This is a genomic window from Pseudomonas sp. Hp2 (genome assembly GCF_006386585.1).
Lineage (GTDB): Bacteria > Pseudomonadota > Gammaproteobacteria > Xanthomonadales > Xanthomonadaceae > Pseudomonas_S > Pseudomonas_S boreopolis.
This window is the reverse complement of the sequence record NZ_VAHJ01000010.1, coordinates 1-57,671: the sequence shown is the minus strand read 5'-3', so window position 1 is coordinate 57,671 and position 57,671 is coordinate 1. Positions and strand designations below refer to the sequence as shown.

The 57,671-nt window shown below is 69.6% G+C and carries 41 protein-coding genes (1 of these 41 running past the window's edge); 17 read left to right on the top strand and 24 right to left on the bottom strand.

All coding sequences use genetic code 11. The features are described 5' to 3' along the window. The 5 genes from FD678_RS19865 to FD678_RS19845 all read left to right on the top strand — a co-directional run. Nucleotides 1-1,434: the 3' portion of a sialate O-acetylesterase gene (locus tag FD678_RS19865; protein WP_140727982.1), read on the top strand. 564 nt of this gene lie to the left of the window's left edge; 1,434 of the gene's 1,998 nt are visible here — the last part of the coding sequence; its start codon lies beyond the left edge, outside the window; the stop codon is at nt 1,432-1,434. Nucleotides 1,435-1,456: 22 nt separating this feature from the next. After that, entirely contained in the window at nt 1,457-2,713 is a 1,257-nt protein-coding gene (manD, locus tag FD678_RS19860) for a D-mannonate dehydratase ManD (RefSeq protein ID WP_140727981.1), read from the top strand. 375 nt (nt 2,714-3,088) lie between these two features. Then, nucleotides 3,089-4,768 carry a glycoside hydrolase family 43 protein gene (locus tag FD678_RS19855; protein ID WP_140727980.1) on the top strand — a complete coding sequence of 560 codons (1,680 nt, stop codon included), beginning with the start codon at nt 3,089-3,091 and terminating at the stop codon, nt 4,766-4,768. Between the two features lie 124 nt (nt 4,769-4,892). Continuing rightward, the gene (locus FD678_RS19850; RefSeq protein WP_140727979.1) at nt 4,893-7,577 is read left to right on the top strand and encodes a glycoside hydrolase family 3 protein; all 2,685 of its coding nucleotides are present in this window, start codon (nt 4,893-4,895) and stop codon (nt 7,575-7,577) included. A 135-nt stretch (nt 7,578-7,712) separates the two neighbouring features. Continuing rightward, on the top strand, nt 7,713-9,182 hold the full coding sequence (locus FD678_RS19845; protein ID WP_140727978.1) for a mannitol dehydrogenase family protein: 1,470 nt from the start codon (nt 7,713-7,715) through the stop codon (nt 9,180-9,182). A gap of 514 nt (nt 9,183-9,696) precedes the next feature. Here FD678_RS19845 and FD678_RS19840 read toward each other — a convergent pair. From FD678_RS19840 to FD678_RS19820, 5 genes are all read right to left on the bottom strand, one after another. Continuing rightward, the gene (locus FD678_RS19840; RefSeq protein WP_140727977.1) at nt 9,697-10,938 is read right to left on the bottom strand and encodes an MFS transporter; all 1,242 of its coding nucleotides are present in this window, start codon (nt 10,936-10,938) and stop codon (nt 9,697-9,699) included. Between the two features lie 91 nt (nt 10,939-11,029). Continuing rightward, nucleotides 11,030-11,257, bottom strand: a complete 228-nt coding sequence (locus tag FD678_RS19835; protein ID WP_140727976.1) for a hypothetical protein — start codon at nt 11,255-11,257, stop codon at nt 11,030-11,032. An 18-nt stretch (nt 11,258-11,275) separates the two neighbouring features. Next, on the bottom strand, nt 11,276-11,692 hold the full coding sequence (locus FD678_RS19830) for a VOC family protein (protein WP_140727975.1): 417 nt from the start codon (nt 11,690-11,692) through the stop codon (nt 11,276-11,278). Beyond that, nucleotides 11,689-12,234, bottom strand: coding sequence for a helix-turn-helix transcriptional regulator (locus FD678_RS19825; RefSeq protein WP_140727974.1), 546 nt, complete (start codon nt 12,232-12,234; stop codon nt 11,689-11,691). Before FD678_RS19825 ends, FD678_RS19830 begins: the two co-directional genes overlap by 4 nt. Nucleotides 12,235-12,325: 91 nt before the next feature. Then, nucleotides 12,326-13,072 (bottom strand): SDR family oxidoreductase, encoded by a 747-nt coding sequence (locus FD678_RS19820; RefSeq protein WP_140727973.1) that lies wholly within the window; start codon nt 13,070-13,072, stop codon nt 12,326-12,328. A 103-nt stretch (nt 13,073-13,175) separates the two neighbouring features. Here FD678_RS19820 and FD678_RS19815 point away from each other — a divergent pair, with 103 nt between their 5' ends. Together FD678_RS19815 and FD678_RS19810 are read left to right on the top strand one after the other, a co-directional pair. Further along, complete coding sequence (locus tag FD678_RS19815; protein WP_140727972.1) at nt 13,176-14,108, top strand: AraC family transcriptional regulator; 933 nt, start codon at nt 13,176-13,178, stop codon at nt 14,106-14,108. A 299-nt stretch (nt 14,109-14,407) separates the two neighbouring features. Next, on the top strand, nt 14,408-14,980 hold the full coding sequence (locus FD678_RS19810; RefSeq protein ID WP_140727971.1) for a hypothetical protein: 573 nt from the start codon (nt 14,408-14,410) through the stop codon (nt 14,978-14,980). Between the two features lie 307 nt (nt 14,981-15,287). Here FD678_RS19810 and FD678_RS19805 read toward each other — a convergent pair whose 3' ends face one another. The 10 genes from FD678_RS19805 to FD678_RS19760 all read right to left on the bottom strand — a co-directional run bounded on the left by FD678_RS19805 (nt 15,288) and on the right by FD678_RS19760 (nt 28,986). Beyond that, on the bottom strand, nt 15,288-16,076 hold the full coding sequence (locus FD678_RS19805; RefSeq protein WP_140727970.1) for a nucleotidyltransferase domain-containing protein: 789 nt from the start codon (nt 16,074-16,076) through the stop codon (nt 15,288-15,290). Nucleotides 16,077-16,205: 129 nt separating this feature from the next. Continuing rightward, nucleotides 16,206-16,760: a GNAT family N-acetyltransferase gene (locus tag FD678_RS19800; protein WP_140727969.1), complete on the bottom strand. Its 555-nt coding sequence runs from the start codon at nt 16,758-16,760 to the stop codon at nt 16,206-16,208. Nucleotides 16,761-16,835: 75 nt separating this feature from the next. Beyond that, nucleotides 16,836-17,093, bottom strand: coding sequence for a YjhX family toxin (locus FD678_RS19795; RefSeq protein ID WP_140727968.1), 258 nt, complete (start codon nt 17,091-17,093; stop codon nt 16,836-16,838). A gap of 320 nt (nt 17,094-17,413) precedes the next feature. Then, complete coding sequence (locus FD678_RS19790) at nt 17,414-18,124, bottom strand: class I SAM-dependent methyltransferase (RefSeq protein WP_372237541.1); 711 nt, start codon at nt 18,122-18,124, stop codon at nt 17,414-17,416. Nucleotides 18,125-18,158: 34 nt separating this feature from the next. Beyond that, complete coding sequence (locus FD678_RS19785) at nt 18,159-19,196, bottom strand: SMP-30/gluconolactonase/LRE family protein (RefSeq protein ID WP_140727967.1); 1,038 nt, start codon at nt 19,194-19,196, stop codon at nt 18,159-18,161. Nucleotides 19,197-19,355: 159 nt separating this feature from the next. Further along, complete coding sequence (locus FD678_RS19780) at nt 19,356-20,498, bottom strand: endo-1,4-beta-xylanase (RefSeq protein ID WP_140727966.1); 1,143 nt, start codon at nt 20,496-20,498, stop codon at nt 19,356-19,358. Nucleotides 20,499-20,564: 66 nt separating this feature from the next. Further along, complete coding sequence (gene galB / locus FD678_RS19775) at nt 20,565-23,279, bottom strand: beta-galactosidase GalB (RefSeq protein ID WP_140727965.1); 2,715 nt, start codon at nt 23,277-23,279, stop codon at nt 20,565-20,567. Between the two features lie 207 nt (nt 23,280-23,486). Continuing rightward, nucleotides 23,487-24,905, bottom strand: a complete 1,419-nt coding sequence (gene uxaC, locus FD678_RS19770) for a glucuronate isomerase (RefSeq protein ID WP_140727964.1) — start codon at nt 24,903-24,905, stop codon at nt 23,487-23,489. A gap of 66 nt (nt 24,906-24,971) precedes the next feature. After that, nucleotides 24,972-27,587, bottom strand: coding sequence for a glycosyl hydrolase 115 family protein (locus FD678_RS19765; RefSeq protein WP_140727963.1), 2,616 nt, complete (start codon nt 27,585-27,587; stop codon nt 24,972-24,974). Between the two features lie 94 nt (nt 27,588-27,681). Beyond that, complete coding sequence (locus tag FD678_RS19760) at nt 27,682-28,986, bottom strand: MFS transporter (protein WP_140727962.1); 1,305 nt, start codon at nt 28,984-28,986, stop codon at nt 27,682-27,684. Between the two features lie 402 nt (nt 28,987-29,388). Here FD678_RS19760 and FD678_RS19755 point away from each other — a divergent pair, with 402 nt between their 5' ends. The 5 genes from FD678_RS19755 (at nt 29,389) to FD678_RS19735 (ending at nt 35,944) form a co-directional block, all read left to right on the top strand. Further along, nucleotides 29,389-32,301: a TonB-dependent receptor gene (locus FD678_RS19755; protein WP_218569892.1), complete on the top strand. Its 2,913-nt coding sequence runs from the start codon at nt 29,389-29,391 to the stop codon at nt 32,299-32,301. A gap of 64 nt (nt 32,302-32,365) precedes the next feature. Then, a complete protein-coding gene (locus FD678_RS19750) occupies nt 32,366-33,838 on the top strand; it encodes an MFS transporter (RefSeq protein ID WP_140727960.1) in 1,473 nt (490 codons plus the stop codon). Between the two features lie 23 nt (nt 33,839-33,861). Beyond that, nucleotides 33,862-34,878 carry a glycoside hydrolase family 43 protein gene (locus FD678_RS19745; protein ID WP_140727959.1) on the top strand — a complete coding sequence of 339 codons (1,017 nt, stop codon included), beginning with the start codon at nt 33,862-33,864 and terminating at the stop codon, nt 34,876-34,878. Between the two features lie 5 nt (nt 34,879-34,883). Next, nucleotides 34,884-35,705 (top strand): aldose epimerase family protein, encoded by an 822-nt coding sequence (locus tag FD678_RS19740; RefSeq protein WP_140727958.1) that lies wholly within the window; start codon nt 34,884-34,886, stop codon nt 35,703-35,705. A gap of 32 nt (nt 35,706-35,737) precedes the next feature. Continuing rightward, nucleotides 35,738-35,944 (top strand): YdcH family protein, encoded by a 207-nt coding sequence (locus FD678_RS19735; RefSeq protein WP_140727957.1) that lies wholly within the window; start codon nt 35,738-35,740, stop codon nt 35,942-35,944. 329 nt (nt 35,945-36,273) lie between these two features. Here FD678_RS19735 and plsB read toward each other — a convergent pair whose 3' ends face one another. Both plsB and FD678_RS19725 read right to left on the bottom strand, forming a co-directional pair. After that, nucleotides 36,274-38,928, bottom strand: a complete 2,655-nt coding sequence (plsB, locus tag FD678_RS19730) for a glycerol-3-phosphate 1-O-acyltransferase PlsB (protein ID WP_218569891.1) — start codon at nt 38,926-38,928, stop codon at nt 36,274-36,276. 8 nt (nt 38,929-38,936) lie between these two features. Continuing rightward, the gene (locus tag FD678_RS19725) at nt 38,937-39,860 is read right to left on the bottom strand and encodes a hypothetical protein (RefSeq protein ID WP_140727955.1); all 924 of its coding nucleotides are present in this window, start codon (nt 39,858-39,860) and stop codon (nt 38,937-38,939) included. A 364-nt stretch (nt 39,861-40,224) separates the two neighbouring features. Here FD678_RS19725 and FD678_RS19720 point away from each other — a divergent pair, with 364 nt between their 5' ends. From FD678_RS19720 to FD678_RS19710, 3 genes are all read left to right on the top strand, one after another. Continuing rightward, complete coding sequence (locus FD678_RS19720; protein WP_140727954.1) at nt 40,225-43,245, top strand: galactose-binding domain-containing protein; 3,021 nt, start codon at nt 40,225-40,227, stop codon at nt 43,243-43,245. Beyond that, complete coding sequence (locus tag FD678_RS19715) at nt 43,242-44,288, top strand: LacI family DNA-binding transcriptional regulator (RefSeq protein ID WP_218569890.1); 1,047 nt, start codon at nt 43,242-43,244, stop codon at nt 44,286-44,288. Before FD678_RS19720 ends, FD678_RS19715 begins: the two co-directional genes overlap by 4 nt. 101 nt (nt 44,289-44,389) lie before the next feature. After that, the gene (locus FD678_RS19710) at nt 44,390-47,449 is read left to right on the top strand and encodes a TonB-dependent receptor domain-containing protein (protein WP_140727952.1); all 3,060 of its coding nucleotides are present in this window, start codon (nt 44,390-44,392) and stop codon (nt 47,447-47,449) included. Nucleotides 47,450-47,714: 265 nt separating this feature from the next. Here FD678_RS19710 and pyrF read toward each other — a convergent pair whose 3' ends face one another. Both pyrF and FD678_RS19700 read right to left on the bottom strand, forming a co-directional pair. Beyond that, nucleotides 47,715-48,464: an orotidine-5'-phosphate decarboxylase gene (gene pyrF / locus FD678_RS19705; protein WP_140727951.1), complete on the bottom strand. Its 750-nt coding sequence runs from the start codon at nt 48,462-48,464 to the stop codon at nt 47,715-47,717. Then, the gene (locus FD678_RS19700) at nt 48,461-49,405 is read right to left on the bottom strand and encodes a 5'-nucleotidase, lipoprotein e(P4) family (protein ID WP_140727950.1); all 945 of its coding nucleotides are present in this window, start codon (nt 49,403-49,405) and stop codon (nt 48,461-48,463) included. Before FD678_RS19700 ends, pyrF begins: the two co-directional genes overlap by 4 nt. Before the next feature lie 104 nt (nt 49,406-49,509). On the opposite strand from FD678_RS19700, the gene FD678_RS19695 reads away from it, so the two are divergent. Further along, entirely contained in the window at nt 49,510-50,172 is a 663-nt protein-coding gene (locus FD678_RS19695; RefSeq protein WP_140727949.1) for a YceH family protein, read from the top strand. Between the two features lie 115 nt (nt 50,173-50,287). Here FD678_RS19695 and FD678_RS19690 read toward each other — a convergent pair whose 3' ends face one another. Together FD678_RS19690 and rep are read right to left on the bottom strand one after the other, a co-directional pair. After that, nucleotides 50,288-50,803, bottom strand: a complete 516-nt coding sequence (locus FD678_RS19690) for a GNAT family N-acetyltransferase (RefSeq protein ID WP_218569889.1) — start codon at nt 50,801-50,803, stop codon at nt 50,288-50,290. 101 nt (nt 50,804-50,904) lie between these two features. Continuing rightward, nucleotides 50,905-52,881: a DNA helicase Rep gene (gene rep, locus FD678_RS19685; protein ID WP_140727948.1), complete on the bottom strand. Its 1,977-nt coding sequence runs from the start codon at nt 52,879-52,881 to the stop codon at nt 50,905-50,907. 184 nt (nt 52,882-53,065) lie between these two features. Between rep and FD678_RS19680 the strand changes: the two genes are divergently transcribed. Then, nucleotides 53,066-53,689, top strand: coding sequence for a thymidine kinase (locus FD678_RS19680; RefSeq protein WP_140727947.1), 624 nt, complete (start codon nt 53,066-53,068; stop codon nt 53,687-53,689). 140 nt (nt 53,690-53,829) lie between these two features. Here FD678_RS19680 and FD678_RS19675 read toward each other — a convergent pair whose 3' ends face one another. From FD678_RS19675 to mutM, 3 genes are all read right to left on the bottom strand, one after another. Then, complete coding sequence (locus FD678_RS19675) at nt 53,830-55,434, bottom strand: glucan biosynthesis protein (protein ID WP_140727946.1); 1,605 nt, start codon at nt 55,432-55,434, stop codon at nt 53,830-53,832. A 66-nt stretch (nt 55,435-55,500) separates the two neighbouring features. Then, nucleotides 55,501-56,553, bottom strand: coding sequence for a DUF4380 domain-containing protein (locus FD678_RS19670; protein WP_140727945.1), 1,053 nt, complete (start codon nt 56,551-56,553; stop codon nt 55,501-55,503). An 88-nt stretch (nt 56,554-56,641) separates the two neighbouring features. Beyond that, entirely contained in the window at nt 56,642-57,457 is an 816-nt protein-coding gene (gene mutM, locus FD678_RS19665) for a bifunctional DNA-formamidopyrimidine glycosylase/DNA-(apurinic or apyrimidinic site) lyase (RefSeq protein ID WP_140727944.1), read from the bottom strand. Nucleotides 57,458-57,671 lie beyond the last annotated feature (214 nt).

The window sequence follows — 57,671 nt, the reverse complement described above, 5'->3', positions numbered from 1 at the left end:
TACGTCGGCGATTTCTCCGCGACCTGCTACTACTTCGCGCGCGAGCTGCAAAAGCAGGTGGACGTGCCGATGGGCCTGATCAACGCCTCGCTCGGCGGTTCGCGCATCGAGGCCTGGCTGAGCGATGGCGCGCTGCGCGGTGCCGGCGACTACGCCGATGCGCTCGACACGCTGGCGCTGTACGCGCGCGATCCGCAGGCCGCCTATGCGCGCTGGGGCGAACGCTGGGCGGCATGGTGGCGTTCGTTGCCGGGCGTGGCCGAGGGCGATGCGCCATGGGACCCCGCGGCGACCACCACCGGCTGGCGCGCCGCGCCGAAGCAGCTCGGCAACTACCGGCAATGGGGCGTGCCGGAACTCGCCGGCTTCACCGGCATGCTCTGGTATCGCGCCAGCGTGCGCTTGAGCGCCGAACAGGCCGCGCAAGCCACGTCGCTGGCGCTGGGCGCCGACGAGATCGACCAGACCTGGGTCAACGGGCGCGGTGTCGGCAGCGACTACGGCGGCGGCGAGCGGAACTATCCACTGCCGCCCGGACTGCTGCATGCCGGCGACAACCTGGTCGTGGTCAACGTGCTCAACACCTATGCCGACGGCGGGCTGTCCGGGCCGGTCGCGCTGCACCTGCGCGACGGCGGCACGGTGCTGCTGGACGGCGCCTGGGAGTACCGCCAGGTGCCGGAACGGGCCGGCACGCCGCCGCTGGCGCCGTGGCTGTCCGCCTCCGGCAAGACCACGCTGTACAACGCCATGGTCGCCCCGCTGGGCCGCTACGCGCTGCGCGGCGCGCTGTGGTACCAGGGCGAATCCAACACCGGCGAGGCCGGCGCCTATCGCGGCCTGCTGCGCGCCTACCGCGCCGACCTGCGCCGGCAGTTCGGCGCCGGCCTGCCGCTGCTGGTGGTGCAGCTGCCGAACTTCGGCCCGCCGCCGACGCAACCGCAGGAAAGCGGCTGGGCCGAGCTGCGCCGGGCGCAGCGCGACGTGGCCGGCGAGGATGCGCGCAGCGGGCTGGCGGTGGCGATCGACCTCGGCGAGCGCGGCGACATCCACCCTGCCAACAAGCAGGACGTCGGCCGGCGCCTGGCGCGCACCGCGCGGCACGTGGTGTACGGCGAGGCGTTGCCGCCGTCCGGCCCGGTGCCGGCCTCGGTGCGGCGCGAGGGCGACACGGTCGTGGTCGGCTTCGACGACGTCGATGGCTCACTGGTCGCCTACGGCGCCGACGGCCCGGTCGGCTTCGAGCTGTGCGGCGCGCAGCCGGGCAGCTGCCGCTACGCCGGCGCGCGCATCCGCGGGCGCGAGGTGGTGCTGCAGGCGCCCAACGCGGCCGCCGCCACCCGCGTGCGCTACGGCTGGGCCGACAGCCCCGTCGTCACCCTCTACGACAGCGCCGGCCTGCCGGCCGGGCCGTTCGAAACCGCCATCCCCTGACATCCCACCCAAGATCCGCACGATGAACACGCAAGTCGTCACCGAAACCGCTACCCATGGCTCCAAGCGCGAGCGCGAGATCGTCGATGCCAAGGTCATCGTCACCTGCCCGGGCCGCAACTTCGTCACGCTGAAGATCGTCACCCGCTCGGGCGTGTACGGGCTGGGCGACGCCACGCTCAACGGACGCGAGCTGGCGGTGGCCGCCTACCTGCAGGAGCACGTGGTGCCGAACCTGATCGGCCGCGACGCCGGCCGGATCGAGGACATGTGGCAGTTCCTGCACCGCGGCGCGTACTGGCGGCGCGGCCCGGTGACGATGACCGCGATCGCCGCGGTCGACGTGGCGCTGTGGGACATCCTCGGCAAGATGGCGGGGCTGCCGCTGTACCAGCTGCTCGGCGGCCGCTCGCGCGAGGGCGCGCTGGTGTACGGCCACGCCAACGGCCGCGACATCGCCGAGGCGAGCGACGCCGTCGGGCGTTTCATCGAGCAGGGCTTCCTGGCGGTGCGCGCGCAGTGCGGCGTGCCGGGCGTGAAGAAGGCCTACGGGGTCTCCAGCGCGCGCGGCTACGAGCCGGCCGAGAGCGAGCTGCCGGCGGAGACGGTGTGGAACACGCCGCGCTACCTGGAGACCGCGCCCCGGCTGTTCGAGCAACTGCGCAAGGACCACGGCACCGGCGTCGAACTGCTGCACGACGTGCACCATCGCCTGACCCCGATCGAGGCCGCGCGGCTGGCGCGCGACCTGGAGCCGTACCGGCTGTTCTGGCTGGAGGATTCCACCCCGGCGGAAAACCAGAAGGCGTTCGAGCTGATCCGCCGGCACTCGGTCACCGCACTGGCGGTCGGCGAGGTGTTCAACTCGATCTGGGACTGCAAGTACCTGATCGAGAACCAGCTGATCGACTACGTCCGCACCACCATCGTGCACGGCGGCGGCATCACCCACGTGCGCCGGCTGGCCGACTTCGCCGCGCTGTACCAGGTGCGCACCGGCTTCCACGGCGCCACCGACCTGTCGCCGGTGACGATGGGCGCGGCGCTGCACTTCGACACCTGGGTGCCGAACTTCGGCATCCAGGAGTACATGTTCCATACCGACGAGACCGACGCGGTGTTCCCGCACGACTACGTGCTGCGCGCCGGCCGCCTGCACGTGGGCGACACGCCCGGCCATGGCGTGGACATCGACGAGAAGCTGGCCGCGAAGTATCCGTACGCCCCCAAGCAGCTGCCGATCGCGCGGCTGGAAGACGGCGCGATGTGGGATTGGTGAGGAGGGGTGATGAAGCGTCCGTACGCATTTTTCCCGTTGTTCCTGCGCAAGTGGACTGTTGGCCAGGAAGGTTCGTCGCTGTTGCTTGTGATCCTGCCGTTGCTTTCCGCCTTTGCTCCGTCGGGGCCCCTCCGTAGCGGCGGGGACGGCGGGAAAAACCCGAAGGGCGACGCCCATGGATGGGCGTCGTTTTTCGCCGGGGCAGGATGCCCCGTCGAAAAATCCCGCTGGCGCCGCGAACCCGCAGCGAAGCTGCGGGCGCGAAGGCGGGGTGTGCTTTCTTTTGGTTACTTTTCTTTGCACAAGCAAAGAAAAGTGACTCGCCGCAAGGCGAAAGCTCTTGCCGCTGCTCTCATAAAGACAAGAAGCCCAGGCATGACCGAGCCTCGCCCAGCACTGGGACATCGAGGGTGGGGGCTCCTGCTCGCCGCACTGACCGCTCCCGCCTTCGCGCAATCACCCGCGTATTTCGACTGGTTCGAATACACCGGCCGCGATGCCGCGTTCGAGGCCCCGCTGCCGGCCGGCCACTACCGCAACCCGGTGCTGGCCGGGTTCCATCCCGACCCCAGCGTGGTCGCGGCGAACGGCAAGTTCTACCTGGTCAATTCCAGCTTCGCATACTTCCCCGGCATCCCGGTGTTCGAGAGCGCCGACCTGGTGCACTGGCAGCAGGTCGGCAACGTCATCGACCGGCGCACCCAGCTGGACTTCGACGGGCTCGGCGTGTCGCGCGGCATCTTCGCGCCGGCGATCTCGTACCACGACGGCACCTTCTACGTGGTCACCACCGCGGTGGACAGCGGCGGCAACTTCATCGCCACCGCCACCGACCCGGCCGGGCCCTGGTCCGACCCGCACTGGCTGCCGGGCATCGGCGGCATCGACCCGTCGCTGTTCTTCGACGACGACGGCAAGGTCTACCTGGTCAACAACGACGCGCCCGAGGGCACGTCGCGCTACGACGGCCATCGCGCGATCTGGATGCAGCAGATCGACCTGGCGCGCTTCCAGCCCGTCGGCCCGCGCAAGGTGCTGGTCGATGGCGGCGTGGAGCCGGAGAAGAACCCGATCTGGATCGAAGGCCCGCACCTGTACAAGCGCGACGGCTGGTACTACCTGTCCGACGCCGAGGGCGGCACCGGGCCGAACCACTCGCAGGTGGTGCTGCGCAGCCGCGACGTGTGGGGGCCCTACGCGCCCTATGCGCACAACCCGATCCTGACCCAGCGCGACCTGCCGGCGGACCGCCCGCTGCCGGTCACCAACGCCGGCCACGCCGATCTCGTAGAGGGCCCGGACGGGCGCTGGTGGGCCGTGTTCCTGGCCAGCCGCAACTACGCCCGCGTCCACTACAACACCGGTCGCGAGACCTACCTGCTGCCGGTGGAATGGAAGGACGGCTGGCCGGTGATCCTCGAGCACGGCCGCGCCATCCCCTACGTCGCGCCCGGCCCCGCCTACCTGCAGGCCGGCCTCGACCAGGCCCCGAACACCGGCAACTTCACCTGGCGCGACGAGTTCGATGCGGCCAAGCCCGGGCGCGAATGGCTGTACGTGCGCGTTCCCAAGCGGGATTGGGCCGACCTGCGCGCGCGCCCGGGCCAGCTGACGATCCATCCGCTCGCCGAAGGCCTGGATACGCTGCGCAACCCCTCGTTCCTGGCGCGCCGCCAGCAGCACCTGGCGTTCGATGCCAGCACCGCGCTGGAGCTGCCGGCGGCCGGCACCGCCGCCGGGTTGGCCGCGTTCCAGAACGAGCGCTACTGGTATTTCCTCGGCGTGCGCCGCGATGGCGAGCGCATGCAGCTGTTCCTGGAGAAGCGCGCCGGCGAGGCGGCCGCCCGCGTGGTGGCATCGCGCACGTTGCCGGCATCGGCGGCGTTGAAGCTGAAGATCTCCGGCGACGGAGGCGATTACGGTTTCGCCTTCGACGCCGGCGAGGGCTGGCAATGGCTGGCGCAACGCCAGGACGGCACCGTGCTCAGCACCGAGGTCGCCGGCGGCTTCGTCGGCGCGATGGTGGGGCCCTACGCCAGAGATGAAAGCCCCTGACCATGTCCGGCCCCCGGGGCTTCGCCCGTACCCTCCTCCGGCGCTGCGCGCCGCCTTCTCCCGTAGGGAGGAGGGCATGTCGCTCCGATCTGATATCCATGACGTCACAAACAAGGAAAGACCGATGACCACCCACCGCACGCGACGCACCAGGCTCGGACAATGCTGTGCCCTCGCCCTGCTGGCCCTGCTTCCGCTGGGACCGGCGGTGGCGGACGAGGCCGCGCCCTGGCTCGATACCCAGCGCAGCTTCGAGGACCGCGCCGCGGCGCTGGTCTCGCGCATGACGCTGGAGGAAAAGGCCGCGCAGATGCAGAACGCCGCGCCGGCGATCGAGCGCCTGGGCGTGCCGGCCTACGACTGGTGGAACGAGGCGCTGCACGGCGTCGCCCGCGCCGGCGGCGCGACCGTGTTCCCGCAGGCGATCGGCATGGCCGCGACCTTCGACGTGCCGCTGGTCGGCCAGGTGGCCGACGCGATCAGCGACGAGGCGCGCGCCAAGCACGCGCGCTTCGCCGCCGAGGGCAAGCGCGGCCGCTACCAGGGCCTGACCTTCTGGTCGCCCAACATCAACATCTTCCGCGACCCGCGCTGGGGCCGCGGCCAGGAGACCTACGGCGAGGATCCGTATCTCACCTCGCAGCTGGGCGTGGCGTTCGTGCGCGGCCTGCAGGGCGACGACCCCAAGTACCGCAAGCTCGACGCCACCGCCAAGCACTTCGCCGTGCACAGCGGCCCGGAGGCCGACCGCCACCACTTCGACGTGCACCCGTCCAGGCGCGACCTCTACGACACCTACCTGCCCGCGTTCGAGGCGCTGGTGAAGGACGGCGACGTCGATGCGGTGATGGGCGCCTACAACCGCGTCTACGGCGAGTCCGCCAGCGCCAGCAAGTTCCTGCTGCGCGACGTGCTGCGCGATCGCTGGGGCTTCAAGGGCTACGTCGTCTCCGACTGCTGGGCGATCGTGGACATCTGGAAGAACCACAAGATCGTCGCCACGCCAGAGGAGGCCGCCGCGCTGGCGGTGAAGAACGGCACCCAGCTCGACTGCGGCAACACCTACGCGCCGTCGATCCCGGTGGCCGTGCGCAAGGGCCTGCTCGACGAGATCGAGGTCGACAAGGCGGTGACGCAGCTGTTCGCCGCGCGCATGCGCCTGGGCATGTTCGACCCGCCGCAGGACGTGCCCTGGACGCGGATCCCGTATTCGGTGAACCAGTCGCCTCGGCACGACGCGCTGGCGCGCAAGGTCGCGCAGGAATCGATCGTGCTGCTGAAGAACGACGGCGTGCTGCCGCTGTCGCGCACCACCCAGCGCATCGCCGTGGTCGGGCCCACCGCCGACGACACCATGGCGCTGCTGGGCAACTACTTCGGCACCCCGGCCGCGCCGGTGACGATCCTGCAGGGCATCCGCGAGGCGGCGCCGCAGGCGCAGGTGCTGTACGCGCGCGGCACCGACCTGGTCGAGGGCCGCGACGACCCGGCCGCCACGCCGCTGATCGAGCCGCAGTACCTGCGGCCCGCGGCGGGTTCGAGCGAGCGCGGCCTGCGCGGCGAGTACTTCCGCAGCCGCGACCTGTCCGGCACCCCGGCGCTGGTGCGGGTCGATCCGCAGATCGCGTTCCGCTGGGACCGCGGCTCGCCGACCGACACGCTGATGGCGCGCGGCGAGGCCAGCGAGGAGCAGGCGCTGCCCAGCGACGGCTTCAGCATCCGCTGGAGCGGCCAGCTGCTGCCGCCGGTAACCGGCGACTACCGGCTCGAGGCCGCCGCCAACGACGGCTTCCGCCTGTACCTGGACGGCAAGCTCCTGCTGGACCACTGGAGCGACAACGAACGCCTGCGCGCCGACAGCGTGCAGGTCGCGCTGCAGGCCGGGCGCAGCTACGAGATCAAGCTGGAGTACTACGAAGGCGAGCGCGACGCCGGCGTGCGCCTGGCCTGGGACCTGCCCGGCGCCAAGCCGCCGCTCGAGGAAGCGGTGGAGGCGGCGCGCAAGTCCGACGTGGTGGTCTTCGTCGGCGGCCTCACCGGCGACGTCGAGGGCGAGGAGATGACGGTCAACTATCCCGGCTTCGCCGGCGGCGACCGCACCGACATCCGCCTGCCCGCCACCCAGCAGAAACTGCTGGAAGCGGTGCACGCCACCGGCAAGCCGGTAGTGCTGGTGCTGACCACCGGTTCGGCGCTGGGCGTGGACTGGGCCAAGGCCAACCTGCCGGGCATCCTGGTGGCCTGGTACCCCGGCCAGCGCGGCGGCAGCGCGGTCGCCGACGTGCTGTTCGGCGACGCCAACCCGTCCGGGCGGTTGCCGGTGACCTTCTACAAGGCCGACGAGAAGCTGCCGGCGTTCGACGACTATGCGATGGCCAATCGCACCTACCGCTACTTCGGCGGCGAACCGCTGTATCCGTTCGGCCATGGGCTGTCGTACACGACGTTCGGCTACGCCGGACTGAAGCTGGACCGCACAAGCGTGGCGAAGGACGGCACCGTGAAGGCCAGCGTCGAAGTGCGCAACACCGGCACGCGCGCCGGCGACGAGGTGGTGCAGCTGTACCTGCGCCCGCTATCGCCCGCGCCCGGCCAGGCCTTGAAGAACCTGCGCGGCATCCAGCGCGTGCGCCTGCAACCGGGCGAGGCCAGGCAGGTCGTCTTCGAACTGAGCCCCGCGAAGGACCTGCGCCGCTACGACGAGAAGGCGGGTGCCTACGTGGTCGAGCCCGGCCGCTACGAAGTCCAGATCGGTGCGTCCAGCGCGGACATCCGCGCAAGCAAGACCTTCGACATACAGAACGACTGACCACGTTCCCTTCTCCCGCAAGCGGGAGAAGGTGCCCCGAAGGAGCGGATGAAGGCACCGCGCCGCCCTCATCCCAACCCCTCTCCCGCAAGCGGGAGAGGGGCATTCTTCCTCCGCGAACTGTCCGTATCCGCGATGACCGACCTGCCCCGTCTCTCCGATGCCACGCTCGCGGCGTTGCCGCCGGGTGTCGCCGCGCCCGCCTACGACCGCACCGCCACCCGCATCGGCATCGTCCACTTCGGCCCAGGCGCGTTCCATCGCGCGCACCAGGCCGCGTACATCGACACGCTGCTGGCCGACGAGCCCGACTGGGCGATCAGCGCAGTCTCGCTGCACAGCACCGAGGTGCGCGATGCGTTGCGTCCGCAGGATGGCCTCTACACCCTGGCGCTGCTCGGCGAGCACACGTCGCTGCGCGTCATCGGCGCGATCCGCGAAGTGCTGTGCGCGCGCGACGAACAGGCCGCGGTGCTGGCGCGGCTGGCCGATCCCGGCGTACGCCTGGTCACGCTGACCATTACCGAGAAGGGCTACTGCCTGGCCGGCGACAGCCTGGATGTCGCCCATCCCGACATCGTCCACGACCTCGCCGCGCCGGATACGCCGCGCAGCGCCATCGGTCATCTCGTCGCCGGCCTGCGCACGCGCCAACGCCTGGGCCTCAAACCCTATACCGTGCTCAGCTGCGACAACCTCCCCGACAACGGCGGCAAGCTGCGTCGCGCCACGCTGCAGTACGCGCAACGCATCGACCCGGCGCTGGCGGCCTGGATCGAGGCCGAGGCCACGTTCCCGCGTTCGATGGTGGACAGCATCACCCCGGCCAGCGACGACGCCCTGCGCGAGCGGGTATCGGCGCAGCTCGGCATGCGCGATGCCTGGCCGGTCCAGCGCGAGACCTACACGCAATGGGTGGTCGAGGACGCGTTCTGCAACGGCCGCCCGGCACTGGAACGCGCCGGCGTGGTCCTGAGCGGCGACATCGCCGGCTACGACCGCGCCAAGCTGCGCCTGCTCAACGGCCCGCACTCGACGCTGGCCTACCTCGGCTCGCTGCTCGGGCTGGAAACCGTCGCCGACGCGATGCGCCACCCGCAGCTGTCCGCCTTCGTCGAAACGCTGATGCGCAAGGACATCGCGCCCACGCTGCCGGCGATGCCGGGTTTCGATCCGCAGGCCTATGCCGGCGCCATCCTCGCGCGCTTCCGCAACCCGGCGATCCGCCACCTGCTCTCGCAGATCGCCTGGGACGGCTCGCAGAAGCTGCCGGTACGGATCCTCGCCACCCTGCACGACGCCCTGGCGATCGGCCATCGCATCGATCGACTGTGCCTGCCGGTCGCCGCATGGATGCAGTTCGTGCGACGGCAGGTGCACAACGGCGTGGCGCTGGTCGACCCGCTTGCCGAGGCCCTGGGCCGGATCGCACGAAGCGCCACCGGCGATGCCGCGCACGACGTCGAGGCGTTCATGGCCTTGGATGCGGTGTTCGGACCGGTATCGGGCGATGCGCGCTTCGTCGATGCCCTGCAGGTCGCGTATGCCGCGCTGGTGGAGCCGATGGCCATCGCACGGCATATCGACGTTCGATCCGGAGAATGAGGCCAGCGATCAAGGGATTCTCCGTAGCCCTGTAGGAGGACTTCAGTCCCGACGGGCTTTCCCGATCATGCCCAGCGAAAGAAACAACGACGATGCAAAGCAGGCCAAAGCCTTCGACCATCGCCGCTTGGTCCTTCAACAGCATCCGCAAGGACCGTCGGGACTGAAGTCCCTCCCACAAGGAACAACGACAGCGCAGAACAGGCCCAAGCCTTCATCGCTGCCATTACGTGATCCTTCCGCAGCATCGGCAAGGCCTCGCCAGGACTGAAGTCCCTCCCACAACGGACCGGCATCGCGCAATGCGCGCTTCGCAGACGCTCTGCCAGTCGCATCTGCGGCATTGGCGGATGCAGCGATCATCGCCGGGACACATCGGCGGCATTCCCTCCGCAAGGAGACAAGAACGGCCCCCAGGTACTCCTGTGGGAGGGACTTCAGTCCCGACAGGCCTTCCCGGCCATGCCCAACGAACAAGGCGACGGCACGCAAGCGACCGATCGCACGCGAAGGCTCATGCCGCATCCGCAGCGAGCGGCCGCAGGTCCGGACCGGGCCGCTTCGCGCTCGGGAAGCCCATCGCGATCGCCGCCGCGGCCAGGCCCAGCGCCATCGAGCCGATGTACATCCACGCATAGCTGCCGTAGCGGTCGTACAGCCAGCCGCCGATCAGCGGACCCAGCGCCATGCCGAAGCTGGAGAGCAGCGTCGCCGCGCCCAGCACCGAACCCAGGATGCGCGGATCGAACGCATCGCGCGCCAGCGAGGCATACAGCGGCATGGTGCCGCCGTAGGCCATGCCGAACACGATCGCTACCGCATAGAAGCCTTCGAGCTGGTTCACGCCCAGGTACGCCACCGCGCCGATCCCCTGCAGGACCAGCCCGGACACCAGCACCGGCTTGGCGCCGAAGCGGTCCGCGAGCAGGCCGAACAGCAGCCGGCCGCCCAGCCCGGCCGCGCCTTCCATGCTGTAGATGGTGACCGCCGCGGTCAGCGCCAGCCCGCAGCCGAGCGCATAGCTGACGGTGTGGAAGATCGGCCCCGAGTGCGCCGCGCAGCAAGCGAAGAACGCGCCGGCCAGCACCAGGAACGGCCTCGAGCGCAGCGCCCGCCCGAGCGGCGGCTTGCCGGCCGCGCTCGCTTCCGCCGGCATCGGCGCCGATGCCGGCGCCGTGCGCACGAACCAGACCGCGGGCAGCGTCAGCGCCCATGCCACGCCGCCGACGATCAGCAGCGTGGTGCGCCAGTCGTAGTGGCCGACCAGCCACGCCACCAGCGGCGACATCGTCATCGGCGCCACGCCGACGCCGGCCGACACCAGCGAGATCGCCAGGTTGCGGCGCCGTTCGAACGACGCCGCGGTGGCCGCGATCACCGGCGTGAAGAAGCTGGCGACCGCGATGCCCATCAGCACCCCGTAGCTCAACTGGAACATCAGCAGGCTGGTCGCCCGGCTGGCCAGCACGCAGGCCAGCCCGAGCAGCAGCGCACCCGCCAGCACCACCGGCCGCGGCCCGAACCGGTCGCTCAACATCCCCCAGCCGAACCCGCCCGCGCCCATGCTCAGGAAGGCCAGCGTCATGGCGCCCGACAAGGCGCTGCGCGACCAGCCGGTGGCCGCGCTCATCGGTCCCAGCAATACCGCCAGCGAGAACACCACGCCGACGGCCACGCAGCCCATCAGCGCGCCTGCAGCCACCAGCGGCCAGTTGCGGTCCAGCTCGGGGGAAGGGGAAACGGCGGTGCGGCTCATGGACGGACTCCCAGGGTTTTTATCCCTCCGACGAACGAGGGCGCCGGAAATCGACAATGCCCTCGTCCGGCGACCGGGCGCCCCCGCCCGCTCAGGCCCGCGCGCCGGCGCGGCGACGCCCGCGCCACCTCGCGGCGTACGGCAGCGCGAACAGGCACAGGCCGCTGAACATCAACAGGAACAGCGGCGGCAGCGGCGCGTAGACCACCCAGGCGGGCGGCTTGCCCAGGGCCATCGCCGCGAAGTTGGCGGCCACCGTCGCCGTGAAGAGCAGGCCGAGCCAGCGGTGCAGCGGCCGGAGCCAAGCGTTCCGGTGCATCGGGATGCCCTCCGCCGCTCAGCCTTGGCCGGGACGCGACTGGACCAGCTTCCAGCCGTTCCCGGACGGATCGCGGAAGCTGGCATCGACGCTGCCGTAGCGCTCGAGCGGTTCCTGGGTGAATTCCACGCCTTGCGCATGCATCCGCGCATGCGCGGCGCGGCAGTCGTCCACCAGCAGCACCAGCGGCGGCATGGCGCCCTTGGCGACGATCTCGTGCAGCGCCTGCGCGGTGGCCGCGTCGTGCACCGGCGGCCCCGGCAGGAACAGGCCGAGCTGGAAACCCGACTGCTCCGGATGCTGCACCGTCAACCAGCGGTAGTCGCCGTTGCGCGCATCGGTATGGACCCGGAACCCGAGCTTGTCGACGTAGAACCGCAGCGCTTCGTCCTGGTCGCGGACGTACAACCCGACCACCCCGACACCCTGGCTCATGCAACCTCCGTATGTTTGGACGCGGGGATGCTATCGGCCGCCTCGCGCCGCCGCTTCTCCGAAACTGCGGTGATGAGCGCCGGCCGGTGCGCGGCGGCGAGATAGCAGGCCGGCACCTGCGCCAGCGCCGCCGTCGCGGCCTGCTCGCGCGCGCGGCGTGCGCCCGGGCTTTCGCCGGTGACGTCGCGGAAGGTGCGGCCGAACGTGCCCAGGCTCTTCCAGCCGGTCCGGAACGCGATCTCGGTGACCGGCAGGCCGGTATCGCGCAGCAGCGCCGCGGCCCGCTCGATCCGGCGCGTGAGCAGGTAGCGGTGCGGCGGCACGCCGAAGGCATCCTTGAACGAACGCGCGAAGTGCGCCCCGGACACCCCGCTCACCCGCGCCAGCCGCCGCACCGGCCAGTCCTCGTGCGAGGCCGCGTCCATGCGGTCCTTCGCGCGCAGCAGGCGGCGCAGCAGGCGCGGGTCCTGGCCCGTGCCCAGCGCGCGCGGTTCGCTTGCGGGTGCCGCCCCCGCGGGGAACCGGCCGGAGTTCTTCGCCATGGGCGTAGTTTGCCGCCATCGCGCGCGACGACGCGCGTGCGGCGGCCGAACCCGCCGCGACCGCTGCTCCGGCCGGCCCGGCCTGGCGGCCTCAGGCCGCCTCGGCCGCCCAGGCGAGCGCGTCGGCGCCGGCCGGCAGGCGCATCGGCGCGGCTGGGTCGGTCACCGCGCGCCACACCGCCTCGGCCACGTCGCGGGCCTCGGTGATCGGCCCGCCGGCCTGAACCCCGGCGACGAAGCGCTCCATGAACCCGGCATAGGCCTCGTGGTCGAAACCGGCCATGTGCGGCCGCGCGTTCTCGCCGAAGCGCGTGCCCGGCGCCCGGCCCGGCAGCACCAGCCGCACCCGCACGCCGAACTGCGCCATCTCCTCCGCCAGCGATTCGCTGAAGGCGTTCACCGCCGCCTTGCTGGCCCGGTACGCGGCCAGCAGCGGCAGCGACTTCAGCGTCACGCTCGAGGTGACGTTGACGATCGCCCCGCTGCGGCGCCGCCGGAACTGCGGCAGCAAGGCCTGGCTCAACGCCATCGTGCCGAAAGCGTTGGTCTCGAACAGCGTGCGCACCGTGTCCATCGGCATGCACTCGAACGGCGCCGCCGCGCCGAGGCCGGCGTTGTTGACCAGCGCATCGACCGTCCCCGCCTCCGCTACCGCGCGCTCGATGCTGCGCGGATCGGTGACGTCGAGCGCGAGCACCCGCAGGCGCTCGGACGGCGGCAGCAGGTCCTCGCGCGGCGTGCGCATCGTGGCCACCACCTGCCAGCCGCGGTCGAGGAACAGGCGGGCGGTCTCCAGGCCGAAGCCGGAGGAACAGCCGGTGATCAGGACGGTTTGCATGGGGGCTCCTTACGTGAGGTGGACAAGCGAGGGAGCCACGATAGGCCGCTTCGCCCGTACTCACTACAATCCAAAGTCCATATTCCTTTCGCAGGAGTCCGGCATGGCCGACCCGCTCGCCGAAGTGGTCACCCTGCTGCAACCCAGCGCCCGCTTCTCCAAGTCCGTCGCCGGCAGCGGCCCCTGGGCGATCCGCCGCTCCGATGCCGGCCAGCCGTTCTACTGCGCGGTGCTCGAAGGCGGCTGCCACCTGGCGGTGGACGGCCAGCCGCCGTTCGCGCTTCGGGCGGGCGACTTCGTCCTCGTCCCGGCGGCCTACGGCGTGGCGATGACCAGCCTGCAACCGCCTCCGCCCGGCACCGAGACGCAGCCGCAAACGCAGGGCGCCGGCCGCTACCGCATCGGCCATGGCGACGGCCCGGTCGACCTGCGCATGCTGGTCGGCCATTGCCACTTCGGCTCGCCCGACGCCGCCCTGCTGGTCTCGCTGCTGCCGCAGGTGGTGCACGTGCGCGACGAGCGTCGCCTGGCCACCCTGGTGGAACTGGTCGGCGACGAATCGCACGAACAGCGCCCCGCGCGCGAAGTGGTGCTGGCGCACCTGCTGGAGGTGCTGCTGATCGAAGCGCTGCGCTCCGGCGCCGGCACCGCCGCCTCGCCGGGCCTGGTGCGCGCCCTGGCCGATCCCCGCCTCGCCGCCGCGCTGCGCGCGATGCACGCGCGCCCCGCGCACCCATGGACCGTGGCCGAGCTGGCGAAGGAAGCCGCGCTGTCGCGCTCGGCGTTCTTCGAACGCTTCCAGCGCGCCGTGGGCCTGGCGCCGATGGAATACCTGCTGGCCTGGCGCATGGCCCTGGCCAAGGACCTGCTGCGCCGCGGCGGCACCCGCATGGCCGAGATCGCCGAACGCGCCGGCTATCGCACCGCCAGCGCCTTCAGCGTGGCGTTCTCGCGGCACGTGGGGATGACGCCTACGCGGTATGCGAGGGGAGGCGGGGAAGCTGGAGTACGGGTATCGCCGGAGGCGATCGGGTAACTGCTTGTGGCTGTCTGCTTTCGGCCAGAAGCGGACGGCCGGTGCCTACGAAGCCCTCCCAGCTTGCGTCGGGGCGGGAGCTGTGACTACGAAAGAAGTGAACCTAGAACCGTTATTTCTGCACCGATGATAGAGATAGTTGACGGATGACATGCTCCTTCCGATTTCTCCGGCCAAGTCATTTTCGCCAGCCAGGCGAACTCGCGCGCTAGGGCGACGCCTGCATTTCATGCTTGCCTCTCAAGCCCTCGCCTCGTCTGCCGTTATTCGTCAGATGTTTCACAAGGATCTCGACAATCATGAGCTGGATGCCAACTGCCCCAACCGACAACCTCTATAAGTTCTCGGCCTTGTGGGGCCTGCGAATGCTTCTGGGATTATTATTGTTCTTCGCTTGGCTTATCTCCATCCAAATGCAGATCGAGAAGGAGATGGACTCGGCGCAGCACTACTACCGGTCTGCAATGATCCTTCCAGACATAGAGCAACGGCTCGATGCACTGAAACAAGGGAAAGTCAACGAGCACAGATTAGCCTGGGCACTACCTCATTGGACGCCTCAGGATGAGAGAGTGATCCTAGAAATAGCAGCTAAGAGGCATCGTCAATCCATGGCTGCATCTAAATCGATCATGGATCAGAAAGCTGGAGAAGCACTTGCATATCTCAGACGACTCGATGTCTTGCTGATCGGCTTCATCTACATTGTTCTCGCAACAGGACTGTTCGTGTTCGGTTTCATGCGATGGAAGCGGAAACTGCACGATGTTGAAGGGAAGTTGCGTGACGCTGAGCTGACGATGCGGGAGCTCGGCATCGAGAAGCTCCGCATCGAGATCGCTCAGTTACGCCGGAGCGGCCGCAGGTCATGAATTAACTCAACTGGAAAGGAATGGTTCCTGGTTGACTTATTCTCCAAGAGCCGGTGCCGGTTCGCAGGAAGCCCTTGACGAGAGGGCAGCGCAACAGTCCCTTCAGGGTCGGCAGAAGACCCATTGTTCCGCTGACAGCCTCCGTCCATGCGACGCGTAGGCCACCTGGCCCTCAAGGGTGAAGCCGATGCGATACGACTCCACGCCGGGAAACCCGCCTGCCGCGGTGGCGCTGTCTCCTTTCCGGGAGACAGCAGCAGGCGACCGCGATGACAGCAGCGTGGCGTTCCAGCGTGCGCGGCGGCGCTCAGGCGATCTTGGCGAGATAGCCCAGCAGCGCTTGCGGCATCTGCCCGACCGCTTCGCGCGGGGGCGCGTCCTGGCGCAGGTCCACGTACATGTCCGTCGCCGCCATGTAGGCGTTGCGCACCGATGCCGCATCGAGGGCCGCCACCGTTTCCGCCAGCCTTCCGGCGTGGAGCGCATCGAGCGATTCGATCCGGCGCACGCCGCGCTGCGGGCACCCCGCGCGCCGGTGCAGCAGTGGTCCCAGGACCTGTTCGCGGAAGAACGCGAGCATCCCGAGGGCCTCGTACAGTTCGCCGCGGGCCAGCTTGGCCGCTCCGTAGTGCAGCCATATCCACGCCCGCTGCTCGAACCAGTCCGGCGAGGCGTTGGGCCACGCGATCGAGGCCGCGTCGAGCCGGGCCTCGATCCAGGCCGGATCGCGCGCGAACAATACCGCCGGGCGCTCCACGCGCCGGTCCAGGTCCGACGCGGTGACGAATTTCAGGTCCACGTGGATCAGCGGCGGGCCGTAAAGGCAGATCAGGAGCCTGGGCTCCCCGACGTGCTCGCCGGTGAACGCCGCGAGCAACCCGCCCACCTTCTCGGCGAACCGGCGCCGCGACGCCATGACGTCCTCGTACTTGTCCTCTTCGACCAGGACCACGAAATCCAGGTCCGAATGCTCGTCGAAGCCGCCGTGGACGTACGAACCGCCGGCCAACAATGCGGCCAGCCTGTCGTCGCGCTCCACTTCGCGGCGGACCCTCTCCACGAACTCCGCATGCAACTCGGGCAATGTGCTGGGCATAGCGATTCTCCAAGCCAGCAGGCCAGATTAATCCGGTGCAGGCCAGGCGCACAAGCGCGCTCCCGGCCAGCGGGCCGCCGTCGAACAAGGATGCGAACCGCGTCATGCGGTCCGCATCCGGGCTGGCGGCTACTCCGTTGCCGAGAACGCCGCGTGGTACGACACCTCGCCGCGCGGGATGCCGTGCCCGAGCGGCAATGCCTGGAAATACCGCGCCGGTACGCCGGGCAGCGAAAGGTCCGGCCAGGTCTTGAAACCGAAGCGCGCGTAGTAACCAGGATCCCCGAGCACCACGCAGCCTCGGCTCTTCAGCCGTCTCAGCCGGTCGAGCGCGGCGCAGACCAAGGCCGAACCTACGCCTTGCCTTTGCCAGCGCGGGTGCACCGATAGTGGTCCGAGGCCATGCCAGTCCGCCTCCCCCGTCGAGAGGCCCACGGGAGAGATTGCGACATGACCGATCAGCTCAGGGCCATGGGTTGCGACGAGCGAAACCGCCAGCCGGTCCGCACGCCTCAGCGCGGCGACGATGAACTGCTCGGTGCCGCTCGAATGCGTCGCTTGCATGAAGGCCAGCCGCGTCAGGATGCCGATGGCATCGGCATCCTTTGCCGCCTCGTCGCGGATGCTCACGCCAGGATTCGAGCCAAGGTGCGGCTGTGTGGTGGTGTCATGATTCGATGTCATGGAAAGGACTCTCGATAGTGGCCACGGCGACAGCGCGGATCGCGTACGACCATCGCGCCGGCGCGATGGCGATGGTCAACGGTTGTCGAGTTGCGGCCGGACCGCTCTCAGGCCCGCCGCATTGATGCGGTAGGGCTTGCTCGATACCGAGCTTATGAGGCGCTTGGACTTGAGTTTCTTGAAGACGGCAAGCGTGCAGTCCGCGAGGACGTACCCGTCGATGGTGCGGCATTCGACCGCGACGACGCGCCCCGCCTCGTCTCGATGGTGGGCGATGGCGCCGCCCTTGGCGAGCACGTGCAGTGTCCGCTGCTCCGATCTGGAGATATTCATTGGGTGCTGGACTCATCCGAATAGGCAAAAACGGACGGACACGTCGTGCCCGCCCACGGATTCGCTTATCGATAACCGGCCGACCGGAACGGTCGGCATACGGTTATCGGATGGTCACAAGCTCCAACATACGCGCTCTTCCGGACGGCCTCGGGCCGTCGACCAGGAAAACGGATTGGGCCACACCGGACGGCGGCCGGTCAACGGCATGGCGCGGTGCCATGAGGCCGTGCGATGCAGGAGTGACATGGGCTACCGCCGATAACGGCCCCCGATCCATCGCTCGCGATGGCGACCCTCGCGGAAGGCCTACGCGCCGCTCACCCCGGCACGTAGGCCACCCAGCCCTTGAAGGTGAAGCCGGCGTAGAACAGTTCCACGTCGCGAAAACCCGCCTGCTGCAGCAACGCGACCTCCTGCTCGGGCGACAGCAGCGGCAGGCGCGCGCCCATGGCCTCGATCGCCGCCCTGGCGTTGGAGGCGGGGATGCCGGAGGCGACCGCGAAGGCGGCATAGCGTTCCAGCCAGCGCGTCTTGTCCGGACCGGACTGGGGGAAGCTGTGGTGCGCGAGGACCAGCGGTGCGCCAGGCTTGAGCCGTCGTTTCAACTCGACGAGCGTGTGCAACCGCTGCTCCGCCGGCAGGAAGTGCAGGGTCAGCAGGCAGGTCGCGCCGTCGAACAGGTCGTGCGGGGCATCGTCGATATGGCCTTCGAGCAGTTCCGCATGCCCGGCGAGCGGGCCCAGCGTGGCCCGTGCCAATTGCAGCATCTCCGCGGACGGGTCCACGCCCAGCAGGCGCCAGCCCGGCCGCGCCTGCGCAAAGGCCTTCAGTTCCAGCCCGCCTCCGGCGCCGAGCACCAGGACGTGGCCGTCGTCGGGTACGCGCTCGGCCAGCAGCAGGGTCGTCATCCGGTGCAGGGCATCCAGCCCCGGCACCTGGCGGGTGGGGCCCTCGGCATAGCGGGCGACGGCGTCGGGATCGGAGAACGAGAACAAGGCAGGCTCCAGCGGCGATGCGATGCCGTCCATGCTATCGCGTCGCCGGCATGTACCGGTCTACAGATCAGTCGGTGCCGAACCCCAGGCCGGTGGCGAGTACCCGCACGCGGGCGAGGAACGCGCCGGAGGTCATGTAGAGCGAATGGCCGTCGTCGCCGAAGGCGCAGTTGGAGATCGCGCCGCCGGTCTCGATGCGGCCGAGGCGCTTGCCGTCCGGGCCGAACACGATCACGCCGCCGGGACCGGTGGCGAACAGGCGGCCGTCGCTCGCCACGGCCATGCCGTCGGGCAACCCGGGCACGTCCTTGCCGGCCAGGTCCGAGGCGTCGGCGAACACGCGCCTGGAGACGACCCCACCCTTGGCATCGAGCGTGTAGGCCATCCAGATCGGGCGTGCCGGATCGGAGTTGGAGACGTACAGGGTGCGTTCGTCGGGCGAGAGCGCGATGCCGTTCGGGTAGGTCAGGCTGTCGTCCAGCAGATGCACGCTGCCGTCCCCGTCGAGGCGGTAGACGCCGTTGAACGGCAGTTGCTTGGCCTTGGATTCGTTCCCGTCCTTCAGGCCATAGGGCGGATCGGTGAAGAACGCCACGCCGTCGCGGCGGCGGACCACGTCGTTGGGGCTGTTGAAGCGCTTGCCCTGGAACCGGCTCGCCAGCACCGTCTTGCGCTTGGTGGCCGGATCGAGGCGGGCGAGGCTGCGGCTGCCGGAGTCGGCCAGCAGCACGCCGCCGTCGGGCTCGGGATACAGGCCGTTGGCGCCGGGTTCGCGCAGGGTGTCCAGCTCGGGACCGGTGTAGCCGGACGGCGACAGGAACACCGACAGGCCGTCGCGCTGCGACCAGCGGTAGAGCTTGTTCTCGGGCACGTCGGTGAACAGCAGGTAGCCGCCCTTGCGGACCCAGGCCGGGCCTTCGGACCAGGTGAAGCCTTCGGCCAGCTTCTCGATGCGCGCATCGGGCGCGACCGCATCGCGGAAGGCAGGATCGAACGTGGTCAGGCGGCCGAGCGCGGCGGCAGGCGCCGCCGGCGTGTCGGCCTGCGCGCAGGCGGCCAGCGCCAGGAAGGAAACGGCCAGCAGGAGGCGGGGCAACGTACGCATCGTCGGGGTCCGTGGTTGCGAGGGGGCAATGATGCCATCCGGTGGGTGGGCTGAGCCTCTGTTCGCGATGTGGGTGGGTGCTGCAGGAGAAGCCTGCCCCACCCTCGCCTGCTTTGCGCGCGCTCCCTCTCCCGCCTGCGGGAGAGGAACCGGGACGTGCTATCGGCCTCCGCCCTGCGGCACGGCGAGCACGGCTTCCAGCGCGGGCTTGGGTTGGCGTTGCCGGTCGAACAGCAGCGGATAGTTGGTGCGGCCCGGCACCGGATAGTCGTTCTTCCACGACATGCCGTCGTGCACGCCCCAGACGCTGACGCGCGCGATCGCGTCGCGCTTGCGATGGAACAGCGCGAACAGCTCGGCGTAGCGCCGCGCCAGCTGCCGCTGCACGTCGTCGGGCAGGCCGCGCGGCCATGGATCGAGATAGCGCTTGAACTCCGGCAGCTGGAACTGCGGGTGTTCCATCACCGTGCCGACGACCTGGCCCTCGCGGGTCAGCGGCAGCACGTCGATGTCCAGCTCGGTGATCATCACCTTGACGCCCAGCGCGGCGTAGGCGTCGATGGCGGCCTCGATGTCCTGCAGGCTCGGGTAGTCCAGGCCCCAATGGCCCTGCATGCCGATGCCGTCGATGCGGATGCCGGCGGCCTGCAGCATCTTCACCATGCGCACGATGCCGTCGCGCTTGGCCGGACGCCAGGCGTTGAAGTCGTTGTAGTAGAGCTCGGTACCGGGCGCGGCGCGCGCGGCGGCCTCGAAGGCGGTGCGCACCACGGTGTCGCCGTCGCCCACGCTGCGGGTCCAGACGGTGTCGCGGTACTTGCCGTCCTCGTCCATGATCTCGTTGACCACGTCCCATGCATCGACCCGCCCGGCATAGCGGCCGGCGACCTTGGCGATGTAGTCGCGCATGCGCTGCAGCTGCGCCTGCGGCGTGTTGGGTCTTCCCGCGGCATCCCGGAAGAACCAGTCCGGAGTCTGGTTGTGCCAGACCAGCGTGTGGCCGACCACGAACATGCCCTGGCGCTTGCCGTAGTCGACGAACGCGTCGGCCGCGGCGAAGTCGTAGACGTCGGGGCGCGGATGGATCACCTCGACCTTCATCACGTTCTCGGCGGTGATCGCGTTGAAGTGGCGCGATACCAGCGCGGCGCTCGCCGCGTCCTCGCCGGAGACGATCTGCGCGTTGACGGCAGTGCCGACCAGGAAATCGTCGGCATAGGCCTGCTTGAGCGAACCGGCGTCCGCGGCTCGCGCGCCGGCCGAGGCGATCAACAGGACCATCGATGCGATTACGTGTTTCATTCGGTTCTCCTCGTGGGACTCCCGCCATCGCCGCCGTACAGGCCGAACGACGGCAAGGCAGGTACATCAACGGACGACATCCACCGGCACCGCCGCGCCCTGCACGCCATCGGCGCTCACGCGCAGCGTCGCCGGGCCCGACGCGCCGGGCCGCCCGCGCACGATCGCCAGCGCCAGCCCGCCGAACGCCGCGCGCTCGCGCGAGGGGAACGGGGTCATGTCGGTCGGATCGCCGTTGTCGGTGGCGACGATCTCGCCCGCGCCCTCGATGTCGAAGCGCAGGCGCAGGTTCGCGGTCGGCACCGGCGTGCCATGCGCATCCAGGACGCGTACCGTCGCGAACGCCAGGTCGCGGCCGTCGCCCTGGATCGCATCGCGGTCGACGCTGAGCGCCAGCCGGGCCGGCGCGCCGGCGGTGCGCACGCTGTCGCTCGCCCACGGCTTGCCGTGCCTGTACGCCTGCACGCGCAATTCGCCGGGCTGGTAGACCACCTTGTCCCAGCGCAACCGGTATTCGTACGGCGCCTTCTTCTTGCGTCCCTGCGAGACGCCGTTGACGAACAGCTCGGCCTCGTCGCCCGAGGTGAACACGTGCACCGGCGTGACCTGCCCCTCGCGACCGGGCCAGGTCCAGTGCGGCAGCAGGTGCGCCATCGGCAGATCCGGGCGCCAGCGCGACTGGTACAGCCAGTAGCGATCCTTGGGGAATCCGGCCAGGTCGACGATGCCGGAGTACGAGCTGCGCGCGCTGTAGTACGGGGTCGGTTCGCCCAGGTAGTCGAAGCCGGTCCAGACGAACTCGCCCGCCACGAACGGGTGCCGGTCCAGCGTGGCGAACACCTTGTCGGCGGTGGAGCCGAAGTCCACCGCGTGCAGCTCATAGGCGCTGACCTGGCGGCTCGCCGGATCGCCGCCGCGGCCATCGCGCACCGGCGCGCTGGCCAGCGGCGACACCGGGAACAGGTACACGCCGCGGCTGCTCAGCGCCGAGGCGGTCTCGCTGCCGATGATCGCCTTGCCCGGGAACGCTCTGTGGAAGGCAGGGTATTGCGGCGGCGTGCGGATGCGGTCGGTGCCCTCGAACTCCGGCTCCTGGCGGATGCCCTCGCCCTGGTAGTTGAGGCTGACCAGGTCGAACGCGGCGGCGAACGGCATGTCCGGCTTGGCCCAGTTCATCGAGGCGGTGGTCGGCCGGGTCGGGTCCTCCTCGCGCGCGATCGCGCCCAGGCGCCGGCCGATCGCCGCGCCGGCCTCGCCGGTGTACTGCTCGCCGACCTCGTTGCCCACGCTCCAGGCGACCACGGAAGGATGGTTGCGGTCGCGGCGCACCATCGCGCGCAGGTCGGGCTCGTGCCAGTCGGGGAAGACCAGGTGGAAATCCAGCGGCGTCTTGCGGCGCTCCCAGCTGTCGAACACCTCGTCGATCACCAGCAGGCCCATCGCATCGGTCAGCTCGAGCAACTGCGGATCGGGCGGGTTGTGCGCCATGCGGATCGCGTTGGCGCCCATGCGCTGCAGGATCTCCAGCTGGCGCTGCGCGGCGCGCCGGTTGAACGCAGCGCCGAGCGCGCCGAGGTCGTGGTGCATGTTCACGCCCTGCAGCGGCACGCGCTCGCCGTTGACGATCAAGCCCCGCTGCGCATCGAACCGGAGCGTGCGGATGCCGAAGCGGGTCTCGTAGCGATCGACGACGCGGCCGTCGCGGGTCAGCGTGGTGACGGCGAGATAGCGGTTGGGCCGCTGGTTCGGCGGTGGTCCCCACAGGCGCGGCTTGTCGATGCGCGTGGCGGTCTCCACGTAGGCGCCGCGCTCGCCGGCGGCCAATGCCAGGCGCGCGCGCGGGATGCGCGCGACGGCCGCGGCGCTCGCCTTGCCGTCCGCATCGAGCGCGAAGATCTCGGTATCCACGAAGACCTGCGCATCCTCGCGGCCGTCGTTGTCGACCGCCACGCGCAGCTCGACGGTGGCGGCCTGCGCGGAGGCCTCCGGCGTGGTGACCTGGGTCCCCCAGTGCGCGACGTGCACCGGCGCCGTGGTGGTCAGCCATACGTCGCGATACAGGCCGCCACCGGGATACCAGCGTGCGGATTCCGGCGGGTTGTCCAGGCGGATCGCCAGCTGGTTGCGGCCGCCGAAGTTCACGTACGGCGTCAGGTCCAGGCGCCAGCCGTTGTAGCCATACGGCCAGCCGCCGACCAGGTGGCCGTTGAGCCAGACCGTGGCGTACGACATCGCGCCGCCGACATCGAGGAACACCGAGCGGCCCGCGGCAGCGGCGGGGATGTCCAGCGTGCGCCGGTACCAGCCCACGCCCCAGCTCGGCAGCCGGCCCATGCCGCCGTACGGACCTTCGGCGAGGAACGGCCCGGCGATGGCCCAATCGTGCGGCAAGCTCACCGGCGTCCAGCCGCTGTCGTCGAAACCGGCCTGGACGAAACTCACGTCGCGGCCGGGATCGCCGGGCGGACGCACGTGGCGGCGCGCGGGATCGGCGATCAGGGGATTGGCGGTGGGCAGGATCCATGGCTTGAGCACCGGCCGCGTCGCCCGCACCTGCGCGGCGGCCTCCGGGCGCGCATCGGCGTCCTTGCCGTCGACGTTCCGCCCGGTCTCGGGCCGCACGTCGTAGTCGAGCCTGCCCTCGATGCCGGGCGGGTCGCCGCGATGGAAACGCCAGCCGGTGTCGAGCAGGACGCGCTCGCGCGGCGCCTGCGCCTGGGCATTCGGCATGGGCGCCAGCGATGCGAGCACAAGCGCGAGCAGGCACGTCGGCGACCTCATGTTTCCATCCCTCGAATCTCTGTTATCCGCCTGATTACCCGCAGGAGCGGTTTTGGTCGCGATGAGGCTTTCTCATTTGAGCCCCTGCACATGGATGTGCAGGCTGTTGCAGAAGGAGCTGCATGAAAGCCCCTTCGCGGCTGATGGCCCTAGGCCACCTAGACCCGCTCCCACAAGAAGCCGCTCCTGCCGTCCTTCGATGCGATCTCACAGCCGATAGGCCCGCTTCGGCAGCCGGTAGGCCAGGTCGACGGCGACCTCGGCCGCTTCGTCCTCGTCGAGCCGGTGCTCGGCCACCAGCTTGGCGAGCACCGCGCAGTCGATGCGGCGCGCGACGTCGTGCCGCGCCGGGATCGACAGGAACGCGCGCGTGTCGTCGTTGAAGCCGACCGTGTTGTAGAAGCCGGCGCTGCTCAGGGTCTGCTCGCGGAAACGCCACATGCCTTCCGGCGCATCGTGGAACCACCAGGCCGGGCCGAGCAGCAGGCTCGGGTAATGGCCGGCCAGCGGCGCCAGCTCGCGCGAATAGGTGCTCTCGTCGAGCGTGAACAGGATCAGCTTGAACGCGGGTTCGTTGCCGAAGCGGTCGAGCAGCGGCTTGAGCGCCTGCACGTACTCGGTGCGCAACGGGATGTCCGCGCCCTTGTCGCGGCCGTAGCGCGCGAACAGGCCGCGATTGTGATTGCGGAAGCAGCCCGGGTGGATCTGCATCACCAATCCGTCGTCCAGGCTCATCGCCGCCATCTCGGTCAGCACCTGGGCCCGGAACAGCTCGGCCTCGGCGGCGTCGAAATCGCCGCGCACGATCTTGGCGAACAGCGCGCGCGCCTGCGCCGGCGGCAGGTCGGCGGTGGCGCAGCTGGGATGGCCATGGTCGGTGGAGGTCGCGCCCATCGAGGCGAAGAACGCGCGTCGCTGGCGATGCGCGCGCAGGTAGCCGTCCCAGTCGTGCACGTCCTCGCCGGTCAACTCGCCGAAGCGGCGCAGCGCATCCGGGAACCGCTCGTGCTCCGGGTCGACCACCGGGTCCGGCCGGTATGCGGTGATCACGCGGCCCTTCCAGCCGCTGTCGCGGATCGCGGCGTGGTGCCGCAGCTCGTCCAGCGGCGACTCGGTGGTGGCGATGACCTCGATGTTGAAGCGCTCGAACAACGCCCGCGGGCGGAACGCCGGCGTCTGCAGCGCCGCGGTGATGGTGTCGTAGTAGCGATCGGCGCTGCCGGCATCCAGCCGCACGTCCAGCCCGAACACGTCCACGAACACGTGGTTGAGCCACATCGAGGACGGCGTGCCGCGGAACAGGTGGTAGTGCTCGGCGAACGCCCGCCACGCCGCACGCGGATCGACCGCGGCACGCGAACCGTCGGCACGCGGGATGCCGAGCGCATCCAGGTCCACGCCCTGGCTGTACAGCATGCGGAACACGTAGTGGTCCGGCACCAGCAGCAGCTCGGTCGCATCGGCGAACGGCGCGTCCTCGGCGAACCAGGCCGGATCGGTATGCCCGTGCGGACTGACGATCGGCAACCGCGCGACCTGCGCATACAGGCGGCGGGCGATGCCGCGCTGGACCGGATCGGAAGGAAACAGGCGGTTCTCGTCGAGATGGAGGGGCTTGGCGTTCATTCGGGGCATCGTCGCATGTCGGTCCGTCGTCCCGGGCAGGGCCCTGACGGGAACGGGAAGGGAAGGTCAGCGTTCCGGACTCTCCGGCGCACCGAGGTGGCTGTCGTCGCGCGCGCCGCCGCGCAGCACTTCCACGCGCTGGAACACCACGCCCGGGTCGATCCGCCACAACCTGAGGGTCTGCGCCCCGGCCGCGGCGCGATGGCGGGTCACGGCTACGTAGGCGCGCTCGGACACCGCTCGGGTCCAGGCGACCTTGGCCGGCGTGTCGGCACCGGTGGGAGCGGGCTCGAGCGCCATGCGCACCACCTGCGGCGGTTCGTCGCCGAGGGAGACGCCGAAGCGCAGGCCCTCGCCGCCGCGGAAATCGAGCGTCGGCGACACGGTCACGCGCACCTCGACCTCGCCGGCGCCGCGCAGCCACAACGGGTACTCCAGGCGCGGGCCATCGGCCGACAGCGGCGACTCCGGCGCCGTCTGCGGCCAGGAAGTCACGCCGGACAGGGTGCGTCCCAGGTTCGGGATCGTGATCCAGTCCACGCCGTCGCCGCCCACGGCGCGCGCATGGTGCTCGGCCTCGACCGCGACGATGCCGTGGCACTCGACGAAGCCTCGCGCCTGCGGCGGGATCGCGCATGCCGGCACGGCCGGTGCCACGGCCGGCGGGGCCGCCGCGGCCTTCGCGTCCACCCGCTGCACCGCCGGCGGCACGTTGCGGTCAGGCTGCTGCCAGCTCGTGTAGCCGATGCGGGGCTGCGACATCATGTGCCGCCATTTGCCGCCGGCGATGTCCTGTTCGTAGCGGCGCTGCAGCTCCGCATCGCGCTCGAAGCGTCGCTGCACCTCGTCGGCCCAGTGGTTGGCCGAGGCCAGTCCCAGCGCGGCGTCGCGCCGGTTGCGGGCCTGGGCGATGTACATCGCATCGAGGTTCGACAGCGCCAGCACCGGGTACTCGACCAGCTGGAAGAACGCATCATGGGCGTCGGCCGGAAGTTCGCGCTTCACCGCGTCCATGCGGGCGATCAGTGCGTTCCATTCGGCCTCGATGCGGTCGGCCTCGCCGCTGGCCAGGTCCCAGGTGGTGGCATCGGTCAGTTCCGGCGTGCGGCGGGCGCTGTACTGCGCATAGCGGGTCAGGATCTCCCCGATCGCCTCGGCATGGCGCTCGCCGAACTGCGCGGCGGCCCAGCGCGCCGGATAGGCGACCAGCCGGTCCAGGGTCATCGCCTCGGGCTTCCATGCCTGATCGAGGAAGAAGCTGATCGGCCACTCCATCGGCTTCAGGTCGCCGACGTTGACCACCCACAGCTGCCGCACGCCATGCGACCAGGCCAGGTTCATCTGTTCCCAGGTGCGTTCGATCTGCGTGGTGTTGAGCCACTTGTAGTTGCGCGGAGTGCCGACGTAGTCGAAGTGGTAGTACACACCGTAGCCGCCCGCCCGCATCTCGCCCGGCTTCGGCAGGCGGCGGAGGTTGCCCCAGTTGTCGTCGGCGAACAGCAGGGTCACGTCGTCGGGCACCTGCATGCCCTGGTCGTAGTAGTCCTGCACCTCCTTGTACAGCGCCCACACCTGCGGGGTCCGTTCGGCCGGCTTGCCGGTGACCTCGGCGAGGATGCGGCGCTGGTCGGCGACGATGCCCTCCAGCAGGGAGATCGCGGTGCCCTCGGACATCGGTTCGTCGCCATCGCCGCGCATGCCCAGGGTGACCACGCCTTCGCGGTCGCCCATGCGCTCGATGCCCTTGCGCCAGAACGCCTGCAGCGCCTCGCGGTTGCGGGTGTAGTCCCAGGGCCCGCCGCCGTAGCGCTTCCACTCCACGTGCGCGCGCATCATCGGCTCGTGGTGGCTGGTGCCGACCACCACGCCGTACTCGTCGGCCAGCTCGGCATTGCGAGGGTCGTCGTCGTAGAAGGCGCGCCCCCACATCGCCGGCCACAGGTAGTTGCCCTTCTGCCGCAGGAGCAACTGGAACACGCGCTCGTAGAAGCGGTGGTTGGGGCCGCCGTAGGTCGCCTTCATCCAGCCGCCCAGCGCCGGGTCCTCGTCGTTGATGAAGATGCCGCGATAGCGCACCGCCGGCGCATCGGCGAAGCGGCCGGGCGCCACGTACGCCGCGGCTTTCCTCGGCACGGGCACATCGGCCCACCACTGCCAGGGCGACACGCCGAGCCGGCGCGACAGCTCGTAGAGGCCGAAGATGGTGCCGCGCTTGTCGGCGCCGGCGATCAGCAGCGCGCGTTCGATTCCCGGTTCCGGGTTTTCCACCACTTGCAGCAGATAGGCTTCCCATCGCCCGGCCACGCCGCGCGTGTCGATGTTCCTCTCGCGCACGATGCGGTCCACGCGCGGGCTGCGGCCCAGCGTGCCGGCGATGATCGCGGCAGGCAGCGGCGCGGCGGTGTCGTTGGCGAACACCGCTTCCAGGCCGGCGACGTTGGACAGATCGTCGCGCAGGTCGCGCGCGGCGCGCAGCACGCCCGGGAAATCGCCCGCGTCGGCAAGGACCGCGACCGGATGGCCGCGCTCGATCAACGGCAGCGCGCCGGCGACGGCGCGCTCGCATACCGCGGCCGGTTCGTTGCAGCGGGCTTCGTCGGGCGCTGCCGCCTGCGCGGGCGGCGCCCACGAGGCGAACGCGAGCGGGAGCAAAGCGAGTATCCAGGCGCGGTAGGCAGGCATCGTCATCTCGGAAAGTCGTCCCTCGTTCCCGCAGGGGCGGCGCGCGCCGCGACAGGACCTTCCTCATCGCGGCACGTGCCGTTCCTGCGCATGTTCATCGCGCTTCCAGCCGCGCCGGTTCCAGCGCCGGCGCCAACGCGTGCACCACCAGCAGCGCGAGCAGGTAGGCCGATCCCGCCATCAGGAACACCGGCACGTAGCTGCCCGTGGTTTCCAGCAGGAAGCCGGTGAAGGTGGCGATCATCATGCCGCCCACCGCCCCGGCGAACCCGCCGATGCCGACGACGGAAGCCACCGCGTGGCGCGGGAACATGTCCGAGGTCAGCGTGAACACGTTGGCCGACCAGCCCTGGTGGCCGGCGGTCGCCAGCCCGATCAGCAGCACCGCCACCCACAGGTCGTCGGCCCTGGCGGCGAACACGATCGGCACCACGCACAGCGCGCACACCAGCATCGCCCCCTTGCGCGCGCGGTTGACGCTCCAACCGCGCTTGATGAAGCGCCCGGCGAGCCAGCCTCCGGCGATGCTGCCCACGTCCGCCAGCAGGAAGATCGCCACCAGCGGCAAGCCCAGGCCCAGCAGGCTGAGGCCGTACTCGGCGTGCAGGAACTTGGGCAGCCAGAACAGGAAGAACCACCAGATCGGGTCGGTGATGAACTTGGCGGCGACGAACGCCCAGGCCTGGCGGTGGCGCAGCAGGCGCGCCCATGGCACGCGCACCGCCGGCTCCGGCGGATCGCTGCGGATGTGCGCCAGCTCCTCCGCCGACAGCCGCGGGTGCCGTTCCGGCGCGCGATACAGCAGCAGCCAGGCGACCAGCCAGGTCGCGCTCAACAGGCCCGTGCACAGGAACGCCGCCTGCCATCCCCAGGCCACCGCCACCACCGGCACCAGCAGCGGGGCGACGATGGCCCCGATGTTGGAGCCCGAGTTGAAGATGCCGGTGGCCAGCGCGCGCTCGCGGCGCGGGAACCATTCGGCCACGGTCTTGATCGCGGCCGGGAAATTGCCGGCCTCGCCCAGCCCGAGCATGAACCGCGCCAGCGCGAAGCCCATCACGCTGCCCGCCAGTGCATGGCCCATCGCCGCCAGGCTCCAGACGCCGATCGCGATGGCGTAGCCGACACGAGTACCGAGCCGGTCGATCACCGCGCCGGCGCACAGCAGGCCCAGCGCGTACGCCGCCTGGAAGGCGGTGACGATGTAGCCGTACTCGATCTCGTTCCAGCCGATGTGTTCCTGCAGGAACGGCGCGAGCACGCCGAGCACCTGCCGGTCGATGTAGTTGATGGTGGTCGCGGCCAGCAGCATCGCGCATATGCGCCATCGATAGCGGCCGACGCGCGGCGGCGCCTCGCTCGACCGCACCTCGGCAACACCGCTCGCACGCTGTTCCATCTCGTCTCCCCGGGGGGCGCGGCCGGGCCACGCGTTGATAGCGCTATCACTATCACAGCCACCCTGCGCGGACCATCTGCACTGCAGCGAAGCTGCAGGATCGCAGTCACGTGGTCCGTATGAAGCGACGGCGAGGATCGCGATTTCCGTCGCGCATGCCGTCGATATCGGTTTTCCCGGGGATTTTCGTCCTTGCGTCCAGGCGGCTCATGGCAGCGCTGTCATTCCCCGGTCGCGGCAGCCCCGGCGATCGCGTTTGCTGCTGCGCAGCGTGACGCTCCTGGTGATAGCGCTATCATCCGCCGCACCGTCAAGAGCCGGTTTTTCGGATGCGCGTTGCATCCACGCATAGGGGACATGGGCGGCTCGCGGCACGCAGGTCACCAATCCGGAGGGAGTGAGGTGAAGCAGCACTTGAACGTCAGCGCGCTCGCGCGTGCATTGAGCATTGCGTTGCTCGCCGGCACGAGCGGCCATGTCCTGGCGCAACAGGCGGCACCGGCCGACCAGGCGCAGCCGGCCTCGCCCCCGCCATCCGGCGTCACCGACCTGGACAAGGTGCAGGTCACCGGCTATCGCCGCAGCATCCAGTTCTCCACCGACGCCAAGCGCGATTCGACCGGCTTCACCGATTCGGTGTTCGCCGAGGACATCGGCAAGTTCCCCGACACCAACATCGCCGAGTCGCTCAACCGCATTCCCGGCATCCAGCTCGAACGCGACGTCAACGGCGAGGGCCTGAACATCGCCATCCGCGGCCTGCCCAACAGCTTCACCAAGACCGTGATCAACGGCAACCCGGTCGCCACCGCCTCGATCGGCCTGAACAACCAGAGCCAGAACCGCGAGGTCGACCTCAACCTGTTCCCCACCGAGTTCTTCACCCAGCTCACGGTCAACAAGACGCCCAAGGCCAGCCTGGTCGAAGGCGGCATCTCCGGCGTGGTCGACATGCGCACCGCGCGCCCGTTCGACCGCCCCGGCACGCACCTGACCTACCAGATCCAGGGCAGCTACAACGACATCAGCGACAAGGTCACCCCGCTGGGCTCGGCGATCGGCAGCTGGACCAACAGCGAAGGCACCTTCGGCGTGCTCGTCGGCGTCACCTCCACGCGCGGCAAGATCGGCGTGGAAGGCTACGAGACCGTCGGCTGGACCAATCCCGGCCTCAGCTACACCCAGTGCGGCCTGGCCGCGCCGGCCGGCACGGATCCGAACACCGGCCGCCCGGCCGCGTGCAACGTCGGCGGCGGCGGCAATTGGCTGATCCCCACCACGGTACCGGACAACGCATCGGCCATCGGCGCCGGGCTGACGCCCGGCGCGGTGATCGACAAGGACATGCTGCTGGCGCTGAACCCCGGCCTGAGCATCGACCAGATCAGCGAGGCGCTGATCCCGCGCCTGGGCCGCCCGGTGCACATGTCCGGCGACCGCGACCGCGACGGCGCGATCGCCTCGCTGGAGTGGCGCCCGAACGACCGGATGAACTTCTACCTGGACGCGATGTTCACCAAGGCGCACCGCACCAACGAGCGCATCGACGTCAACCTGGTCGGCCGCAACTTCGCCGCCAACGGCATGATCCCGATCGACATGCAGGTCGACGGCAACGGCGTGGTCACCGACGCCACGTTCGCCAACGCGCAGTTCTTCCTGGAAGCGCGCCCGTACATCGAGGACGTGAAGTACTGGAGCGTCAACCCCGGCGGCACGTTCTGGTTCGGCTCGGACGGCAACGTCAAGCTCGACGTGCAGGCCAACGCCACCCGCAGCTGGATGTTCCGCGAGTCGCCCACCATCCTGGTCAACTCGCCCTACACCACCGTGCAGTACACCAACGACGGCGGCGTGCCGCGCTGGACCACCGACCTGGACCTCAACGATCCCAACATCGGCTGGACCTGGACCGGCGGCCGCGTCAACGTGCAGAACGAGAAGCGCGTGACCGAGACAAAGGGCGCGCGCGCCGACCTGCAGCTCGGCGAGGACAAGCGCAACGTCAAGGTCGGCGTGGCCTACGACGAGAACATGCGCCGCATCCAGGGCTTCGACAACAGCACGGCCTGGCAGACGTACGTGCTGTCGACCGTGTCCGACGCGCAACTGGCGCAGTACCTGCGCCCGGGCCCGTACGGCTTCATCACCGCCGACTTCGACGCCTTCAAGCGCGCCACCGATTACTACCAGTACCGCGACGACGCGCCCGAATCGGCCGGTCCCAACACCGGCGCCTCCACCGGCGGGCTCGAGGAACGCACCTGGGCCGCCTACATCGAGATGAACGGCGAGACCGAGATACTGGACCGCCTGCTGCGCTTCAACGCCGGCGTGCGCTACGCCTCCACCAAGCAGGAGATCAGCGGCCCGGTCACGCTCGGCGGCGTGCGCCGCTGGCAGACCCTGAAGGGCGACTACGACGAGTACCTGCCGTCGTTCAGCGCCGCCTGGGACGTGGCCGACAGCGTGGTGCTGAGGATGTCCGCCTCGCGCGCGATGACCCGGCCCAATCCCAGTTCGATGCTGCCGGCCACCTCGCTCAGCTGGCCGACCGCGGACCTCGCCACGCAGGGCAACCCCAACCTGAAGCCGTACACCTCGACCAACCTCGACCTGGGCGGCGAGTGGTATACCGGCGGCGAAGGCATGGTCGGCCTGACCTTCTTCAACAAGCGCATCGAGGGCTATACCTACCTCGGCACCACCACGATGCCGTTCTCGCAGCTGGGCATCCCCTTCGACGAACTGGACGCGGTCCAGCAGAGCGCGATCAACTCGCGCGGCGGCCCGAACAGCGCGCTGGTGGCGGTCTCGCAGCAGGTCAACGCCAACGCCACGCTCAACGTGCGCGGCTGGGAAGTGATCTGGGTGCAGCCGCTGGACTTCGTGTTCGACGGGCTGGGCATCCAGGCCAACTACACCGACATCAACCTGTCGGCCGACGGCGACGACGCCGACAAGCTCAGCGGCAACCTGTACGGCATCGCGCCCAAGCTGTGGAACGCGACCGCGTACTGGGAGAACAAGGGCTTCTCGGCGCGGGTGTCGTACACGCACACCGACTCGGTGATCGGCACCGGCCCGAACCAGAACGGCATCCCGTACGCGCAGATCATCGGCGAGTCGCGCGGGCAATGGGACATGTCGGCGAGCTACACGCTGCCGTGGATCAAGTCCTCGCCGCAGATCACCCTCAACGTGATCAACATCGCCGGCAAGGCGCGCCGTTCCAACTTCTACTGGGACAACGCGGTCAACGACATCTACGACCCCGGCCGCACCATCATGCTGGGCCTCCGCGGCTCGTTCTAGGATCGACGGCCCCTCTCCGCGGAGAGGGGCTCCCAAGGATGACTTCCCCCCACTGCCGGCTTCCATGAACGATCGCACCCAAACCCTCTCCATCGGCGAGAAAGTCGGCTACAGCCTGGGCGACCTGGCCGCCAACCTGATCTTCCAGACCCTGGTCACCTTCCTGGCGTTCTTCTACACCGACGTCTACCGGATACCCGCCGGTACCGCCGCCAGCATCATCTTCGTGGTGGGCCTGCTGGGCGCGTTCGTGTTCACCCCGCTGATCGGCCTCGTCGCCGACCGCACCCGCAGCCGCTGGGGCAAGTTCCGCCCTTGGCTGCTATGGACGGCGCTGCCGTTCGGCGCGCTGTCGCTGCTCGCGTTCTCGACGCCGTCGCTGGGCGAGACCGGCAAGGTGGTCTACGCGCTGGCCACCTACACGCTGCTGATGCTGGTGTACGTGGCCAACAACCTGCCATACGCCGCCCTCAGCGGCGTGCTCACCGGCAACATGGCCCAGCGCAACAGCCTGTCCTCGTACCGCTTCGTCGCGGTGATGATCGCGCAGTTCATCATCCAGGTGCTGCTGCTGCCGCTGGTGCTGATCCTGGGCGGCGGCGACAAGGCCAAGGGATTCGAACACACCATGGCGCTGTTCGCGGCGATAGGCACGGTGTTCTTCCTGATCACCTTCTTCTCCACCCGCGAGCGCATCGTGCCGCACCCGGAGCAAACGTCCTCGGTGCGCCAGGACCTGCTCGACCTGGCCGGCAACGGGCCGTGGCGGGTGATGCTCGCGCTCACCGTGCTGGTGTTCGTCACGCTCGCCCTGAAGGGCGGCATGTACGTCTACTACTTCAAGTACTACCTCGATCCGCAGGCGCTCGCCGGCTTCATCGACCAGGTAGGCCTCCACCGACTGATCGCCGGCATCGACGCCATGCTCACCGGCATGGGCCTGGAGAGCCTGCACTGGCCCGAAGACCCGGCGACCTCGGCGTTCAGCCTGTTCAGCGCCGCCGGCATCATCTTCATGATCGTCGGCATCGGCTTCTCCAAGCCGCTGGCCGACCGCTTCAGCAAGCGCAACGTGTTCGCCGGCGCCTTGCTGCTGGCCACGCTGTGCCTGCTGGCGTTCTGGTTCTTCACCCCGCAGGCGATCTGGGCGGTGGTGTTCGCCTACATCCTGCACGGCTTCTTCTACGGCATCACCACGCCCTTGCTGTGGGCGATGATCGCCGACGTCGCCGACTATTCGGAATGGAAGACCGGCCGCCGCGCCACCGCGATCATCTTCTCGGCGATGCTGTGCGGGCTCAAGGTCGGCCTCAGCATCGGCGGCGCGCTGGTCGCCGCCATCCTCGCCAGCTACGGCTACGACGCCGCCGCGCCGGTGCAGTCGCCGCAGGTGGCGCACGGCATCCGCCTGACGGTCAGCCTCTACAGCGCCGTGCCCTTCCTCGCCGGCATCGCCCTGCTGGCCCTGTACCGCATCGACAAGCGGATGGAAAGCCGCATCGAACAGGAACTGGACGCACGCCGCGCCACCGCTTGATCCTCCCACCACCGCACGCCCCCATGAGCGAACCACTCGATCCCGAACGCCTGAAAGCCCTCAATGCCAGCGCCCTGTCGCCGCCGCTGGTGACCCACATCCATACCGCCGATCCCTCCGCGCACGTGTTCGAGGGACGGGTCTACGTCTATCCGTCGCACGACATCGAGCGCGGGGTCGGCTTCAACGACAACGGCGATCACTTCATGATGGAGGACTACCACGTCTTCCGGCAGGACTCGCCGGAAAGCGAAGCCGTCGATTGCGGCGTGGCCCTGCACCTGGACCAGGTGCCGTGGGCGCACCGGCAGATGTGGGCGCCGGACGCGGCGGAGAAGGACGGCACCTACTACCTCTACTTCCCGGCCAAGCGCGAGGACGGCCTGTTCCAGATCGGCGTCGCCAGCGGCCCGCGCCCGGAAGGCCCGTTCGTGCCCGAGCCGGAACCGATCGCCGGCAGCTATTCGATCGACCCGGCGGTGTTCGCCGACGAGGACGGCGCGTATTACCTGTACTTCGGCGGCCTGTGGGGAGGACAGCTCCAGCACTATCGCGACAACCGCTACGACCCGGCGCTTGCCGAGCCGGCCGCCGACGAGCCGGCGCTCGGCCCGCGCGTGGGCCGCCTCGCCGACGACATGAAGCGGTTCGCCGAGCCGCCGCGCGAGGTGCTCATCCTCGACGAGCACGGGCAGCCGCTGCGTGCCGGCGACAACGCCCGCCGCTATTTCGAGGCGCCGTGGCTGCATCGCTACAACGGCCGCTATTACCTGTCGTACTCCACCGGCGACACCCATCTATTGTGCTACGCGGTGGGCGACAGCCCGTACGGCCCGTTCACCTACAAGGGCGTGCTGCTCACGCCGGTGGTCGGCTGGACCACGCACCACTCCATCCTCGAGTTCGGCGGGCGCTGGTGGCTCTACTACCACGACTCGATCCTGTCCGGCGGGCTGACCCACCTGCGCAACGTCAAGGTCGCCGAGATCTTCTACGAAGAGGACGGCAGCATCCGTACCCTGCATCCGTACGGCGGCTGAGACCGATGCACGTCGACATCGCCCAGCGCGCGCTCCCTCCCGGCGCGCTGCTGGAGCTCCGCCACGGATCGATCGCCGTCGAGGTGGCGCCCGAGGCCGGTGGGCGCATCGCCCAGGTCCACCGCCACGGCACGCCGTGGCTGGTCGGCCACGACGAGGGCAACGCCGCCGCCATCGCCTGGGGCTGCTATCCGATGCTGCCGTGGGCCGGGCGCATCCGCCACGGCGCGTTCCGCTTCGACGGTCACGACTATCGGCTGCCGCGTACCTTCGGCGCGCATGCGATCCATGGCGTCGGCTTCCTGCGGCCATGGCGGGTCGAGTCGCACACGGCGGCGCGGTGCCGCCTGTCGCTGGCGCTGCCGGAGGACGAGCAGTGGCCGTTCGGCGGCGTGGCCACGCAGGTCATGGAACTGCACGACGACGGCCTGCTGCTCACGATGTCGATGCAGGCCGTGCAGCGCGCGATGCCGCTGCCGGTGATCGGGTGGCACCCCTGGTTCCGCAAGCCGGATCGCCTGGATTTCGTGCCCGAGGCCATGTATCCGCGCGACCGCGAAGGCCTTGCCACGCGGCCGCCAGTGGCGCCCTCCGCGGGCCCCTGGGACGACTGCTTCATCCATCCCGGCCCGGTCCGCCTCCACCGCGGCGGCGGCGAACTGGTCCTCGGCTCCGATTGCCGGCACTGGGTGGTCTACGACGAGCCCGGCCATGCCACCTGCGTGGAACCGCAGACCGGCCCGCCGGACGCCTTCAACCTGCAACCGGACGCGCGCCTGCTGCCGGGGCAATCGGTCCAGGCCTGGTTCCGCTGGCAGTGGCGGTGACGGCGTCCGCGGCAGGTGTGTATGCTCGCCGCGTGGAGACCCTGACCCCCGCCGACATCGCCGAACGCGTCGCCCGGTTGCGGATCGAACACCGCGAACTGGACGCGCACATCGCCGCGATGATCGAGGACGCGCAGTCCGACGAACTGGCGATCAAGCGGCTGAAGAAGCGCAAGCTGCAGCTCAAGGACTGCATCGCGCGCCTGGAGAGCATGCTGATCCCGGACGAGCCGGCCTGAAGGCGCCGGCAACGCCCGTATGGGATCGCGTATACCGGATCAATCTTCGTCGCCGCCAGCCAGCATCGCGCGAACGCCATCTTCCAGCGGCCAAGGATGCCGGCCGACAAGCCGGCCACCTTGACGGGATCGAAGGTCCCCAAGCAGTTGCGGACCAGGATGTTGCGGAAACCGCTGGTCTCGCGCCGGCGAATGCGCGGGAACCGCCGAATGGCGGCCCGGCCTGCAACTGCCGTCCTTCCTGGAGCGCAGATCGCCCAACAGCATGGCGGCGTCCTCTCGTGCGCGGCCCTTGCGCCGCGCCATCCCACCCCGACCTCCGCAGGGCCTCAGTCGACCGACGCGCCGGTCGTTTCCGTCTCCACCTTCGCCGCCGCCGGACTCACCCGCTCGATGGTGTGTCGCAGCTCGCGGCCTAAGATGAACTTGGCGTCCTTTGCCCACGCGTCCAGGCGCTCGTCGAACACCAGCTTGCTGTTCTCGTCCGGCCACACCAGCTTCAGCTCGCGCAGCTTCTGGATGAAGCCGCGGAACAGCGCCTTGTCGAAGAACTCCGGCGCCGCCGGCGCGTACAGCAGGCTCAAGCGCTGCGCGGCCTGCTGGCACAGGCTCTCCAGCTCGGCGGCGCCGAGCGTGCCGGGTCCGTTCTTGGCCAGCACCGAGATGGTGATGTAGTAGCGCTCGAACGCCTGCTGCAACGAGTGGCCGATGGCGCGCAGCCGGAACACCTCGTCGGTCTGCCCGGTATTGCGCGCGAGCAGGCCGTCGCCTTCGTCGTTGACGTGCAGCAGCAGGCCCTCGCGCACGAACACCTCGATGGTGCGGTCGATGCGCTCGGCGAACTCGTCCTCGCTCCACGGCAGGAACAGCTCGGCCTGCAGGAACGGGTACACCGAGCGCCCCAGCCGCAGCAGGGTACCGCGGTTCATGCGCCGGTTGTTCTGGAAGCAGCACGCCACCCACGAGGCCGCGGTGAACAGGTGCAGCACGTTGTTGCGGAAATAGCTCAGCAGCACCGCGGTGTCGCCGCTGACGCCGAGCACGTCGCCGAGCGGATGCGGCGTGCGCGTGAGCACGGCGATCTCCTCGGCGTGGGCGATGATGCGCTCGGGCGAATGCGGGGTGACCGTGACCCGGTCCGAGTACGGCAGCTCGGCCAGCAGCTTCTTGCACAGCTCGATCTGCGCGATCAGGTCGGCCTCGCCCATCGCATGCTTGGGCGTGGACAGCAGCGCCAGCGCCAGCAGGTTGATCGGGTTGACGTCGGCGGCGCCGTTGACGTGCACCTGGATCCGCTGGGCCAGCGTGTCGACGGCGCGCGCCAGCCATGCCGGCTTCTCCTCCTCGGAGACCGGCTGGCCGTTCCACTCCGGCGCCTGCTCGGCCAGCACGTCGTCCAGCGCGATCGGCTCGCCGAAGTTCACCACCACCTGGCCGTAGTTCTGCTTGAGCACCTTGGGGATGCCCCACAGCAGCGCCCAGATCGACTCCTTCTCCTTCGGCCGGCCGGACAATTCGTCCAGGTAGCTGCGGCCTTCCATCAGCTTCTCGTAGCCGATGTAGACCGGCTGGAACAGCACCGGGCGCCGCTGCTGGCGCAGGTAGGCGCGCACCGTCATCGCGATCGATCCGCCCTTGGGCTGGAGCAGCCGGCCGGTGCGCGAGCGCCCGCCCTCGATGAAGTACTCGATCGAGTAGCCGCCCGACACCAGCTGTGCCATGTACTCGCGGAAGACCGCCGAGTACAGCGCGTTGCCCTTGAAGGTGCGCCGCGCGAAGAAGGCGCCGCCCTTGCGCAGCAGCGTGCCGACCACCGGCAGGTTGAGGTTGACGCCGGCGAAGATGTGCGGCGGCACGATGCCGCGTTCGTACAGCAGGTACGACAGCAGCAGGTAGTCCATGTGGCTGCGGTGGCTGGGCACGTACACGATCTCGTAGCCCGGCGCGGCCTGCTTGAACTTGTCCAGGTGGTGCACCAGCACGCCGGCGTAGATCCGGTTCCAGACGTGGCTGAGCAGGAAGCTGGCCGAGCGCACCACCGGGCTGGAGTAGTCCGCGGCGATCTCCCAGGCATAGGCCTGGGCCTTGCGCCAGGCATCGACCGGCTTGCTGTTGTCGCGCTTGGCCTGCGCGGCGATCGCCTCGCGCACCGGCTCGGCCGCCAGCACCTGGTCCACGAGCGTGCGGCGGGTCGACAGGTCGGGCCCGATCACCGCCTCGCGGATGCGGCGGAAGTGGGTGCGCAGCACGCGTTGCAGCTTGCGCAGCGTGCGCTCGGGCTGCAGGCCCTCGTCCACGGTCTGGCGCAGCGATATCGGCGGCGAGAAGCGGACGATGGTGGTGCGGCCGTTGAGCAGCACCGCCAGCAGGCGGCGGAAGCGGCCGACCAGCGCCCAGTTCTCCGAGAACAGCACCGCGAACCAGCCGCTCTGCCGGTCCGGGGCGCGGCCGACGAAGATCGACACCGGCACCAGGTGCACGTCCAGGTCGGGCCGGGTGCGGTGCGCCTGCAGCAGCTTGGCGAGCGAATCGGAGTGGGTCCTGGCGCCGCGCTGCTCGGGGATCAGCGAATTGCTGGAACTGCGCCGCGACAGCGCCAGGTAGGCGCGCTTGCGCTGCAACGGGTCGCCGGGCAGCGGCACCAGCGGCGACGGCAGCCCGGCCTGGCGGCAGGCCTTGTCGAGGATCAGCGCGTTGGACAGGCCGTAGTCCTCCAGCACGTACACGACCGGGCGGCCATCGTTGTACTGGCCCGGCTGCTCCGGCTCGATGGTCAGCTCCAGCCAGGGCTCGGCCAGCCGGCCGAGCAGGCGCGCCCACAACGGGCGGCGCTCGCTTTTCTGCGGCGCGACGGCCGGTACCGGCGCGGTCGCGGCCGGGAGCGGATCGGAGGTGGGCGCGGGCTCGGCGGCGGTCGCGGCGTCCTGCGGCGCCGATGTGGCCGGACGCTCGTCCGGGAAGGGCAACGGATTCTGTTCTGGCATCGGCGGCATTATCGCCCAGCCGTCGGGGCGGTGTCCGGCGGCGACGGCGCCGGCACCGGGCTGGCCAGCAGCTGCGCGACCTCGTCCTGGGTCTGCCGCAGGTACCAGCGGCCTTCGCGCCGCACCAGGCTGGCGGTGGTGTCGATCTCGGCGGCGGCCAGCGGATAGTGGATGCGCACCTGCGCCTGGTCGCCCTGTTGGCTGACCAGCCCGCTGCGCAGCTCGTCCAGGGTGGTGTCCAGCGGCAGGTCGTAGCGGGCCAGCACGGCCTTGACCGTGGCGAAGAACGGACCGAGCCGGCGCAGGCTTTCCTCCATGCCGGCTTCGCGCAGCGCAGCCTCGCTGCCGAGGCCGGTCTTGCGCGCGGCCGCGGCCAGCTCGGCGATCGCCTGCCGGGCCAGGCCGCGGTCGGCCAGGGGCGCCGAGGCCGCCCATTGGCTGAGCGCGGTCACCAGTTGCACGTAATGGCCCCGCTGCTCCGGGCTGTAGCTGCCCTGGTTGCGCAGGTACTGCACGCCGAACATGCCCAGCGACTGCGCCGCCTCGCGGATCCCGGCGGCCTGGCCGGCGAACTGCTGGTCGAAGGACTTCTGCAGGGTCTTCTCGGCGTCCGGCCGCGACAGTGCGGCCAGCAATGCCGGCAGTTCGTCCGACAGCGGCAGTTCGGTCAACGGCCAGCGGCTGCGGCCTTCGCGCCAGGCGGTCTCCAGCTGGCCGTACTGGGCCGGGGTCACCATCGTCTTGGCATAGGCGACGAGATCGTTGTTGCGCAGGTGCACCACGAACTGGTGCACGGCCGCGGACGGCGCCGCGTCGGCGCCGGGCAGGGGCTCGGCGGAATGCCGGTTGCACCCCGCCCCCAGCACGGCGGCGGCCAGCAGCAGCCAGGGCAGCAGGGACGGCGGGCGGAGCCGGGCAAGCGAAGGCGGCATGGGCGGTTTCGATTTCCCCGATCGATCCGCCATCTTGCGGGTTGGTGATGACCGCGGCAAGGCAACGCCCGGACCGGCGCTGCGACCCTTGTCCCGCGCTGTCTCCGCCGCGGACAAATGTGGACAGACATGTCCGCGCATGCCCAAGTGTTTCATTCCCATGGCATGCCCCGGCGAATATTGCAGTGCATCATGTAAACGCTTGCAGTTCCTGATAGCGTGCGCGCCGCCTCATTTCCGGGGCCTCGGTGGAGAGCGAGGGCGGGGAGTGACCGGAACACGCGCCAATTGCCAAGCAGTCATCACCAGGCCAGCCCGCCGGCTCGGCCTTGCATTCGCCCTGCTTGTCCCGGCCTGGGCCGGCATGGCGCAGGACCTGCCGCCGCGCGAGCAGTGGCGGGCCAGCAGTTCATCGCAGCAGGTCCAGGCCATGGCGGTCGAGCACCTGATCGATGGCGATCCGGCGACCCGCACCGGCGGCGCCTTCAGCCCGGGCCACTGGTTCCAGATCGACCTGGGCCATGCGGCGATGCTGGGCGGCGTCCGCCTGCAATGGGACCTGGCCAACCCTGAGGGCTACCGCCTCCAGACCTCGGTCGATGGCACCCGGTGGCAGGACGCCTACGCCATGCCCGATTCGCTGGGCGGCACCGAGACCGTGTTCTTCTCGCCACGCAGCGCGCGCTACCTGCGCCTGGCCAGCCCCGATCGCACGGCCGACTGGGGCGTGTCGATCTACGAGATGGAGCCGCTGGCCGCGTCCGCCAGCGCGCGCGTGGCCGGGCTCGACCCGGCGCAGGCCGCCGCGCTGTGGCAAGGCGGCGGCGCGGTCGCGATCCCGGCCGCGCGCGATCGCGGGCACGCGCTGGAGATCACGCTGCCACGCGCCCTGCCGACGGCCGGCCTGGCCGTGGACTGGGCCGGCCCGCACGGCGCGGCCCGGCTGCAGGCCCAGGACGCACGGGGTCGCTGGAGCGAACTGGCACGCGATCCCCAGGCCGGCAGCCGCCAGAGCAGCTGGCTCGCCGGCAACGCCGCGGTGACCGCACGGGCCCTGCGCCTGGTGGTCGAGGGTGACGCGCCCCGGGTGGCGCGCATACGCCTGCTGGGACCGGCGGCGACCATGACGCCGATGAAGCGCTACCAGATCGCCGCCACCGGCGCGCAGCGCGCGTTGTTCCCGGCCTCGCTGCACCTGCAGCAGACCTATTGGACCGCGGTCGGCGTGCATGCCGGCCGGCAGAAATCGATCTTCGACGAATACGGCAACCTGGAAGCGTTCAAGGGCGCGCCGCTGGTGCAGCCGATCTGGCGCAATGCCGACGGTACCGCCGCCGGTGCCGCCGACCGGCCGGTGCGGCATGCGCTGCGCGACGGCTGGAAGCCGATGCCGTCGGTCGCCTGGACCCCGCAACCCGGGCTGGAACTGCAGAGCGAGGCGTTCGCGGTCGAGCTCGGCGGCCAGCCGGTCACGTTCGTGCGCCATCGCCTGCGCAACACCGGCAGCGTCCCGGTGGACGGCACCCTGTCGCTGGCGGTGCGGCCGATGCAGATGAACCCGCCGTGGCAGAACGGGGGACTGTCGCCGATCCGCGACGTCGCCATCGAAGGCCAGGCCGTGCGCATCAACGACCGGCGCCTGCTGCACTCGCTGACGCCGGTGGATGCCGCCGGCGCCGCGCCGTTCGGCCCGGACGGCAGCACCGAGATCACCGCCGCGATCGCGGCAGGCCAGTTGCCGGCGACGCCGAAGGCGCACGATCCCGACGGCCTGGCCGCCGCCGCGTTGGCCTACCGGGTCCACCTCGCACCGGGCGCCAGCCGCTCGGTGGTGGTCGCCTTCCCGCTCGGCACCGCGGCCGCGGCCGCCGACGGCACGCTGCCGGAAGCGCCGGTGCCGGACCTGGGCGACGCGCCGCGCGATCCGGACGCCGCCTTCGATGCGCTGGCCGCGCGCGTCTCCGCCGACTGGCAGGCCCGGCTCGGCCAGGTCGGCCTGCGCCTGCCCGATCCCTCGCTCGTGGACATGCTGCGCGCGCAGGCCGCGTACATGCTGATCAACCAGACCGGCCCGGCGATGCAGCCCGGCCCGCGCAACTACAACCGCTCCTTCATCCGCGACGGCATGGCCACCTCGGCGGTGCTGCTGCGCATGGGCGAGTCGAAGGTCGCGCGCGACTACCTGGCCTGGTACAGCGAGCACGGCGTGCATCCCAACGGCCTGGTCTCGCCGATCCTCAACGACGACGGCACCGTCAACACCGGGTTCGGCTCGGACATCGAGTACGACAGCCAAGGCCAGTACATCGCGCTGGTCGCCGACGTTGCGCGGTTGGACGGCGGCCCGGAAACGGTGCGCGCCTACCTGCCGAAGGTGAAGGCCGCGATGCGCTTCTTGCAGGAATTGCGCGAACGCACGCTGGTGCCGGGCTACATGGCGGGCCAGCCGGCGCCGGAACGTTTAGCCGGCATCCTGGCGCCGTCGATCAGCCACGAGGGCTATCCCTCGCCGACGCACAGCTACTGGGACGACTACTGGGGACTGAAGGGCTGGCACGACGGCGCCTGGCTGGCCGAATCGCTCGGCGACCACGAAACCGCCGCGTGGGCGCGCGAACAGTACCGCGCGCTGCACGATTCGCTGGCCGCGTCGATCCGCGCGACGATGGCATGGAAGGGCGCCGACTTCATCCCGGCCTCGGCCGACCTCGGCGATGGCGACCCGACCAGCGTCTCGATCGCGCTCGATCCCACCGGCGCGCAGGACGTGCTGCCGCAGGACGCATTGCGCACCACCTTCGCGCGCTACCTGGACGACGTGCGCAAGCGCACCCGCCCCGGCGCGCTGTACGCCTACACGCCGTACGAGATCCGCAACGTGCTCAGCTACGTGCACATGGACCAGCCGGCCGTGGCCGACGAGCTGCTGCAGGACTTCCTGCGCGACCGCCGCCCGCAGGAATGGCAGGTGCTGGCCGAGGTGGTGCACTCGCGGCCGCGCTTTCCGCGCTACCTCGGCGACATGCCGCACACCTGGATCGGCGCGGAGTACGCGCGGACCCTGTTCGGCATGCTGATGCGCGAGGACGACGACGCCTTGTCGCTGCTGCCCGGCGCGCCGCCGGCGTGGCTGGCCGGCGAGGGCCTGGCCATCGATCGGCTGCCCACCGCCTATGGCATGCTGCGCCTGCAGGCGCGCCAGGACGGCGAACGCCTGCGGCTCTCGCTCGGCGAGGGCCTGCGCGCGGACGCGGCGCTGCGCGTCTGGTGGCCGGCGCGCACGCGCCCGAAACAGGTGCGCGTCGACGGCCGCGTCGTGCGCGACTACGACGCCAGCGGCGTCCTGCTGGAACGCCCCTTCCGCACGCTGGAGGCGCAATGGTGACCCGCGCACGCAGGGCCCGCGGCGACGGCGGCGTCACCATCCGCGACGTCGCCCGCCAGGCCAACGTCTCGGTGGCGACGGTGTCGCGCACCATCAACGGCCAGCAGCACGTCGCCGAAGCCGTGCGCCAGCGCGTGATGCAGGCGGCGCAGGCGCTGCACTACGTGCCGCACCATGCCGCGCGCAGCCTCAGCAGCCGGCGCACCCACACCATCGGCGTGGTGTTGCCGGACCTGTACGGCGAGTTCTTCTCCGAGCTGATCCGCGGCATCGACCAGGGCGCGCGCCAGCACGGCTACCACCTGCTGGTATCCAGCCACCACGGCCGCATCGACGAGCAGCGCAGCGCGCTGCAGCGCCTGCCCGGGCGCGTGGACGGCGTCCTGATGATGGCGCCGTGCAGCGACGAGAGCGGATTGTTCGACGGCCTGCCGGCCCACCTGCCGGCGGTGCTGCTCAACAGCGGCCCGCACTCGGCGCGCTATCCCGCGCTGGGCGTGGACAACTACGGCGGCGCGCGCGCGATGACGCGCCACCTGATCGACGCCGGCCATCGCCGCATCGCCTTCGTCGGCGGACCGCAGGACAGCTTCGACGCGCACGAACGCCTGCGCGGCTATCGCGACGAGATGGCCCACGCCGGCCTGCCGCCCTGGGACCTGCCGGGCCTGTTCGACGAAGCCTCCGGTTACCGCGCCGGCCAGTCGCTGGCGAGCGGCGAGCGCCCGGACGCCGTGTTCGCGGCCAACGACACCATGGCGCTGGGCTGCCTGTTCGCCCTGAACCACGCCGGCCTGCAGGTGCCCGACGACATCGCCCTGGCCGGTTTCGACGACGTCCCGCTGGCGCGCTACGTGCACCCCGCGCTGACCACGATGCACGTGGACATCGCCGGGCTCGGCGCGCGCGCCCTGCAACTGCTGATCGACCAGCTTTCTCTCCCGGCAGATGACGCGAATCCTACGGCGCCGTCCACCTCCGGGATCGTTCCCGAACTGATCGTCCGCGCCTCGAGCGCCCCCCGGAGGCCCCGCATGGCCTGATCCCTTCGCACCCGCGTCACCCGCCCACTGCTTTTTTGCATCTTCGATTCGCTCCAGTTCCAAACCACCCGTCTTGCGCTGTCCCTTGGGAGAGGGTTGCCATGAAGAAGAATCAAAATCCGTTGTCGAGCCTGCCCGCGCGCAGCCTGCTGTACTGCGCCCTGGCCACCGGCCTGTTCGCCGCCGCGCCGCTGGCGCTGGCGCAGACCAGTACCGCCACGCTGCGCGGCCAGGTCGCCGCCGCGCAGAGCGGCGCCGAAGTCACCGTCACCAACGTCGCCACCGGCTCGGTGCGCCGCGCGCCGGTCAACGCCGGCGGCAGCTACACGATCGTCGGCCTGCCGCCGGGCACCTACACCGTCGAATCCGGCGGCGTCAGCCGCACCGTCACGCTGTCGGTGGCCTCCACCGCCACCGTCAACCTGGAGGCGCAAGCGCAGGCGCCGGCCGGCGACGCCACCACGCTCGCGGCCGTGAACGTGTCCGCGCCGCTGATCCGCGACGTGAAGACCTCCGAGGTCGGCAACACCGTCTCGCTGCGCCAGATCCAGCAGTTGCCGCAGGCCACGCGCAACTTCCTGGAATTCGCCGACACCGTGCCGGGCATGGTGTTCCAGATCGACGGCGACGGGAACACCAAGCTGCGCGGCGGCGCCTCCAACGCCAGCTCCGGCAACCTGTACATCGACGGCGTCGGCCAGAAGAGCTACGTGCGCAGCGGCGGCATCGCCGGCCAGAGCGACACCCAGGGCAACCCGTTCCCGCAGCTGGCGATCGGCGAGTACAAGGTCATCACCTCGAACTACAAGGCCGAGTACGGCCAGGTCAGCGGCGCGGCGATCACCGCGGCGACCAAGTCCGGCACCAACGAGTTCCACGGCGAGGTGTTCTACCGCTACACCGACCAGGACCTGCGCGACAAGCGGCCCGACGAGGAGAAGTCCGGCAAGATCGACTCGCAGACCAAGGAATACGGCTTCGCGCTGGGCGGCCCGATCATCAAGGACCGCATGCACTTCTTCGTGGCCTACGAAGGCAAGGACAACGTGGTGCCCAAGAGCGTGCAGCCCGATGCCAATGCGGGCCCCTATGTCGGCTACCTGCCTTCCAACATCAGCAGCCAGTACGGCGCGGCCAACATGCCGTTCTCCGAGGACCTGTACTTCGGCAAGATCGACTTCGAGCCGACCGACCGCGACCGCTTCGAACTGAGCGGCCTGTACCGCGACGAAACCCAGGTCGGCAATGTAGGCGACACCGATGCGCCGGACCATGGCGTCAACAAGATCAACAAGGACAAGCGCGCCACCCTGCGCTGGCAGCACAGCGCCGACGCCTGGTACAACGAGTTGATCGTCGGCACCGAGGACTCGGAGAACAACCCGACGCCGATGAGCATCGGCAATGGTGTCGTCTACAAGTACCTCAACTACAACGATCCGAACATCGGCGAGTACACCTACCTGGCGACCGGCTCGGCAGGTGGCCTCAACGTGCAGCGCAAGCAACAGAAGGGCTGGTTCCTGCAGAACGACCTGACTTTCACCAGCTTCCAGTGGCACGGCGACCACACCATCAAGATGGGCGTCAGCTACAAGGACGTCGAACTGACCGCCCAGGACGCGGCCGCGCTGAATCCGCAGTTCGCCTACTCGGTCGACGCCAACGGCGTGGCGTCGACGCCGTACCGCGTGGACTTCGTCGCGCCCTTCGACACGCCCGGGCAGAAGGCCACCGTCAAGTCGCCGTCCAAGCAGTACGGCATCTACATCCAGGACGATTGGGCGGTCAACGACAAGCTGATGCTCAACATCGGCGTGCGCTACGACTACGAGGACACCCCGGCCTATACCGACTTCGTCACCTCGCAGGCGTACGTCGACGCGCTGTACTCGGACGACCCGCAGAATCCGGGCCATCCGTGGGCCGACCGCCTGCTTGCCACCGGCATCAACGTCGCCGACTACATCAGCACCGGCCACAACCGCAAGAACTTCAAGGACGCCTGGGCACCGCGCTTCGGCTTCTCCTACGACTTCTTCGGCGACGAGACCGCGGTGCTGCACGGCGGTGCCGCCCGCTCCTACGACCGCAACCTGTTCGAGCAGCTGGCGCTGGAAACCAGCAAGTCCGCGTTGTCGCCGGTGGTGGTGTATTTCCAGAACCCGGCCACCGGCGCCTGCTACAAGGCCGACAACACCTGCGTCGCGTGGGACCCACGCTTCCTGCAGGGCGTGGACCAGCTCAACACCATCCCGGGCGTCGGCAAGAGCGCCGAGCTGTTCCTGTTCAACAACAAGCTCAAGACGCCGTACAGCGACCAGTACAGCATCGGCATCAGCAACCAGGTCGGCGAGTGGCTGACCGACGTGACCTTCCAGCGCATCCTCAGCTACGACGGCTTCGCGATGTCGCTGGTCAACCGCTTCCCGGACGGCTCGTACTTCAGCCCCACCGGCGGTGCGCCGTGGGACCAGCCGGTGCCGGGCTACCGCAACAGCATCCTCGGCATGAACGGCCTGGAGCAGCGTTCGAGCCAGGTGCTGCTGTCGGCCGAGAAGCCCTACACCAAGGAATCGGGCTGGGGCCTGACGCTGTCCTATACCCATACCAGCGCGCGCCAGAACCGCAACATCGACGAGCCGTATGCGTTCGACAAGCCGACCATCCACGACTATCCGTTCGTGAAGTCCAACGCGGTCTCGGCGCACCGCTTCGTCGCCTCCGGTTCGATCGACGGCCCATGGGGCGTTACCTTCGGTGCCAAGCTCGTGCTGGCCACGCCCATGCCGCAGAACACCATCGCCTGCTTTGGCCACACCGATCCCGATGGCGCGACTTGCCAACAGATCGGGTTCGTGCCGCCGGGCAGCGGCAAGTTCCTGTTCGGCGGCAATATCTGGGGCTACCGCACGGTTGATTTCCAGGCCACCAAGGAGTTCACCGTGTACAAGGACTTCAAGATGTCGGCGCGCATCAACCTGCTCAACGCCTTCAACTTCAAGAACTACAACACGTACGTCTACGGTGGTCCGAACGGAGCCGGCAACTACTTCGGCACCGGGGGCGCGCTGGATACCAGCTACGTTTCGATCAACCGGAGCGGCGAAATCCTGTACGTCCCGCGCACGGTGACGTTCGAGATCGGCGCGAAGTTCTGATCCGATCCATCGCGATCCCGGCCCATGCATCGCATGCATGGCCGTTCTTCGACGGGGCCCACGGGCCCCGTCGTCGTATCCGCCCCGCAAGCGCATCTGCCGCGCCGCCGGCCATGATCGGCGAACAAAAAAAGAGGCCGCGCACCCGGAGGTATCGCAGGCCCCTCGAAACCGGCTTTGAGCCGGAGGACGGTGTTGTGGCACATCTCCGGCCGTACGGGCCGGACGGCGGCATCGTACGCCGCCGGCGAATCTAAGGCAACACTTAATTTATTACAGGTAAGTAATTGTTATAAATAGAAATTGCACCGGCGATCTCGCGCTGGATGGCCTCCGCGGCCACCCGGGGATCGGCCGCCAGCCGGATCGGGCGCCCCACCACGATCGCATCGGCACCGTCGGCGAAGGCCTGCGCCACGCCGACCGTGCGCTGCTGGTCGTCGCCCACCGGGCCGCCGGGACGGATGCCCGGGCAGACGATCGAGAAATCCGCACCCGTGGCGCGACGGATCGGCGCGGCCTCCTGGCCGGAGGCGATCACGCCGTCGATACCGGCCGCCTGCGCGGCCAGCGCGCGCTCGACCACCACCTCGACCGGTTCGCGGTCGATGCCCATCTGCGCCAGGTCGGCGCGTCCCATCGAGGTCAGCACCGTCACCGCCAGCAGCCGCATTTCGCCGCCGTTGGCCTCGGCGGCGGCCTGCATCATCGCCGGATGCCAGCCATGGATCGTGCAGTAGTCCACCGGCCATTGCGACAGCCGCCGGATCACGCCCGCCACCGTCGCCGGGATGTCGAAGAACTTCAGGTCGACGAACACGCGCTTGCCGCGCCGGGCCAGCGCGTCGAGCACGTCGAAATACTCGCCCGAGGCCAACAGCTCCATGCCGATCTTGTAGAACGACACCGACTCGCCGAGGCGATCCACCCACTCGATCGCCTCGGCGCGGCCGGGCACGTCGAGCGCGAAGATCAGCCGCTCGCGCGCACCCAACGGCAACGGGCCGCGGCTCATGGCGCCACGTCCAGCGCGGCGCGCTTGGCATCGTGGCGGGCCTGCCACGGCTGGCCGTAATCGTTGTTGAACTGCGCCGGTTCCCAGCCGCCGTAGCTCGGGTTCGGCAGCATCCACCAGCGCTCGCCGAACCAGTCGTGGTATTGCTGCAGCAATGCGCCGCGGCCTTCCGGCGTGTTGGCGGCCACCTGCACGAAATCGCCGAGCTGGTCGCCGAACTGCATCAGCACGCGGTACTTCTGGCCGGCGAGGCGGCGGCGGCAGTTCTTTTCGCTGCCGTTCTGCTCGCAATCCTTCACGAAGGTGCCCAGGCCCAGGAACACGCCGTCGTCGGCCACCGGCATGCCTACCGCCTTGAGATTGGCGAGGGTCGCCTCCTTCAGGTGCACCGCGCGATTGGAGATGTACAGCACGGTGACGCCCTTGGCGTTGGCGGCCCTGGCGAAATCCACCACGCCGGGGATCGCCCTGGCCTTCTTCTCGGCCACCCAGGCGTCCCAGCTCACTTCGTCGTATTCCTTGCCGTTGCGCACCAGCCGCGCCTGATAGGGCGAGTTGTCCAGCACGGTCTCGTCCACGTCCATGATCACCGCCGGCTTCAGGCCGTCGGCGGCATTGGCGCGCTCTTCCGGCACCAGCGCATCCCAGTGCTTCTCCTTCAACGCGGCATCCAGCCTGTCGGCGGCGGCGCGGTAGGTCTGCTCGGCCAGCGCCTTGTACTCCTCCGAGCGCTGCATCCACAGCACGGCGTTGAGATTGTCGTCGCCGGCAGGGAGAGCCGCGGGCTTGGCGGAGGCGGCATCCGCCGGTTTCGCCTCGTCGCCGGCCGGTGCGCTGGCCGGCTGTGCCTGCGACGCGACATCGTCCGCGCGCTTGCAGGCCGGCAGCGCCAGCACGGCACCGATCAGGAGCGGTAGGGTCAGGGAAGCGGAACGGCGCATGGCATCCAACCGAAGTAAAGACCCGCAATTCTACCGGCCGGGCTTCGGCGGTTCGACATCGGCGTCGGCTATCCTGCGCGCCCAGCCTTCCGGAGCCCGCGCGCATGCATACCGACTCCCTGCCCGAACTGCCGGTCCTCGACGCCGCCCAGGCGCGTGCCCTGGGGTGCCTGATCGAGAAGGAAGCCACCACGCCGGACGCTTACCCGCTCACGGTCAATGCCACCCACGTCGCCGCCAACCAGAAGACCGCGCGCGACCCGGTGCTGACGCTGGAGCCGGGCGAGGTCCACAATGCGCTGCGCCGCCTGGAAGCCCTCGGCCTGGTGCGCCAGCAGTTCTCCTCGCGCGCCGAGCGCTACGAGCACCGGCTCGGCAGCGCGCTCGACCTGACCCAGCAGCAGGTGGCGCTGCTGGGCCTGCTGCTGCTGCGAGGCCCCCAGACCGCCGGCGAGCTGTTCGCCCGCAGCGAACGGTTGGCCCGCTTCAACGACCTGGACGACCTGCGCCACCACCTCGACCGGCTGGTGCAGCGCGCGCTGGCGGTCGTGGTCCCGCGCGCCAGCGGCCAGCGCGAGGACCGCTACATGCACCAGCTGTGCGGCGCGGTGGACGTCGCCGCATTGGCCGCCGCCGCGCCGACCACGCATGCCGGCGTCCCCGGAGGCAACGACCTGGACGCTCGCGTGCGGGTCCTGGAAGACCAGGTGGCGCAGCTGCAGGAACAGCTCGCGCTGCTGCAGGAGCGGCTACAGGGCACCGTCTAACCGCCTTCCGTGAAGGCGGGAATGAGGACGGGTCGCTTGCGCGCCATCGGCTCGCACCCGGCCGGGCCTTCGCAGGGGACGACGGGCGGCTCCGCTCCGAACGGAGTCGCCCGGCTCAGAAGATGAGCTCGTAATACGCCCGCGGCTCGCGTTCGGCCGCGATCTTGTACTCGCCCTGGCGACGCAGCCCGAGCTTTTCCAGCAATCGCACCGAGGCGGTATTGCCCGGCCAAACGATGCCGCACACCCCGCGCATCCCGAGTACGTCGCGCGCATGCGCCAGTACCGCGCGCGAAGCTTCCTCCGCGTAGCCGCGGCCATGGTGCTCGTCGAGCAGGGCGTAGCCGATGTCGGCCAGTTCCAGGTCCGCCCGCTGGATCAGGCCGGCGGTGCCCAGGAACGTCCCGGCATCACGCAGCTCCAGCGCGTAATGGCCGAAGCCGTAGGTCGCGTACTGCGCACCGAGCCATTCCCGCAGGTAGTCGGCCGCCTGCTCGACGGTACGCACGCCGCGATCGGCGATGCCGCGGATGAAGCCGGGCTCGTTGAGGAGTACCAGCATCGCCGCCGCGTCGCGCTCCGGTTCCAGCTCGCGCAGGCGCAGGCGCTCGGTTTCGATCACGACGGGCACGATCCGCTCCTATGGGAAGGCAGTGCAGCCTGCCGCACCGGAACGAGGCTGGCAAGGTCCCGGCGCGCCTCCGCCCGGAACCGCCATGCCGTCCCCTTCGATCAGTCGAACAGCGCCTGGATCGCCGCCAGCCCGGCCTTGGCGCGTTCCTGCTTGCGCTCGGCATCGGCCACCGGATCGGCGCCGTCGCGCTGGATCTCCTCGGCCGGGATCTCGTCGAAGAAGCGGCTCGGCTTGAGCCGGATCTGCTCGCCGAACTTGCGCGTCACCCGGCTGTAGCTCATCCACAGCTGCTCCTTGGCGCGGGTGATGCCCACGTACAACAGCCGCCGCTCCTCCTGCAGGTTGCCCTCGTCCAGGCTGACCTCGTGCGGCAGCACGCCGTCCTCGCAGCCGACGATGAACACGTAGCGGAACTCCAGGCCCTTGGACGCATGCAGCGTCATCATCCGCACCTGGTTGCCGCCGTCGTCCTTGTCGTTGCGCGACAACAGCGCCAGCTGCGCGGCCAGGTCGCCCGCGCTGGCCCCGCGCGGGCCGCCCTCGAACCACTCGGCCAGTTCCTCCAGGTTGGCCTTGCGGCGCTGGAACGAGGCCTCGTCCTTGGCTTGGTTGCGCAGGTCGGCGACCAGGCCGGATTTCTCGGCCAACAGCCGCACCAGGTCGGCGGCGGGCAATTTGCCGGCCGCCTGGCGCAGCTCGCGCAGGATGTCGGTGAACGCGCTCAGGCCGTTGGCCGCGCGCGGCGGCAACTGCTGCAGCGCGCCCATCGACTCGGCCGCGCGCGACATCGGCACGTGCTTGGCCGCGGCCAGCTCGGCCAGCTTGGCCAGCGAACTGGCGCCGACCTCGCGCTTGGGCGACTGCACCGCGCGCAGGAACGCCGCGTCGTCGTCCGGATTGACCAGCAGGCGCAGCCACGACAGCACGTCCTTCACTTCCTGCCGCTCCAGGAACGCCGTGCCGCCGGTCAGGTGGTAGGGCACGCGCAGCAGCTGCATCGCCTTTTCCAGCGGACGCGACTGGAAGTTGCCGCGGAACAGGATGCAGAAATCGCTCCACGGCACCTGCTTGCTGGTGGCGATGAAGGAAATCTCCGCGGCGACCTTTTCCGCCTCGTGGTCGCTGTCGCGGCACTCCCATACGCGGATGCGCTCGCCGTCGGCCTGGTCGCTCCACAGCGTCTTCAGGTGCTCATGCGGGTTGTGCGCGATCAACGCGTTCGCGGCGCGCAGCACGCGATTGGAACACCGGTAGTTCTGTTCCAGCTTGATCACTTCCAGCTGCGGGTAGTCCTTGCCCATCTGCAGCAGGTTTTCCGGATTGGCGCCGCGCCAGGCGTAGATGCTCTGGTCGTCGTCGCCCACGCAGGTGAAGTTGCCCTTCGGCCCGGCCAGCATCTTCAGCAGCCGGTACTGCGCGTCGTTGGTGTCCTGGCACTCGTCCACCAGCAGGTAACCGATGCGCTCGCGCCAGGCCTTCACGATCTCCTCGTTCTCCTCGAGGATCTGCACCGGCAGGCGGATCAGGTCGTCGAAGTCGACCGCGTTGAACGTGGTCAACCGCGCCTGGTAGCGCGCGTACAGGCTGGCCGCCTCCATCTCGCGCGTGCTGCGCGCCGCCGCCATCGCCTGCTCCGGCGACAGCCCGGCGTTCTTGGCGCGCGAGATCAGGTTCTTGGCGTCCTCGATCGCGTCCGGCTTGGCGCCGTGCAGCAGGTCCTTGATCTGCGCGGTGGCGTCGTCGGTATCGAAGATCGAGAAACCGCGCTTGAGCCCGGCCGCCTCGTGCTCGATCTGCAGGAACTTGAGACCCAGCGCGTGGAAGGTGCAGATCGTCAACCCGTCGGCGCCGTCGCCGCGGATGCGCTTGGCCACGCGCTCGCGCATTTCCTTGGCCGACTTGTTGGTGAAGGTGATCGCCGCGATGCGCCGGGCCGGGTAGCGCCCGGTACCGATCAGGTGCGCGATCTTCTCCACGATCACGCGCGTCTTGCCGCTGCCGGCGCCGGCGAGCACCAACAGGGGACCTTCGCAGTGCAGGACCGCGGCGCGCTGGGGAGGATTGAGACCGTGCATGGGCGAACTTCCGTCGGCCGCGCATTGTACTGCGCCATCCCGCGCACCGCCCCTGTGGGAGCGGCTTTAGCCGCGATGGGGCTTTTCCCATTGAATCCCATACGAGCTTTCGCGGGAGATCCACCAGCAAGCCCCATCGCGGCTAAAGCCGCTCCCACAGGGGGCTCCCGCTTAGAATGGCCCCATGGCCAAGCTCTACTTCTACTACTCGGCGATGAACGCCGGGAAGACCACCACCCTGCTGCAGTCGGCGCACAACTACCGCGAGCGCGGCATGCGCACGCTGATCCTCACCCCGAAGCTGGACCATCGCGCCGGCAGCGGCGTGGTCGCCTCGCGCATCGGCCTGAGCGCCGAAGGGGTCCCCTTCGACCAGGGCACCGACCTGGAGCGGCTGGTCGAGGCGGATATCGCCGCGCACGGCAGGCTCAATTGCGTACTGGTGGACGAAGCGCAGTTCCTGCGCCGCGCGCAGGTCTGGCAACTCAGCGAAGTGGTCGACCGGTTGCGCATCCCGGTGCTGTGCTACGGCCTGCGCACCGATTTCCGAGGCGAGCTGTTCGAGGGCAGCCAGTACCTGCTGGCCTGGGCCGACGAGCTGCAGGAGATCAAGACCATCTGCCACAGCGGCAGCAAGGCCACGATGACCGTACGCGTGGACGAACACGGCCATGCCGTGCAGGACGGCCCGCAGGTGGAGATCGGCGGCAACGAGCGCTACGTCTCGGTCAGCCGCGCCGAGTTCAAGAAGATCATGCGCGGCGAAGGCCGCATCGAACCGCTGCAGGAATCGTTGCCGCTGCGTTGACGCCCCGCGTCTGTGGGAGCGGCTTCAGCCGCGACGGGGCTTTTCCGCTCAAATCCCGCACAGGGGCATGTGCGGGCTCTGCAGAGGGGCCTGCATGAAAGCCCCATCGCGGCTGAAGCCGCTCCCACGGGAATCGGGCCTCAATACAACTTGCGCTCCGCCACCGGCGGCGGCGTCCATTGGTACAGCCAAGTCTCGGTCAACGGCCGTCCGTCCGCGCCGCGCAGGTACAGGCGGATGTCGATCTGCTCGGTCGACTCGTCCGGCGGTACCACGTCGAACATCGCGCGGTAGCCGGAGATCTCGTGCAGCGGCCGTGCCGAGACGATCTCGGCCTTGCCGCGCGTGAGCTGCAACACCGCCTCGACCTTCAGGTCGTTGGCCTTGGCCAGTTTCGCCAGCTCGCCGCCGGCGAAGTCCACGGCGAAGCGCCACGAGAAGTACTTGCGCTTCTGCCCGACCACGCCGCCCAGCCCGGTGCGGGTCGCCACGCAATGCGCCAGCGGCGAGGACGCCGGCGGCTGCGCGCCCCAGTACAGGCGATAGCCGTACAGCAGCTCCTGCCCCGCCTGCGGCTTCTCGGCCGGGTTCCAGAACGCGACGATGTTGTCGAAGGTCTCGTCCACCGTGGGGATCTCGACCAGCTGCACCGAACCCTTGCCCCATCCCTGCTTGGGCTCGACCCACAGGCACGGGCGCTTCTCGTAGAACACGCCGTCGTCCTGGTAGTGGTCGAAGTTGCGATCGCGCTGCAACAGGCCGAATCCCTTCGGGTTGTCGTCGACGAACACGTTGAAGCGCAGGTGCGGCGGATTGCACAGCGGCCGCCACAGCCACTCGCCGCCGCCGGTCCACAGCGACAGGCCATCGGTGTCGTGGATCTCCGGGCGCCAGTCCCAGGCCATGCGGCGGTCGTTCTCGCCGTACTGGTACATGCTGGTGCATGGCGCGATGCCGAGCCGCTCGATGGCCTTGCGCGGGTACAGCGCGGCATCGACGTCCATCAGCAGCACGTCGCCGTTGGTGATCGCGAAGCGGTACGCACCGGCCACGCTCGGCGAGTCGAGCAGGCCATAGACCACCACCGTGTCCGAGTCCGCCGCCGGTTGTTCGAGGTAGTAGGCGATGAAGTCCGGGAATTCCTCCGGTCCGCCGCTGCCGGTATCGATCGCCAGGCCGCGCGCCGACTGCCCGTACTGCCCTTCCTTGCCGACCGCGCGGAAGTAGCTGGCGCCCAGGAACGCGGCGAAGTCGCGGTCGGTATCCTGCCGGGTGTTGAGGCGGAAACCGGCGAAGCCGAGGTCCTTCGGCAGGCCCGCCCCCTTCAGGCCGCTGCTGCCGTAGTCGAAGGCGGCCGGATCGTACGCCAGCTCCTGCGCCTTGCCGTCGACCACGTCGAACATCCGCACCGGCGTGTGGAAGTACAGGCCCAGATGGAAGAACTTCGCCTGGAACTTGCCGGGCACGTTGGCCCACAGCGCGTGGTCCTGGCGATAGCGGATCGACTGGTACTGGTCCCAGTCCAGCGCCTCGACCGGAGCTGGCAAGGTGCGCTTGTGGCTTTGGTAGTCGCGACTGGCGAGCGCGCGGGCCTGGCCCTTCAGCCAGGCATAGTCGAAGGGTTGCGGCTGGCCGAGGCGGCGCAGGCCGACCGCCTGGGCGGCCAGCGCCCATTGCGGGAGGGCGGGCAGCCCCAGCGCGGCGAGAGCGGCGGCGGCATTCTTCAGGAAGTCGCGTCGTTGCATGGGCTGTCTAGCTGGGCATCGGGAGGCACATGATAGCCACCCGCCGGTGATGACGAAGGCCAGGGCCTACCCGGGCGGGCAGGCACCTGCCAGCGCGAGCGCATCCGCCTGCTCGCACAGGAAGCGCCGCTGCGCCGCCGCCTCGTCCGGGCCGTCGTAGCGCAGCAGCGTCCATCGCTCGGCCGCCTGCATCGACGCGCCCGGCGCAAGCTGCCGATAGGGTGCGTGCACTTCCATCTCCAGCAGGCCCGCGGGCGCATCCCCGGCGGGAGCATCCACGTACAGCTCCACCTGGCCTTGCTCGGGATGGATGCGCTCGCGCGGCTGGTGCGCGAAACGGATCACCAACGCCTGCCGTCCCTGGAATCCGGCCATCCACCCCGCCGCCGGCTGCAGCAGGAACTTGCCGCGCTGCGCCGCGCGATCGTCCTTGGCCGACAGCACGAGCATGCCGTCGGCACGGACGTGGGCGGGCACGCTGAATCCTTCGCCGGCGGGCTGGATGCGCACGTCCGCCGGCGCGGAGGAGACCGGCACGAACACGCGCGTGGCGGCCGGCACCCGCGTGTTGAACCACAGGTCCCAGGCCACCGCTTGCTTGCGCACGTTGCGGGCTTCCACCTGCAGCTCGACGCTGTCCGGCCGCTCCCTGGACAGCGCAAAGCGCTTGCGCAGCTGCACGCCGCTGACCGGGCTTTCCACGCCGAGCAATGCGAGCGAAGCCGGCGTGCGGCCCAGCGTCCGTGTCGTGGCGAAGCCGAGATACGGGTCCGGCGGCCAGTTGGCCCGCGCCTGCCGGCGTGCCGGGTTCGCCTGCTGGTGCAGCCACCATTCGCTCTGCGGCCCCACCCAGACATCGTGGCCCAGATAGGCGATGTCGCCGGCGTCCGCGCTCACCGGGGGATCGGGCCGGTCCTTCACCGCCTCGCCGATTTTCAGGAAGTTCGGTTCGCCATCGCGCTGCAGCCCCAGTACGCGCCCGCCCAGCCCGGGCGTGACGGTCAGCCGGAGAGTACCGTTCTCCAGCGCGATCTCCTCCACCGGCGCCGGGCCCGCCAGCGCGGAGGCGCACCAGCAGGCGAGCAGCGCAGGGAAGGCAAGCAAGCGGTGCCTGGACATGTCGAAGATCCTCCCTCGGAAGCCACCGATTGTCGCACCGGCCTGGCGCCTGCCGGCAAGCGGCGCAGAGGCGAACCGGTGCCGGGACTCAGCGCTGGCAGCGACCGCACCATACCGTGGCGCGCTGCCCGATCGTCGCATGCCTGAGTACGCGTCCGCAGCGCACGCAGGCTTCGCCTTCGCGCCCGTACACCATCAGTTCCTGTTCGAAGTAACCGGGCGCGCCATCGGGACTGATGAAATCCCGCAACGTGGTACCGCCGCGGGCGATCGCATGGCCGAGGATCTCCTTCACTGCGGCCGCCAGGCGCTCGTAGCCGGCCCGCGACACCTTGCCGGCCTCGCGGCGGGGATCGATCCCGGCGCGGAACAGGCTCTCGGCCGCATAGATGTTGCCGACGCCGACCACGATGCGCTGGTCCATCAGGAAGGTCTTCACCGGCGCGCTGCGGCCCTTGGCGAGCCCGTGCAGGTAGCCGCCATCGAAATCGTCCGAGAGCGGTTCCGGCCCGAGTTCCGCCAGCAGCGGATGCAACTCGCCCGCCGCTTGCCAGAGCAGGCAACCGAACCGGCGCGGGTCGTTGAAGCGCAGCACGTGGCCATTGGCCAGGCAGATGTCGACATGGTCGTGCGCGCGCGGCAGCACGTCGCCGGGCAGCACGCGCAGGCTGCCCGACATGCCCAGGTGGATGATGGCGCTATCGCCCCGATCGGTGTCCAGCAGCAGGTATTTCGCGCGGCGCCGGATGCCGGCGATGCGGGAACCGGGCAGGCGATCCTCGATCTCCGCGGGAATGGGCCAACGCAGGTCGGGGCGCCGCAGGATGACGCCATGGATGGCCTGTTGCAGCAGGTGCGGCAGCAACCCGCGACGCGTGGTTTCGACTTCGGGGAGTTCGGGCATGCAGGGATTGTAATCCCGGGCCTCTTGGCCCGGACCTTTCCGGCGTGCGGCATCGTGGCCCGCGCCGGGCAGGACGTGGCGCACGGTCTGCGCGAAGTGTTTTCAATATTAAAGTGCGGGAGGGGTTGGTGCTGTTTTTGTTTTGCGCAAAGAACAACCCCCCAGCTTTAGGCTGGGGGGTTGTGGGGTAAAGCCCCTGGCGATGACCTACTCT

Excerpts from the sequence above, each read along its gene's own strand:
- plsB (WP_218569891.1), bottom strand. The coding sequence starts at position 38,928 with ATGCCAGAACAGAATCCGTTGCCCTTCCCGGACGAGCGTCCGGCCACA.
- FD678_RS19785 (WP_140727967.1), bottom strand. The coding sequence starts at position 19,196 with ATGCGTACGTTGCCCCGCCTCCTGCTGGCCGTTTCCTTCCTGGCGCTG.
- FD678_RS19670 (WP_140727945.1), bottom strand. The coding sequence starts at position 56,553 with ATGTCCAGGCACCGCTTGCTTGCCTTCCCTGCGCTGCTCGCCTGCTGG.
- FD678_RS19815 (WP_140727972.1), top strand. The coding sequence starts at position 13,176 with ATGGCCGACCCGCTCGCCGAAGTGGTCACCCTGCTGCAACCCAGCGCC.
- FD678_RS19780 (WP_140727966.1), bottom strand. The coding sequence starts at position 20,498 with ATGAAACACGTAATCGCATCGATGGTCCTGTTGATCGCCTCGGCCGGC.
- FD678_RS19825 (WP_140727974.1), bottom strand. The coding sequence starts at position 12,234 with ATGGCGAAGAACTCCGGCCGGTTCCCCGCGGGGGCGGCACCCGCAAGC.
- FD678_RS19710 (WP_140727952.1), top strand. The coding sequence starts at position 44,390 with ATGAAGAAGAATCAAAATCCGTTGTCGAGCCTGCCCGCGCGCAGCCTG.
- FD678_RS19800 (WP_140727969.1), bottom strand. The coding sequence starts at position 16,760 with ATGACATCGAATCATGACACCACCACACAGCCGCACCTTGGCTCGAAT.
- FD678_RS19790 (WP_372237541.1), bottom strand. The coding sequence starts at position 18,124 with ATGGACGGCATCGCATCGCCGCTGGAGCCTGCCTTGTTCTCGTTCTCC.
- FD678_RS19805 (WP_140727970.1), bottom strand. The coding sequence starts at position 16,076 with ATGCCCAGCACATTGCCCGAGTTGCATGCGGAGTTCGTGGAGAGGGTC.
- FD678_RS19740 (WP_140727958.1), top strand. The coding sequence starts at position 34,884 with ATGCACGTCGACATCGCCCAGCGCGCGCTCCCTCCCGGCGCGCTGCTG.
- FD678_RS19760 (WP_140727962.1), bottom strand. The coding sequence starts at position 28,986 with ATGGAACAGCGTGCGAGCGGTGTTGCCGAGGTGCGGTCGAGCGAGGCG.
- FD678_RS19680 (WP_140727947.1), top strand. The coding sequence starts at position 53,066 with ATGGCCAAGCTCTACTTCTACTACTCGGCGATGAACGCCGGGAAGACC.
- FD678_RS19810 (WP_140727971.1), top strand. The coding sequence starts at position 14,408 with ATGAGCTGGATGCCAACTGCCCCAACCGACAACCTCTATAAGTTCTCG.
- FD678_RS19720 (WP_140727954.1), top strand. The coding sequence starts at position 40,225 with ATGGCGCAGGACCTGCCGCCGCGCGAGCAGTGGCGGGCCAGCAGTTCA.
- FD678_RS19695 (WP_140727949.1), top strand. The coding sequence starts at position 49,510 with ATGCATACCGACTCCCTGCCCGAACTGCCGGTCCTCGACGCCGCCCAG.
- galB (WP_140727965.1), bottom strand. The coding sequence starts at position 23,279 with ATGAGGTCGCCGACGTGCCTGCTCGCGCTTGTGCTCGCATCGCTGGCG.
- FD678_RS19700 (WP_140727950.1), bottom strand. The coding sequence starts at position 49,405 with ATGCGCCGTTCCGCTTCCCTGACCCTACCGCTCCTGATCGGTGCCGTG.
- uxaC (WP_140727964.1), bottom strand. The coding sequence starts at position 24,905 with ATGAACGCCAAGCCCCTCCATCTCGACGAGAACCGCCTGTTTCCTTCC.
- pyrF (WP_140727951.1), bottom strand. The coding sequence starts at position 48,464 with ATGAGCCGCGGCCCGTTGCCGTTGGGTGCGCGCGAGCGGCTGATCTTC.
- FD678_RS19675 (WP_140727946.1), bottom strand. The coding sequence starts at position 55,434 with ATGCAACGACGCGACTTCCTGAAGAATGCCGCCGCCGCTCTCGCCGCG.
- FD678_RS19795 (WP_140727968.1), bottom strand. The coding sequence starts at position 17,093 with ATGAATATCTCCAGATCGGAGCAGCGGACACTGCACGTGCTCGCCAAG.
- mutM (WP_140727944.1), bottom strand. The coding sequence starts at position 57,457 with ATGCCCGAACTCCCCGAAGTCGAAACCACGCGTCGCGGGTTGCTGCCG.
- FD678_RS19840 (WP_140727977.1), bottom strand. The coding sequence starts at position 10,938 with ATGAGCCGCACCGCCGTTTCCCCTTCCCCCGAGCTGGACCGCAACTGG.
- manD (WP_140727981.1), top strand. The coding sequence starts at position 1,457 with ATGAACACGCAAGTCGTCACCGAAACCGCTACCCATGGCTCCAAGCGC.
- FD678_RS19835 (WP_140727976.1), bottom strand. The coding sequence starts at position 11,257 with ATGCACCGGAACGCTTGGCTCCGGCCGCTGCACCGCTGGCTCGGCCTG.
- FD678_RS19725 (WP_140727955.1), bottom strand. The coding sequence starts at position 39,860 with ATGCCGCCTTCGCTTGCCCGGCTCCGCCCGCCGTCCCTGCTGCCCTGG.
- FD678_RS19830 (WP_140727975.1), bottom strand. The coding sequence starts at position 11,692 with ATGAGCCAGGGTGTCGGGGTGGTCGGGTTGTACGTCCGCGACCAGGAC.
- FD678_RS19855 (WP_140727980.1), top strand. The coding sequence starts at position 3,089 with ATGACCGAGCCTCGCCCAGCACTGGGACATCGAGGGTGGGGGCTCCTG.
- FD678_RS19850 (WP_140727979.1), top strand. The coding sequence starts at position 4,893 with ATGACCACCCACCGCACGCGACGCACCAGGCTCGGACAATGCTGTGCC.
- FD678_RS19820 (WP_140727973.1), bottom strand. The coding sequence starts at position 13,072 with ATGCAAACCGTCCTGATCACCGGCTGTTCCTCCGGCTTCGGCCTGGAG.
- FD678_RS19745 (WP_140727959.1), top strand. The coding sequence starts at position 33,862 with ATGAGCGAACCACTCGATCCCGAACGCCTGAAAGCCCTCAATGCCAGC.
- FD678_RS19765 (WP_140727963.1), bottom strand. The coding sequence starts at position 27,587 with ATGCCTGCCTACCGCGCCTGGATACTCGCTTTGCTCCCGCTCGCGTTC.
- FD678_RS19750 (WP_140727960.1), top strand. The coding sequence starts at position 32,366 with ATGAACGATCGCACCCAAACCCTCTCCATCGGCGAGAAAGTCGGCTAC.
- FD678_RS19845 (WP_140727978.1), top strand. The coding sequence starts at position 7,713 with ATGACCGACCTGCCCCGTCTCTCCGATGCCACGCTCGCGGCGTTGCCG.
- rep (WP_140727948.1), bottom strand. The coding sequence starts at position 52,881 with ATGCACGGTCTCAATCCTCCCCAGCGCGCCGCGGTCCTGCACTGCGAA.